Source organism: Actinomadura sp. 7K507, from assembly GCF_004348425.1.
Taxonomy (GTDB): Bacteria; Actinomycetota; Actinomycetes; order Streptosporangiales; family Streptosporangiaceae; genus Spirillospora.
Window position 1 is genome coordinate 1 of record NZ_SMKK01000018.1, and the last position, 56,283, is coordinate 56,283.

Below are 56,283 nucleotides of genomic sequence, written 5' to 3' on the forward strand. Positions count from 1 at the left end.
GGTGTTGTGCGCGCTGGGCGCGGTGACCCCGTAGCGGAGAGCCGCGACGATCGGCGGATCGTCGGGGCGCGAATCCGAGAGCGGCCGTCGGCGGGTGTCGCCGGTCCGGTGGATGGATCTAGGCATGCTCGCTCCTTGCGGTCGATGCCTCGCCGTGTCCGGCTACTGGGCCTGTGCGGGAACTTCGAGGTAGGTGTCGTGGCCCGGCCCGAGGTGCACGGTGCATGTCCCGCGCGGGCTCTTCTCGTAGTAGGCGGGAAACTGCCCGGTGAACGGGTTCCGGGCGTGGAACCACCGGCCCTGGATCTCCAGTTCGAGGTCTTCACCGGCCTTGAACAGGGTCGCGGACGGCAACAGCTCGATCTCCAGCTGAACGATCTGGCCGGGCTGGAGCGGTTCCGCGACGTCGTCGCGCGGTCGTCCGTCGGCGTCGAGAATGTGGTGGGACGCCTTGCGCATCCCGCTCGTCACCAGGGAGCCGCGGAAACCGTAGGCGGACTCGAAGGCGACGGGCCGGCCGCCGTGGAGCTTGCGGACGCCGGCGAAGACGTTGACGTCGCCGCCCTCGACCTCGACGGCGAGCCGGAGCCGCATCGGACCGATGATCTCGGTGTCCGTCTGGAACCGGTGGCGGTGGACGAGACTTCCGCGGCGGGTGCGGAACGACGACGTGGCGGGGGACGGGCCGGGCCGGTCGCTGAAGCCGCCGTCCCGCTGCAGATGCCACCGCTGCCACGTGGTGCCGTCCGGCGGCCAGTGCCGCTCGCGCCGGACCGATGTCACCGTGTCGGCGTCCTCGCGCACCTCCAGCCGGACCGGGGGCAACGCGTCCTGGCCGTTCTCCTCGCCCTTGAGGAAGTGATCGAAGAACCGGGTCTGTTCGGCGAGAGCGTCGTCGCCGTAGAAGGCCGACCACTTCGGAGCGCGGTGGGTGTACAGCCACTTCTGGCGTGAGGCAATCCGCCGGAACCCCTCGAACGAGCCGCGGGTGTGCAGGCCGTGGTCGGAGAAGCTGGCGCAGACCAGGGCCGGGACGTCGATCTTCTCGATCTCGCGGTCACGCTCAGCCCACCAGTCGTCGTGCAGCGGTCTGGCGATCTGCTGCCGCCTCAGGTCGACGGAGCTGTCGGGCCGGGTGCGGGCGGTGCCCTTGGTCCACACGATCATCATGCCGTTCTCGCGGACCCCGCCCGGTCTGGCGACATCCCGGTAGAAGTCGGTGAAGCCCTCCCAGGGGCAGATCGCGGCCAGATGCGGTGGGCGCGTCGCGGCTGCGGCCCACTGGGAGAGCGCCAGGTAGGAAACGCCGTTGAGGCCGACCCGACCGGTGGACCAGGGTTGGGCGGCGACCCACTCGATCAGGTCGTGGTAGTCCTCGCCCTCGTCGGCGCCGAGCAGCGTTCCGGTGCCCTCCGATGTTCCCCATCCGCGCAGGTCGGCGTTGACCACGGCGTAGCCGCGCGGTACCCAGTAGGCCGGGTCCGGCGCCTCCCAGCCGGTCCACGCCGAGAAGGAGATCGGCTGTGACTGCGGCAGGATCCGCAGGTTGGGGAATGGCCGGTACCCTCGGCGGGTCTGCTTGGGCCGGTACTGCTTCCCGTACGGATGTGCGGACATGATGACGGGAGACGCGCTGCTGCCGGGTGGCCGGTAGACGTCGACCCGCAGGATGGCGCCGTCACGCACCGGTACGGGAACGTCGTATTCGACGTGCACTCCTTCCGGCGGCGGCGTCACCGTGACATTCGGGTGGACAGCGTTGCGGACGCGACCCAGTGCCCGCCTCAGTGGACCCGGATCCATCGCTGTGCTCATCCCCGCTGCCCTTTCACGCTGTCGTGCCTCGATGACGCGATGGTCGACGAAGCCCTGGCCATCAGGTCCAGACTTCGTCGATCGAGACCGGGCGGATCTCTTCCTCGGCGGGCAGACGCTCCGGCCCCCGCCACTCACGACCGGCTCTGCCGTCGGTCGGATAGTGCACGCAGAACGCCTCCACGTCCTCGCGGATGTCGAAGGCACCGCGGACACCGGCCGGCATATGGAGCGACTCTCCGACTCCCGCCGTCACGACTTCGCCCCCGACGCGTACGGTCAGACTTCCCCTGGTCACGACGGCGACCTCGTCGTACGCCCACAGGAAGTCGAACCGCACTCCTTCGCGGAAGCGGAGATAGGCCAACCCGAGGTTGGAACCCTCCTCTTCATCCGCGATGTAGCCGACATACGCCTGGTGGTCACCGACCTGCATCCACTCGGGTACGTCTCGGACGCTGATTTTCTGGATCGCGGTGGGTTCGAAAACCATGGTGGTGCCCCCTGCCGTCTCGGCTGAACCGGCCCGCACGGGCTGGTGACTGCTCATTCCCCTACGTTGGCAGTCGACCAGGTTCGCGGACAGTGACCGCTGCATCGTTCGCCGTGCACTTTGCACTTCCACGTGGTGCCGTCGGCGGCACCGGAGCGGCCTCGATGGGGAGCGACGCGGTGAGGGTGAACGTGTCGTGATCGGTGAAGGCTGTGAAACGTCCGCCGAGGGCTTCGGTCCGCTCGCGGAGGTTGGCCAGGCCGGCGGCCGGGCTGTGGTCTGCCTGCGGGTGCGGGCGGTCCGCGCCGTCATTGGTGATCTGCACCTGTACTTCGCCCTCGGCAGCCGTGATCTCGAACGTACAGATCTCTGGCCTGGCGTGCCGGATGATGTTGGTCGCCGCCTCCCGCACGATGATCCCCATCAGGCTGTCCACCTCGCGAGGGAGCCGGTCGGCGTCGTACCTGACGGTGACGGATGCGCCGCCGGCTTCGAGGATGGCGCGTGCGGCGGAGAGTTCGTCGCGGCACGTGACGTTGTCCAGTGCGGTGGTGAGTGTGCGGAGTTCGGCGAGCGCTTGTTCGGCGCTGCGCCGCACCTGGGCGAGGTGGCCGCGAGCCTCGGCCGGAGCGGCCTCCCCGGTCCGGAGGGCGAGCTCGATCTTGAGCTTGATGACCGACAGATGGAAGCCGAGCAGGTCGTGGATGTCACGAGCGAGCCGGAGCCGCTCGGTGATGACGGCGACTCGAGTCAGTTCGTCCCGGGTGGCGTGGAGACGACGGGTGACCTCGGGCAGGTTGTGCAACGCGTAGATGATGGCGGCCCAGTACGGAACGCCCATCGCCATGTACGCCCCGCCCCAGCCCCCTTCTTCGTGCTGGTCGTATGCGAAGAGGGCGGCGGCGGTCACCGCGAGCGCGGCCCACGACCACGGTGCTCGAACCCGGATGAGCACGGTGCCGCTGGCGAGTAGCAGGAAGATCGAGATTGCGCGCCCGGTGAAGGAGACCAGCAGCGCGGTGGCGACGAGCGGGCCTACCTGGGCCGCCAGAGCGATCCGCCACCAGCGAGGCACACCGCCGCCCACCCGGGGGGAGCCCAGATAGAGCTGAAGTACCACCGCCGCGAGGACGACGGCGATCCCCACGGCCGCGTGTTCGGGGACGCGCAGATCCCAGAACAGGTTGACGAGGGAGGTGGCGAGGAAGTTGGCCACGATCAGCAGATGCGCCCACCTGGCGAACCGGAGCTCGACGCCGACGGGTGGCTGTCGGACGGGCGTCGCGCCGGTCAGGCTGAGGTTGCGGTGGATGTCGGCGATCGCTCGGGCATCGGTGGCCGCCTGGTGGGCGAGCTCACCGAGGAGGGGCAGGCGGCGATGGTCGAGCGTGGGTGACGCGAGCGCCTCGCGGGTCTGTCTGATGAGGGTCGACAGCCGGGCGCCGACGTCGGCGCGGAGACGGTCGGCCGCACGCAACCGCTCCGCCTCGACCTCGATGCCGGCCAGCCGCCGCCCGTCCTCATGCGTCTGCCGCACGAGCTGAGCCAGCCGGACGATCGCGAAGATCGCGAACCCGTTGGCCACGTTGACGAACAAGACGTACACCACCACCAAGGGTGACGGGTGGAGGTACCCGGCGAGTCCGGCGTCAGCGGCGGCGACCACCGCGAACGGCGCCCAGGAGGCGCGCCGTGGCACTGTCAGCAGGATGCTCGCACACAGCACCGTGCCGGCCAGCCCCCAGCCCTGGCCGACCACCAGGTAGGGCGCGAACACCGCCGCCGCCTGGATGCCCAGCAGCAACGCCACGTTCCCGCGCCGCACGATGACCAGCACCAGGGTGATGGCGAGAACGACGATCGTCGCGACACAGAACGCCGCCAGGCCGGCGGTCCATTTCGCGTGAAAATCGAGCGCTTGCAGGTGATAGAGAGTCCGGGTCGCGAACATCAGGAAGACGACCCCGAAAGCGACCGGCCCGGCGAACCGCGGTTGGAGTATCACCACGTGCCCCCCGCTCCGGCTCAGCGCTGATCCCGGCTGGGCCGCCGCACCGCGCCGGCATGGAGGCGATCGCCGTGGCCATGCCCGCAACCCACGACTCACTATAAGCCGTGATCGGCCACGCCTCCGGGGGCGGAAAACGCTGTTGCCTGCTCGTCGCCCCCGGCGGGTGCGGACGGAACTCGCCACGTCACCGACTCGCGGGTTCGGTGCCGGCGGAACTCGCACCCTCCGCGCGCCGCGCATGTGCAGTCTGCATGGCGGGCTGGTGCACCTGGACGGTCGGTCAGTGCACCGGGTACTGGTGGCGACCGGCCCGCGCTGCGAGCGTGAACGCCGAACCCGATCCGCGTGCCCCTGCCTTCTCGGCTGAACCGGCCCGCATGGGCCGGCGACTGCTCATTCCCTTACGTTGGCAGTCGGCCAGGTTCGCGGACAGTGACCGCTGCATCGTTGGCCGTGCACTTTGCACTTCCACGTGGTGCGGTCGGTGGCACCGGAGCGGCCTCGATGGGGAGAGACGCGACGAGGGTGAACGTGTCGTGATCGGTGACGGCCGTGAGACGTCCGCCGAGGGCTTCGGTCCGCTCGCGGAGGTTGGCCAGGCCGGCGGCCGGGCTGTGGTCTGCCTGCGGGTGCGGGCGATCCGCGCCGTCATTGGTGATCCGCACCTGTACTTCGCCCTCGGCAGCCGTGATCTCGAACGTGCAGATCTCTGGCCTGGCGTGCCGGATGATGTTGGTCGCCGCTTCGCGCACGATGATCCCCATCAGGCTGTCCACCTTGCGAGGGATCTGGCCGGCGTCGTACCTGACGGTGACGGAGGCACCGCCGGCTTCGAGGATGGCGCGTGCGGCGGAGAGTTCCTCGCGGCACGTGACGTTGTCCAGTGCGGTGGTGAACGTGCGGAGTTCGGCGAGCGCCTTTTCGGCGCTGCGCCGCACCTGGGCGAGGTGGCCGCGAGCCTCGGCCGGAGCGGCCTCCCCGGTCCGGAGGGCGAGCTCGATCTTGAGCTTGATGACCGACAGATGGAAGCCGAGCAGATCGTGGATGTCACGAGCGAGCCGGAGCCGCTCGGTGACGACGGCGACCCGGGTCAGCTCGTCGCGGGTGGCGTGGAGACGACGGGTGACCTCGGGCAGGTTGTGCAACGCGTAGATGACGGCAGCCCAGTACAGAACGCCCATCGCCACGTAGGCCCCGCCCCAGACCCCTTCGGTGTGGTGCAGGTATGCGAAGCAGGCGACGGCGGTCACCGCGAGCGCGGCCCACGACCACGGTGCTCGAACCCGGATGAGCACGGTGCCGCCGGCGAGTAGCAGGAAGACCGAGGTTGCGCTTCCGGCGGAGGAAGCCAGCAGCGCGGTGCCGGCGAGCAGGCCGACCTGGGTCGCCAGGGCGATCGGCCACCAGCGAGGCACCCCGCCGCCCACCCGAGGAGAGCCCAGATAGAACTGCAGTACCACAGCCGCGAGGACGACGGCGATTCCCACGGCCGCGTGTTCGGGGACGCGCCAATCCCAGAACAGCTTGACGAGGGAGGTGGCGAGGAAATTGGCCACGATCAGCAGATGCGCCCACCTGGCGAACCGGAGCTCGACGCCGACGGGTGGCTGTCGCGCGGGCGTCGAGTCGGCCAGGCTGAGGTTGCGGTGGATGTCGGCGATCGCCCGGGCATCGGTGGCCGCCTGGTGGGCGAGCCCACCGAGAAGGGGCAGGCGGCGATGGTCGAGCGTGGGCGACGCGAGCGCCTCTCGGGTCTGTCTGATGAGGGTCGACAGCCGGGCGCCGACGTCGGCGCGGAGACGGTCGGCCGCACGCAACCGCTCTGCCTCGACCTCGATGCCGGCCAGCCGCCGCCCGTCCTCATGCGTCTGCTGCACAAGCTGAGTCAGCCGGACGACCGCGAAGATCGCGAACCCGTAGGCCACGTTGACGAACAAGACATACGTAAACATCAGGGGTGACGGGTGGAGGTACCCGGCGAGCCCGGCGTCAGCGGCGGCGACCACCGCGAACGGCACCCAGGGGGCGCGCCGTGGCGCAGCCAGCAGGATGCTCGCACACAGCACCGAGCCGGCCAGCCCCCAACCCTGGCCGATCACCAGGTAGGGCGCGAACACCGCCGCCGCCTGGATGCCCAGCAGCAACGCCACGTTCCCGCGCCGCACGATGACCAGCACCAGGGTGATGGCCAGAACGACGATCGTCGCGACACAGAACGCGACCAGGTCGGCAGTCCATTTCGCGTGAAGTTCGAGCGCCTCCAGGTGGTAGACGGTCCGGGTCGCGAACAGCAGGAAGACGACCCCGAACGCGACCAGCCCGGCGAACCGCGGTTGGAGTATCACCACCTACCCCCCGCTCCGGCCCTGCGCTGATTCCGGCTGGGCCGCCGCCGCACCGCGCCGCCGCACCGCGCCGCCGCACCGCGCCGGTGTGAGGCGACCGCCGTGGCCGCGCCCGCCACGCACTCACTATAGGCCGTGATCGTCCACGCCCCCGGGTGCGGACAACGCTGCTGCCTGCTCATCGCTGGCGGGTGCCGACGAAGGACCTGCGATTCGCATGTGCCGCCGCCGACTCGCGGGTTCGGTGCCGGCGGAATTCCCCGCACCCTCCGCGCGCCGCGCATGTGCAGTCTGCATGGCGGGTTGGTGCATCTGGACGGTCGGTCAGTGCACCGGGCACTGGTGGCGACCGGCCCGCGCTGCGAGCGTGAACGGCGAATCCACGCCGCTGACCGCTGGGAGGAATGATGCGCGTTCTGGTTGCGGGGGCCACCGGGGTGATAGGCGGCCAACTCCTTCCCGCCCTCGTCGCCGCCGGACATGACGTCACCGGCCTGGCGAGGAACGCTCCGGGTGACGATGCCGATCTGGCGGGTGTCCGGATCGTCGTCGGCGACGCCTTGAACCGCGCATCGATGGAACGGGCGGTCGACGAGGCGGCCCCGGACGCGGTGGTGAACATGCTGACCGCGATCCCGCCGGAGATCGATCCGAAGCGGCTCGCCGAGCAGTTCGCGCTGACCAACCGGCTCCGCACCGAGGGCACACGAAACCTGCTCGCAGCGGCCAGTGGTGTCAAGCGCGTGATCGCGCAAGGTCTCGCCTACGCGTACGACCCTCGTGGAGACGGCCCTGCGAGTGAGGCCGCCCCGCTGTGGCACCGGCCGCCGAAACCGTTCGTCCCCGTCCTGGCGGCCCTCCGAGAGCTGGAGCGCTCCACCCGGGACGCCGGCGGGCTGGTCTTGCGACTCGGCCATCTGTACGGGCCGGGGACCATCTACGCGCCGAACGGGTCGTTCGTCCGTCAGGTGAGAGCAGGGAAGCTGCCCCTGGTAGGCGGTGGCACCGCGACGTTCTCGTTCTCGCACACCTACGACGTCGCAGCGGCCGTCGTCGCAGCCCTGGACGGGGACGAGACCGGTGTATTGAACGTGGTCGACGATGAGCCGGCCCGGATGAGCGAGTGGCTCCCGTTCCTGGCGACAATGATCGACGCTCCCCGGCCAAAGAGCGTCCCAGCCGTCCTCGCGCGGTTCGCAGTCGGTCCGTGGGGTGTGGCCTTCATGTCCGAGTTGCGCGGAGCGGACAATACACGCGCCAAAGACACGCTCGACTGGGAGTTGCGGTACGCGTCGTGGCGCACGGGGTTCGCCGCGGAGCTGGGCGGAACGGCCGCCGCGGACGCGTCGCAGTGACGGCGACTCAGCCGGCAGGGCCCAGTGCACGAGCGCCGCAGCGAACCGACTGGCTCGTCATCGCGGCCACCGGCATCGCGGTGTTCATGGCACAGGTGGATACCACGGCCGTCAACATCGCGCTGCCGACGGTCGAGAACGAGTTCGGCATCGGCACCAGCCTGACGCAGTGGGTCGTCCTGGGCTACGTCCTTCCGATGATCGCCCTGTCGCTGCCGAGCGGGCGGTGGCTGGACGGGGTGGGGCACCGGAACGCGCTGCTCTTCGCCGTGTCCGGGTTCGTCCTCACCAGCATGGCCGTGGGACTGGCGCCGAGCATCGGCTGGCTGATCGCGGCACGGGTGCTCCAGGGCGCCTTCGCCGCGGTGCTGTTCGCGCTGATCCCGGTGCTGACCACGGTGGCGTCCCGGCCGGATCAGCGGGGGCGCGCCATGGGGATCGTGATGACGCTCGGACCGCTGGGCGGTGTGAGCGGGCCGGTCCTCGGCGGGCTGCTCGTCGAGCACGCCGGCTGGCAGTGGATCTTCTACCTGAACGTGCCCGTCGGCCTGATCGTGATCGCGATCGGTCTCACGCGGCTGCCGTCGGGCCCGGCGCTGCGCGTGCCGGGCAGGGGTTTCCTGGCGGAGATCGGACTGCTCGCGATGACCGCTATCGCGCTGATGCTGTCGCTGACCTTCACCGCCGAGCATGGACCCGGCTGGCTGGTGCTGGCGCCGCTGGCTCTCCCGTTCGCCCTGCTCTGGTACCGGCATCCCAGCAGCGGCGCGGTCCGGGAGCTGCTGCGGGCACCGGGCATGCCGGGCCCGCACCTGGTGCTCCTGACCGAGATGACCGCGGTCATGGTCATCGCGTTCCTCGTCCCGTTCCACCTGCAGCGCTCCGCCGGTGCGACGCCCGCCGAGGTGGGACTGACCATGCTGGCGTTCCCGCTCGCCACGATGGCCTTCGGTCTGATCGGCGGTGCCCTCGCGGACCGGTTCACTCCGCGCCGGGTGGCCGGCGCGGGCGCCGTGCTGATCACGTTCGGGGTGACCCTGATGGTCCCGCTGGCGCAGACATGGGGCATGGCCGACCTGATCTGGCGGCTGGCCATCATCGGGGTGGGCGCCGGCCTGCTCGCCGGGCCGAATCAGACCATGGCGATGAACAACTCACCACGGCACCTGCTGGGCACCACCGGGGCGTCGACCAGTCTGGTCCGCCAGGTCGGCATCGCCTTCGGCCCCGCGCTGGCGACCACCCTCTGGGCGCTGCCCGGCTACACCGTCACCGGGATGCGGCTGGCCATCGGTATGGCCGCCGTGCTGGCGGCATTGAGCGTCCTCGCGCTCGTCCGCACACCGCAACCTCCAGCGCACACCACAACGAAAGGAACAGCACCATGACCAATGTCGCGGTCATCTACTACAGCGCCACCGGCAATGTGCACGCCCTCGCCGTCGCGGCGGCCGAGGGCGCGCAGAAGGCCGGGGCCGAAGTGCGGTTGCGCAAGGTCGCCGAACTCGCCCCCGCCCAGGCCATCGCCGGCAACCCCGAGTGGGCCGAGCACGCCGAGCGCACCAAGGACATCCAGGAAGCCGTGGTGGACGACCTGATCTGGGCGGACGCTGTACTGCTCGGCACCCCGACCCGGTACGGCGCGATGGCCAGCCAGCTCAAGCAGTTCATCGACGCCACCGGCGGCGCCTGGTACAAGGGCCTGCTGGCCGACAAGGTCTACGGCGCGTTCGGCTCGGCGGGCACCCGCCACGGCGGCCACGAGAGCACTCTGCTGTCACTGCACAACGTGTTCTACCACTGGGGAGGAGTGATCGTCCCGCCCGGTTACACCGACGGCATCCAGCACGACCTCGGAACCCCCTATGGCACGACCCACCTCGGTGACGAGGGGCCCCCCGGCGAGCAGGTCCTGGAAGGCGCCCGCTACCAGGCCCGGCGCATCACGCAGGTGGCCACGACGCTCGGTCTCGGCCGCGCCGCCTGAGCCCCGTGTCCAGGACCGTCGCCGCATCGGTGCGTACGCGCAGGCGGACGACCGCCACCGAAATCACCTGCACACCGGCCTGCCTTGCCGTCGGCCATCCCGGGGAGCCGGGTAGTCAGGAGCGACCATCATGAAGATCCGCCGTCCCGCCCTCGCGGCGGCCGTTCTCGGCACGGCACTGCTGGCCACTGCGGTACCGGCGGCCGCGGCCCCCGCGTTCTGCGACCGGGCGTGCCAGGAGGCGCGAGAGATGGAGGCGCGGAACGCGCTCCCCAGAACCGCCTTCTACGACGCGCCCGAACCGTTGCCGCACCGGCCGGCCGGCACGCCGATCCGTACCGAACCCGCCGACGACTACGTCGTCGACGGCCGCCCGCTGGCCGCCACGCGGATCCTCTACCACTCCCGCACGTCCCGCGGACGTGATGTGGCGGCATCAGGGGTGGTGCTCGTTCCGCCCGGCACCCCTCCCAAGGGCGGCTGGCCGGTGGTCGTCGACGCTCACGGCACCAGCGGCGTGGGCCGGAACTGCGCCCCCTCGCTCATGCGCGACATCTACCACGGCGACCAGATGTCCCGCTTCGTGGAACGGGGGTGGGCTGTCGTCGCCCCCGACTATGCAGGGCTGGGCGCCACGGGCCGCCACGAGTTCCTCAACAGGCGCGCCGCGGCCAACGACGTGATCAACGCAATGCGGTCGGCGCACGCGGCCATACCCGGTATGTCCTCGCGCTGGGTGGTGTGGGGCCATTCGCAGGGCGGCCACGCCGCGCTCGCCGTCGCCGAACGGCAGCGCGTCCGTGCCGAGCCCGGCTACCTCGGCTCCGTGGTCACCTCCCCGGGCGCCGATCTGCGGGCGGCCATACAACACATGTCCACCGCGCCGGGCCTGGGCGGGTTCGTCGCACTCGTCGCCGCGGGGGCGAAGGCGTCCGAACCGGGACTGCCGATCGGACGGCTCCTCGCGGCACCGGCGCTCGCACGTCTGAGCTTCACCAGGACCGACTGCCTGCCCGTCGTGAGCACCGTCTACGGCGGCCTCAGCGATGACCGGCTGGTCAAGCCCGGCGCCCTGCGGGAGCGGCGCTTCGCCCGCCACCTCGCGACCAACTCCGTGGGGCACAGGCCGGTCGGCGGTCCGGTGCTGCTGCTGCAGGGCGAGGCCGACGTCGTCCTCCCGAGGCGGCTCACGGACCGGTTGGCCGCCGACATGTGCGCGGCCGGCTCACACGTGGACTACCGCACATATCCCGGTCTGGGGCATGACACCTATCCCGGGCAGGTGGTCGGCATCGACGACGGCGCGATGCCCGACATCCTCACCTGGACCGCCGGCCGTTTCGCCGGAAAGCCCGCCCCTTCGTCCTGTTCCTGAGATACGGGGCGGTGGAACACTGCGGCGGGTCGGTGCCCGACCCGCCGCAGTTGACGCCGCCCGCGCGGGCTGGGCGCAGAGGGGTCGGAAGCAAGATTTCTGTCGTTGTTCACCTGGGCGTGGAATGCTTGTCACCAGCGCGTGTTGGTTGACGGGTCGTCTAGGAGGAGCTGAGCGTGGCCGAGAGGCATCTCGAGATCGAGCAGAAGTACGATGCCGCCGCTGACTTCGTCCTGCCGGAGCTGGACGGGTTGCCGGGGGTGGCGTCGGCCGGGGAGCCCGAGGTCCACGACCTGCACGCCAGCTACTTCGATACCGCCGACCTGCGGCTCGCGGCGCACGGGATCACGCTGCGGCGCCGCCGGGGCGGGACGGACGCGGGATGGCATCTGAAGATGCCCGCCGGGCCGGAGGGCAAGCACGAGCTGCGGGCGCCGCTGGGCCGGCCGCTGGTCGTCCCGGCGCAGCTCGCCGGGCTGGTCTCGGCGTACACGCGGGGCGAGGAGCTGCGCCCGGTCGCGACGCTGGAGACCCGCAGGACGGTCGTCCGGCTGCTCGCCGAGAACGGGGACGAGCTGGTGGAGGTCGCCGACGACCTGGTGACCGGCCGCGGCGGGACGAACGGGGAGCCCGAGCGGTGGCGGGAGATCGAGGTCGAGCTGAAGGACGGCACGCCCGAACTGCTGAAGGCGGCCGGTAAGCGGCTGCGCAAGAGCGGCGCCAAGAAGGGGAAGTCGTCGTCCAAGCTGGGGCGGCTCCTGGGTGAGGCGGTCGTGCCGTCGGTGTCCGCGGCGGCGCGGGCAGCGGCGAGGTCGCGGATCACGGCGGCGACGTCCAACGGGAAGGGGCCGAGCGTCACGACCGGGGAGGTCGTGGTGGCCTACCTCGCCGAGCAGGTCGAGGCCGTGGTGGCGTTCGATCCCAAGGCGCGGCTGGGCGAGGAGGACGCCGTCCACCGGATGCGGGTGGCGTCGCGGCGGCTGCGGAGCATCCTGCGCAGCTACCGGGCCGTCCTGGACGAGGAGCGGATCGCTGCGCTGGGGCCGGAACTGCGGTGGCTGGCCGCCGTCCTCGGCGAAGTGCGCGACCTCGAGGTGCTGCGGATGCGTTTCGCGGAGGCGCCCGCGTTCCTCCTGGAGGACCTGGAGAAGCGGGAGCGCGCCGCGTACCGGCGGATGAACGCGAGCCTGAAGGAGCCGAGGTACTTCGCGCTGCTCGACGCGCTCGACGGGCTGATCGCCGACCCGCCGCTGGCGGAGGCCGCGGACCGGAAGGCCCGCAAGGAGCTGCCCGGTCTCGTCACGCGGGCGTGGAACCGCCTGGCCAAGGACTACGCGTCGATCAGTACGGCGGACGACCCCGACGAGGCGCGGCACGAGACCCGCAAGACGGCCAAGCGGGCGCGGTACGCGGCGGAGCTCGCGGTGCCGGTGCTGGGCGTGGGCGCGAAGAGGGTGGTCAAGGACGCCAAGCGCATCCAGGAAGTCCTCGGCGGCCACCAGGACGGGGTGATCGCTATGGAGCACCTGGGGGCGGCCGCCAAGCGCACCAGGGTTCCGGCGGAGGCGTTCACGCTGGGCGTCCTGTACGGGAAGGAACAGTGCGCGTCCGAGGCGGCACGGGACCGCCTGTCGACTACGTGGTCGCAGACCCTCGGGCCGTCGTTTTAGGCGAGTGGCGTTCCAGGGCGGGCATCGAGCCTCCGGCGAGGTGCGCCGCCCAGAACTCCGACTTGCGCAGGCTCGGGTCGTCCGGGACCTTCTCCCCCATCTCCTTGCACAGACCCTCGACCAGTTCGGAGACGACCTCGCCGTGGGTGCACACGATGGTGGGGACGCCGTCCTCGACCAGGGTCAGCAGCCTCTCCACCGCCATGTCGGGGCCGGTGTCGCCGACGGTGAACGCCGGGTCGGTGACGATGGACGTGCCGGTCCGCCGCGAGTAGGGCAGGACGGTGTCCAGGCACCGGGCCGTCGCCGAGCTGATCAGGCGGGCGGGCCCGTAGGCGCGCAGGAGGCACGCGAGGTCGGCGGCTTCGGCGCGGCCCGCGGCGTCGAGCGGGCGCAGTTCGTCGGCGTCGTGCCAGTCCTCCTTCTCCCCGGCTGACGCGTGCCGCAGGATCACGAGCGGTGTGGTGTCCAGGGGGCCGCGGAGGAACTCCTGGAGCATGTCGATGTCGTGCTGGTAGCTGAGCTTGGCCTCGGCCTCCTCGGCGGGGAGCCAGCGGACCTCGTCGACCTCGTCGTTAGGGGTGAAATCGTTAGCGGTGAAGGCGTCCGCGGCGGCCGGGCGGGCGGCCCAGTAGTCGACCAGCTTTGTCCGCTCTCCGATCGGATAGGTGATCGTGGGCAGGCGGCGGCCGAGGCGGGCGACAATGCCGGTCTCCTCCTCGATCTCCCGGACGGCCGCCCGCAGCATGTGCTCACCCCTGTCGACCTTGCCCTTGGGGAACGACCAGTCGTCGTAGCGGGGACGGTGGATCAGCGCGAACTCGGGGCCGTCCCGCCACAGCAGCGCGCCGGCGGCCCTGATGACGTCCGCCGCGGGCCTGGTGCCGCTGTCAGGCATCGACGACCGTCCTCCACCGGCGGCTCTTGACCAGATGGGTCTGGATGTCCTTCAGGGTCTCACCGGGACGAGCGGTGAGCCGCGTCCACGTGCCGTCGCCTGCGAGCGCCCACGCGCCGGTGCCGTCGTCCATGGCCCGGTCGATGAGGGACATCAGCTCGTCCCGCTGCGCCCGGTCCGTGACGGAGACGAGGGCCTCGACACGGCGGTCGAGGTTGCGGTGCATGAGGTCGGCGCTGCCGATCCACACCTCGGGCTCGCCGCCGTTCTCGAACGTGTACACCCGGGAGTGCTCCAGGAACCGGCCGAGGATGCTGCGCACCCGGATGGTGTCCGACAGGCCGGGCACGCCGGGACGCACCGCGCAGATGCCGCGGACCCAGACGTCCACCGGGACCCCGGCCCGCGACGCCCGGTAGAGCGCGTCGATGATCACCTCGTCCACGAGGGAGTTGCACTTGATCCGGATCCGGGCGGGATGCCCGTCCCGCCGGTTGTCGATCTCGTGCTCGATCCGCTGGACGAGCCCCGACCGCAGGCTGTTCGGCGCGACGAGCAGCCGGTGGTAGGAACTCTGCCGCGAATAGCCGGTGAGGTGGTTGAACAGGGCGCTGACGTCCTCGCCGACCTCGGGGTCGGCGGTCAGCAGCCCGAAGTCCTCGTAGAGCCGCGCGGTCTTCGGGTGGTAGTTGCCGGTGCCGATGTGGCAGTAGCGGCGCAGCTGGCCCTCGGCATCCTGCCGGACGATCAGCGCGAGCTTGCAGTGCGTCTTCAACCCGACGAACCCGTAGACGACGTGGCAGCCGGCCGTCTCCAGCTTGCGCGCCCACGCGATGTTGGCACGCTCGTCGAAACGGGCCTTCAGCTCGACGACGACCACGACCTGCTTGCCGGCCTCGGCGGCGTTCATCAGCGCGTCCACGATCGGGGAGTCGCCGCTGGTCCGGTAGAGCGTCTGCTTGATCGCCAGGACGCGCGGGTCGGTCGCGGCGTCCTCGATCAGCCGCTGGACGGTCGTGGTGAACGAGTCGTAGGGGTGGTGGACGAGCACGTCCCGTTCACGGATCGCGGAGAAGATGTTCACATCCTCGGGCAGCGCCTCCTTCGACGGGACAAAAGGGGAGTACTTCAGATCCGGCCGGTCGAGGTCGGCGATGGACGCGAGGCCACCGAGGTCGAGGGGGCCGACGACGCGGTAGATCTGGCCGTCGTCCACGGCGAGCTCGGAGGTCAGCAGGTCGAGGACGCCCTCGGAGATCGACTCCTCGACCTCCAGCCGGACGACCGGGCCGAACCGGCGGCGCAGCAGCTCGCGTTCCAGCGCCTGGAGGAGCCCCTCGCTTATGTCGTCGTCGATCTCCAGGTCCTGGTTGCGGGTCACGCGGAACGCGTGGTGCTCGACGACCTCCATCCCGACGAACAGCTGGCCGAGGTGCGCGGCGATGACGTCCTCCAGCGGCGTGAACCGGTCGGGGGACGCCTCGATGAAGCGCGGCAGCAGCGGCGGGACCTTCACGCGGGCGAACATCGTCGCGTCCGTCTCCGGGTCGCGGACGATCACCGCCAGGTTGAGCGAGAGGCCCGAGATGTAGGGGAACGGGTGCGCGGAGTCGACGACGAGCGGGGTGAGGACGGGGTATATCCGGTCGCGGAACATCCGCCGCAGGCTCTCCCGCTCGGTCTCGGCCAGCCCGTCCCAGCGCAGGATGTCGATGCCCTCGTCGCCGAGCGCCGGGCGGATCCCGTCGCGGAAGCAGGCGGCGTGCCGCCCCATCAGCTCGTGCGCGACCTCGCCGGTGCGTTCGAGCACCTCGCGCGGCTGCCGGCCGCTGGCGGACTGGACGGCGAGCCCGGTGGCCATCCGGCGGGCGAGGCCGGCGACGCGGACCATGAAGAACTCGTCCAGGTTGCTGGAGAAGATCGACAGGAATCTGACCCGTTCGAGCAGCGGCAGCGCCGGGTCCTCGGCGAGTTCCAGGACGCGCTGGTTGAACCTGAGCCAGCTCTCCTCCCGGTCGAGGAAGCGGTCGTCGGGCAGCGCTTCGGCGGGATGGGGGAGTTGCCCCGGGTTGACGGTCATACCGATAATTTTCCTTGAGCAGATGAACGGGAGTTGAACTCGGCTGTTTCGCCCACGTATCAGACACTTCGATCATGCCCCGGGTTCCCCCTGATCACTCCCTATTCTGCCGTGTCCGCCCGGCGGCTCGGTGATCGCCCAGGGGCCTGGAACCTGGTCGCGAGCAGCCCGTGCGGCCGCCGGGCGCCGGACGTCCTCCGGCCGCCCGGCCCGCGAGCCCGGCCACGGTTCGGCCAAGAGGGTGTGTGCGGCTCGCCCGGGGTACGTAGGGGACGGCGAGACGGCCGGCGAGTTCGGGCGCCGACCCTTCCCAAAGGGCGTGACCCTTGTGTGGCCCTTGTTTTGTCAGACCCTTACGTAATGATTCGTGTTATGAGCAGAGACACCCATCCGGGGGCGCAGTGCCCGCACTGCCAATCGCATCTCGCGCTCGTCCCCGTGCCTGGAAACTCCGCCGCCACCACCATCCCCGTCCTGCCCGTCGTCCTGAAGGAGGAATGGCAGCCGCCGCCCGTCGCGGAGGTCCTCGCGGTTTACGCCGGCCGCGCCAAGGACACCGTGACCGCGGCGCGCGGCGCCGCCAAGGTCAGGGAAAGCCTCAACCGCGCCAGGGCGAGCGCCGCCCAGCGCAGAGCCGCCCAGAAAACCGCCCGCCACACCCCCAAAAGCGCCTGATCACATCCCGATCACTAACTCCCGCGGCCGCCCGAAAGGGACGCCGCCGGGTGGGCGCCGTCCCTTCCATAAACGGGTTCACCGTGGGGGCGAGTCCGTCCATTCCGCGCCGACCATGGCCGTGGAGTCGAGCTTCCACCCGGCGGGGAGCTCCACCCCCGCCGCCGGCTTGAGCATGATGTTCTCGCTGGCCAGCCCGGTACCGGTGGACGGATCAATGATCAACTGATGCCGGATCACGCCGCTGGGCGTCCTCTCGTCGACCGCGATGGCGTTCCCCTTCCTGCCCCGCGGGTCCTCGGCCTCGCCGATGGACTTCACCGACGGGAGCGCGGCCAGCATCCGGAACCCGGCGGCCCGCACCTCCGGGCGCACCGGCATGAACATCACCAGGCCACGGCCCACCTGGTAGAGCCACTCGTCGATGCCCAGCGGCCGGCCCAGGCTCTCGATGCGGATCGATTCGCGCCACCGCATCAACTGAGCCTTGAGCCCTTCCGTGTCGGACGGCAGCGACCGCAAGTCCTCGACGGTCAGGTTCTGGGGGATCAAGAGCGGCCAGTGGCCGCCGTCCGGTGCCGGTCTCCGCGTGACAGGACCGGGCGCGGCCTTCACCGTGTGCGGCTTGGTGGCCCCGGCGCCGGTGGTCGTCGTCACCTTGAATTCGTCCGGTGATCCCGCGCGCCGCCACGCCACCAGGTCCGCCATCGTCGCGGGCTTCGCGCCGAGGTACTGGGACCTTTCCCGTGCCTTGACGCCCTTCTTGCCCGGCCTCCAGATCTCGGATTTGTCCCTGGTCACGATCGCGTAGCGGGCACCGGCACTCCCCGTCATGTAGGTACGGGAAACGATCGCCACCCCGTGCCAGTACGCGCGCATCGTGTCGGTCTGCCCGTCCGCCTTCTCGGCGGCGGCGAGCAGGATGGTCTTCGCGTCGAGTGCCTCCCCGGGCCCGGCCCCGTCCCCGGACGCGGGCTCGCCGGGTGAGACCAGCGTCGCCGCGACCACCGCACCGGCCGCCACCGCCCCGGCGAGGCCGAGGCCCCACATCGGGCGGACGCGCCTGCGCACTGGTTTTCCGGGCGCCTCCGTACGGGGCGCCGCCGTGCCGGGGCCGGCGGCCATCGCGCGCGCCAGTTCCATCCGCCGGACGTCCCCGTCGACCGGCACGTCCGGGTGCAGTTCGGCGGGCCGCGCCTCCCGCAGGGTCCGCAGCACTTCGCTCATGACATCTCCTCACCGATGATCCCGACCTGGCGACGTGTTCCGGCGGGCCCGGCCGCCGCGGCCGATCCGCCCGCCGCGGCCTCCGTGCGCGCCGCGGGCTCCGTGGCCTCCGTGCGCGCCGTGGCCTCCGTGGCCTCCGTGGCGCGGACGAGCCGCTGCCGCGCCCGGTGCAGCCGCACCCGCAGCGCGGCGGCCGAGCAGCCGACGACCCTGGCGGCCTCGCGGGGCGCCAGCCCCTGCCAGGCGATGAGGATCAGGATCTCCCTGTCGCCCTCCGGCAGCGTCGCCATCGCGCGCAGGATCGCGAGCCGTTCCGCGACCTCCTCGGCGATGTCGCCGACGGGACGCGCGGTCCACCGTCCGATCTCATCGGCGAACGACTCGCGCCGCACGTCCGCGCGGTGACCGTCGCGCAGGACGTTCCGCGCGACGCCGAGCAGCCACGGCAGCGCCGGGTCGGGGATGTCGGCGAGCCGCCGCCACGCCACGGCGAACGTCTCGCTCACCACCTCGTCCGCTACCTGCCGCCCGGCGCGGGTGACGGCGTAGGCCCACACGCGCTGGCGGCACTCGTCGTAGATCGCGGTGAACCGCCGTTCGTCGGGGTCGCGCGCACCGCCCGCCGGTTCGTCCGGGGCTTCGTCTGCCACCGCCTGCTCCTCCGCCGGTCCGGATGTTCACGTCACCAGGTAGTGGTCCGGGGAACGCCATCGTTACGTACCGGGGCAGATCGATGAGGCGGGGTGGTCAGGTACGCGCCCCCGGGGTCACTGGGTTCCGCCCGGTGCCGGCCACGTGTGGATCGCGAGCGCCCGCTACCACGGGCCGCGCAAGTACGGTTGGGCAGACGGAGTCTCCGTTTCGGGTGGAACATCCCCGTTCGGGTGCGTCACATCGCCTTGGTTCCCTTATATTTGCACAGCGACAAACAACTACCCCCGCCTGACATGCGCGCGGCAGCGCCGGGCCGAAGGAGCTGAAACCATGACCGCGATGCACAGTCGCGGCGCCGAACGGCTCCTCGGCGTGGCGGGATCCCCCCACCTGCTGCTCGTCGAGGACGACCCGGGCGACGCGTTCCTGTTCGAGGAGCTGCTGGCCGAGGCGCAGCCCGGTGTGCGGATAACCGTCGCCACCACGCTCGCCGAGGCGCTCGACGCGCTGCGGTTCGACATCCAGTGCGTCATCGTCGACCTGTCCCTGCCGGACGCGCAGGGCCTCGACGCGCTGCACCAGATGCACGCCCACGCCCCGTCCATCGCCGTCCTCGTGCTGACCGGCCTCGCCGACGCGCACGTCGGCGTGGAGGCGGTCGCCGCCGGCGCCCAGGACTACCTCGTCAAGCAGGACGTGGACGGCGCGCTGCTCACCCGCGCGATCAGCTACGCGATCGAGCGCAAGCGCGCCGACGAGTCCGAGCGGCAGCTGGTGGAGGCGCGGGCCCTCAGCCGGGAGAACGCGCGGCTCGAACGCGGGCTGCTGCCCGTCCCGATCCTCAACGACACGACGCTGCGGCACCACACCCGGTACCGGCCCGGACGCGACCGGGCGCTGCTCGGCGGCGACTTCCACGACACCGTGGAGACCGAGGACGGCACCGTCCACGTCGTGATCGGCGACGTCAGCGGGCACGGCGCGGACGAGGCGTCCCTCGGAGTCCGGCTCCGCATGGCGTGGCGCACGCTCGTGCTCGCGGGCCACACCGGGCCGCGGCTCCTCGACACCCTCGACGCCGTCCTCCAGCACGAACGGTGGGGCGAGGAGATCTTCACCACCGTGTGCACGGTGACCATCGCCCCCGACCGCCGCAGCGCGCGGATGCACCGGGCCGGCCATCCGCGGCCGCTGTTCTTCGGCCCCGATGGCGTCGAGGCCGTCCCGGACGAGCCGCGCGGCCCGGCGCTCGGGCTCATCCCCGGCGTCGACTGGCCCGCGATCGACCTCGAACTCGGCGACTCCTGGGGGCTGCTGCTCTACACCGACGGGCTGATCGAGGGGTATGCCGGCGAGGCCGGCGGGTATCTCGACCTCTCCGGACTGATGGAGCTGACGAAGATCGCGTACAGGGACGGCCGGCGAGGCGACGTGCTCATCGACGGGCTGATCGCGGAGGCCGAGCGCCTGAACGGGGACGTCCTGTCCGACGACCTGGCCGTGCTCCTGCTGAGCCAGGGGGACGGCTGATGAGCACCGGCCCGCCGCAGGACGACGGGACACCGCTGCCGCGCATCGACCCGGAGCGCAGGCTGACGATCTCCGGGCCGGCGGTCGTGCTCCCGGAGGCGGACGTCCTCGATGCGCACGGGATGAGCCGCCTGCGGCTCGTCCAGATCTACCGGATGGGCTCGGTCGTCCTCGGCCTGCTTCTCCTCCTGGCGTTCGCGCAGGCCGGCTCGGCGCTCTACCAGAACGAACGGGCGCGCGACCAACTCATCAACAAGGTCGATCCGGCGGCGCTGGAGCAGTTCCGGCTCTCGTCGGCGGTCACCACCCAGGACGCGGCGATCCGCGACTACGCCCAGGACGGCGGCGCGGCCCGCCTCACCGAGTACCGCGCCGCGGTCGAGCAGGAGGCGGCGTCCGCCGCGAGGATGCGCGGGCTGCTCAGCGCGGTACCGGGCCACCAGACCGTCTTCCGCCACCTGGACAAGGCCGTCCGCGATTCGGAGGTGTGGCGGAGCACCTACGCCGACCGGGTGGCGGCGGGGCCCGGCGGCCAGGGCGTCGACCCCGAGCAGAGCCGGCAAGCACGGCGGCTGCTCAACCAGGTGCGCGGCGACATGACCCCGCTGCAGGCCAGTATCACCGCGCTGCACGAGCGGAGCGCCCGCCGGCTGCACTCCCGCGCCGACATGGCGATGTGGTCCACGATCATCGCGCTCGCCCTGGTCGTGGTGGCCGCCCTCGCCCTGGCCCTGCTGTTCCGCCGGACGGTCCTGAACCCGGTGTCGTCGCTGACCGGCCGGGTCCGCGCGGTGGCCCACGGCGACTTCGGGCATCCGCTGGACGTCCGCGGCCCGGCCGAGATCAACGAGCTGGCGGTGATCATCGACGCGATGCGCGACCGGATCATCGACGAGTGGCGGGCCACCGTCGACCAGTCCCGGCAGCTCGACGAGCAGACCGAGGAACTGCGCCGCTCCAACGCCGAGCTCGAGCAGTTCGCCTACGTCGCGAGCCACGACCTCCAGGAGCCGCTGCGCAAGGTCGCGAGCTTCTGCCAGATGATCGAACGCCGGTACGGGGACCAGCTCGACGAGCGGGGGCAGCAGTACATCGCGTTCGCCGTGGACGGGGCGAAGCGCATGCAGGCCCTCATCAACGACCTGCTGAGCTTCTCCCGCGTCGGCCGGCTGTCGAGTCTGGAGGAGTCGATCGACCTCAACGAGGTCGCCCGGCAGGCGCTGGACAACGTGTCCGCCCTGCGGGAGGAGACCGGCGCCGAGGTGGAGGTCGGGGACCTGCCGCACGTGCCCGGCGACCGCGCCCAGCTCACCCGGCTCTTCCAGAACCTCGTCGGCAACGCGATCAAGTTCCGCCGCGAGGACGCGCCGCCCCGCGTCACCATCGACGCCCGCCGCAGCGGGGACGAGTGGGAGTTCCGCTGCGCCGACAACGGCATCGGCATCGAGCCGCGCCACTCCGACCGGATCTTCCTGATCTTCCAGCGGCTCCATCCGCGCGACGAGTACACCGGGACGGGCATCGGCCTGGCCCTGTGCAAGAAGATCGTCGAATTCCACGGCGGCCGGATCTGGCTCGACCCCGGCGGCGACGGCGACGACCCCGGCACCACGTTCCACTGGACGCTGCCGGACGACCACCTGCCGGACGACCACCTGCCGGCGCAGCCGAGTCCCGGCGCGGACGCTTCCGGTGACGCCACCACTGACCACATGGCCTGAGCCCACAGCCACTGAACGGGGAACACGCAGATGAACGAAGGCCCGCGCCCGATCGAGGTCCTGCTCGTCGAGGACGATCCCGGCGACGTCCTGCTGACCGTCGAGGCGTTCGAGCACAACAAGGTCAACAACACCCTGCACGTCGTCAACGACGGCGAGCAGGCCATGGCGTTCCTGCACCGGGAGGGCGAGTACGCGGACGTCCCGCGTCCCGACCTGATCCTGCTCGACCTCAACCTGCCGCGCAAGGACGGCCGGGAGGTGCTCCAGGAGATCAAGCAGGACGAGAACCTGCGCCGCATCCCCGTCGTCGTGCTCACCACCTCGGAGGCGGACGAGGACATCCTGCGCAGCTACAACCTGCACGCCAACGCCTACGTCACCAAGCCGGTCGACTTCGACCAGTTCATCTCCGTCGTCCGCCGGATCGACGACTTCTTCGTGACGGTGGTCAAACTTCCGCACTGATCCCGCCGTCGCCGCGCGCCCTCCAGTCGACGCACACGATCACCGCGTCGTCGGCCGGTTCGGTCTCCTCGTGGTAGGCGACGAACTGCCGGATCATGGTGCGGACGGCCTCCGGCGGCTCCTGCATCCGGGTCGCCCGCAACGCCTGGGTCAGCGCGGATCTTCCGTAGGGCACCCCGGCGGGCGACAGGGCGGCGTGCACCCCGTCGCTCACGATGACCAGCCGGTCGCCGTGCTCGACCGTGAACTCCTCCGTCACGTACCGGGTGTCGCCGAACATCCCGAGCGGCATCTGCGCGTCGAACCCGATGCCGGTGGTCGCGCCGCCGCGCATCCGCAGGATCCTCGGCGAGCCCGCGTCGACCACCCGGACCCGTCCGGTGGCGAACTCGAAGTCCAGCAGCAGCGTCGCCACCTGCCGGTCGCCCCGGTGGCGCGCGAACAGCGTCTCGTCGGCGAGGGCGGCCTGTTCGGTGATGTCGGCGCCGGACCGCCGCGCGTTGCGCAGCGCGCTGATCGCGAGGTGGGTGAGGGCCGCGGCGTCCGTCCCGGTCCCCATCCCGTTGCTGACCGTCAGCGTGAGCCGCTCCCCGGACACGGCCCAGTCGAAGTTGTCGCCCCACACCGCGTACGCGGGTTCGAGCTGCCCGGCCAGGTGGAACTCGGCGGTGTCGCAGGACAGCGCGGGCAGCAGGTCCCACTGGATCTCGGCCGCCAGCGTCAGCCGGGTCCGCCGCCGGATGCGCCGGAACAGGTCCGTGCTCTGGTTGGCGATCTTCATGGCGCGGGCGAGGGTGCCGGCGAACTCCTCCAGCCACGGCGGCCCGCCGTCCGGGAGGCGGATGCTCAGCACGCCGAGACGCTCGCCCTGGACGGTCAGGGGGAGATGGACCGGACGGCCGCCGTCCTCCCCCGCGGGTTCCCGGAGGGTCTGCTGGGAGGCGAACGCCCGCCCGGGGGCGGTGTTGTCGACCGGGACGTCCTCGCGCCCCCGGACGGTCGGGACGAGGAAGGCCTGCCGGTAGTCGATGAGCCGGATCTCCACGTCGTCCCCGCCCGCGTGCCGGTCGATCAGCGCGTTCGCCACATCGATCAGCTCGTGCGAGGGAGCCGCCCAGATGGCCTGGGCGAGCACCTGGAAATCCTTCTCGGCCGGTTCGTCAAGCATCGGTTTCCTCGTCGGGTCGGAGCAGGCGTCGCCCACGCGGCCGGGTGGGCCGTGGCGCCCCGGATGCCGTGAGCGACAGGGTGTGTAACAGTGGAAGGCATGGTGGACACGCCGGGTGAGGAGGCCGTGGAGTCCGCGGCCGCGCTCGATGACGCCGCCTCCACCCTGATGAACGTCTGGGGACGTGCACACAATGCCCCCGATGTGCCTGTTCCGTCGACGCAGTTGCGCGCGCTGTTCGTGGTGGAGCGCGGGCCCGTCAACGTCAGCCGGCTGGCGGAGCAGCTGGGCGCGCTGGTGTCGTCGGCGAGCCGGCTGTGCGACCGGCTGGAGGCGTCCGGGCTGCTGACCCGCGACTCCGGCCGGGACCGCCGCGAGGTCACGGTGCGGCTCAGCGCGGACGGGCAGGCGCTGCTCGACCGGCTCCGGCTGCGACGGCGCGAGGAGCTGACCCGGGTCCTGGCCTCGATGCCGGCGCCCGCGCGGGCCGCGCTGCTGTGGGGGCTCAGCGAGTTCCATGAGGCGGCCTCCAAGCCCGACGCCGGCGGCGATTCCTTTTCCCTGCCCGCCTGAGCCGCCGCGAAAATCCGTTTTCGCCGGATAGGTCGGAAGCTGGAGCAAATTCCATAAAGTCTGGGAATGTCGCCATTCCTTCAAGCCAACTCCGTGTCCTTTTCGCAATTCTCGATACGGCCCCCTTCCCCGCCGCTAGCATCGCCGTTCATGGCGACCATTCATTCCCCGCGGCATTCCCGTCGTGCCGTCAGCACCGCGCTGGCATCGGCGGCCGCCGCCGCGCTGCTGCTCGGCGGCTGCGGCGGCTCGTCCGGCGGCACGGCCTCGGCGGGGGACGGTGCCGGCAAGGCGGGCGGCGGCAAGGCGGGCAGTGGCACGGCGGGCGGGGAGGCCGCCGCGTCCAAGGTCCCCGACGCCACCACGTTCACCACCGTCCAGGGCGCCCCGGAAGACCCGGCACCGGACGGCGCCACCGACGGCCTGGTCGTGCACCCGGCCAAGGCGGTGCCGGTGCTCGACCGTCCGGACGGGCGCCGCGTCGCCACCCTTCCCGCCGAACAGCTGGACGGCCCCACCTGGGTCCCCGTGGTCGAGACCTCGGGCGGCTGGCGGCGGGTGCTGCTGCCGAGCCGCCCCAACCGGGCGAGCGGCTGGATCTCCGGAGCCGGGCTCCGGACCGCCCGCACGCCCTACACCGTCCGCGTCGACCTCGCCGAGCGGCGGCTCACGCTGCTCAAGTCCGCACGGCAGGTCGGCCGGTGGAAGGTCGCGATCGGCGGCGCCGAGACCCCGACGCCGACCGGCCGGACGTTCGTCATGGCCACGCTCGTCCGGAAGAAGACGTCGCCGAGCTCGATCGTCCTGCCGCTCGGCGCCCACTCGGCGACCCTCGACACCTTCGGCGGCGGTCCCGGCACGGTCGCCCTGCACGGCTGGCCCGACGCCTCCGTGTTCGGCCAGGCCGTCACGCACGGCTGCGTCCGGGTGCCGCCCGACGCGCTGAAGGCCCTGTCGAAGGTCCCGCTCGGATCCCTGGTCTACATCAACGGCTGACCGGCACGCCCCAGATCAAAGAATCGGCCAGATCAAAGAATCGGAGAGACATCCCATGCGCCATCGCCATATCGCCAGACGGCTCACCACCACCGGCCTGCTCGCCACCGGTCTCATCGCGCCCGGCCTCGCCGCCGTCGGGACCCCGGCCGTGGCCGCCGCCCCGCACGGCGCCGAAGGCTCCGCCTACGGGCTGACCGCCTCCGGGCCGGTCGCCGTCCCGCCGGTGCCCGCCGTCTCGTCCACCACGGAGACGGTCCGCAAGAGCCTCGTGCGCGAGGACCGCACCAAGCTCGTCAAGGCGTCCGCGCTGGACGTCAGCGCGTCCTCCGCCCGTGCCCGCTCGTCCGTCACGGACCTCTCCGTCCCGGCCGCGAAGCTGCTGGCCGGCGCCGTCACCGCGAGGTGCGACGGCGGCCGCGGCTCGGCCCACCTGGCCCGCGCGGTCATCGCCGGCAAGCGCCTGGACGCCTCCCCGCCGCCCAACACCACCGTCCCGGTCGACGTCGAGGGCCTCGGACGCGCCTCGCTGGTCCTCAACAAGCAGCAGCGGATGTCCGACGGCCGGCTCGCCGTCACCGCGATGGAGCTCAACCTGCCGCTGCCCGGCAAGCCCGCGACCGTCCGGGCCGCGTCCGCCACCTGCGGCAAGGCCGGCGGCCCGTCCGAGCGTCCGTCCGACGCGCCGGCCCCGACCCCGGTCGAGCACGACCTTCCGGTCACCGGCTGACCCAGGCGCGGTGGCGGCCCGGCGGGACACTCCCCCGGGCCGTCGCCGTCAGCCCGCCAGCGACTTCTCGAAATGCACGATCGCACCGTCCCGGTGGACGCGATCGGCGATGTGCAACTCTTCCGTGAACGCCCGCATCAACTGAATCCCCCGACCGTGCTCGGCCAAGGGCGCGACATTCGCATTCCCCCACTCGTCTTCGGCGGCCACCGCGGCGCCGTCCACCGGCCCCCCGTCGATGACCTCCACGACGCACCTCACCCCGTCCATCCGCGCCCGGACTTCGTAGTCCTTCCCGTTCGCGGCATGCTGGATGACATTCGCGCACGCCTCCCCCAGAGCAAGCGCGATATCGGCACGAATCTCGCAGCCGACGCCGAGCCCGCGGAGAGAGGCATCGAGCGTGTGCCGCACCAGCGGAGCGCTCTCGGCGTTCCTCGGCAGGGTCATTTCAAGAACGACCTCCATGCCACTTGCCTCCGTTCCTCTAGCAGCCAGATTTCCCGCTGATCTTCAGGAGAAACTCAAGCCACCTGAAAAACGGGGACCACCGTCACGCCATATCCCCGGGCTTCCGTCCCGGCCGCGAGCCGCCACGCCGCCGCGACCTGCCCGTCCAGACCCGCTCTTGACCCTGGCCGGTGGACGGGCAGACTAGGGCGGTGGTCAAGTCATTGCGCCCCCAGAACTACAACGAGGTCCTGTACGTCGGGCACTTCTTCCGCAAGGGCGTGCCCGTCCTCATGGACCTGACCAACCTCCCGGACGCCGAGGCCAAACAGCTCGTCGACTTCGCCACCGGCCTCGTCTTCGGCCGCGGCGGCGCCCTCGACCGCGTCGACCGCAGGCTCTTCCTCCTCCAGCCGTCAACTTCTCGGCCCTGACGTTGAACCGAGCTTGCAGCTAGGTCCCGGCTGGTTGCCGGGTCGGCCTGCCGCATCCAGCACCCGCCCCCAGTCAGGGGTCGGATGCAGGGGCGGATGACTGCCGCCCCGCATCCCACGCAGCAGCAGCCCGGTGGGCGATGTTGCGGGAAGCGTTCCGGTCCGCGTGCGCAACGACGCCGCAGCCCCGGCAGATGAACAACGCCTGATCCACCCGGTTAAGGCGACTCACGTGACCGCAGTCGGCGCAGGTCTGCGAGGTGTAGGCCGGATCCACGAACACGACCGGGACTCCGGCGCGGCGGGCCTTGTAGCAGATGAACGATGCGAGCTGGGCGAAGGCCCACGAATGGAAGGCGGCCCGTTGGGGCTTGCGGTGCCGTACCCGGGAGCGGATGCCCGTCAACTCTTCTAGGGCGATCCCATATCCGGTGCGTTCAGCCTCGGCCACGATCCGTTTCGAAACACAGTGGTTGACGTCGGTGGCGCGCCGCCGCTCCTTACGGCGCCGCCGCTTCAGCACGCGCTTGGCGGCCTTGGTTCGCTTCTTCTGCAGTTGGCGGCGCAAGGCCGCCTGGCGGGCCCGGTGCCGGTTCAGCCCGCGCCCGGCCGCCCGGTACCCACCCGAGGTGGTCGCGATGTTCTCGATGCCCAGGTCCACCCCGACGAACCCGGAGGGCTCTTCGTTCAAAGGCTGTTCAGGGACTTCGACGGTGACCAGCAGCAGCCATCTGCTGTCCCGGTACAGCAGGTCCGACTCCCCATGCGGGTATCTTGTCAGTGCCATGCGCGCCTTGGTGGAGCAGGCGAAGGCGATGTCCTTGCACCGGCCCCGGGTGGTCCAGATCGACACCGTGCCCGCGTCCACCGCCATCGACAGGTTCCGCTGGTCGAACGGCTGTCCCGCATCTGGCCGGAACACGATCGGTTTGCCCTCGGCGCGGATGCGGCGTTTGGAACCGGTGCGGCCGAGGTTCCCGGCGCGGAGGTTGGCGCGCAGGGTGGTGTAGGCGTCAGCGACTTTCTTGATCACATGCTGGGCCGCCTGCGACCCGATCCCCGTCTCCCGCACCTGCCGGTAGGTGGCCCTGCGCAGGTCGTAGTTGCGCGTGGTTCCGGTGTCGAACGCGACCTGCGACACCCGGTTCGCGGCCGCGTTGCAGGCGTGCAGGGTCTCGGCCAGCGCGGCGGCCTGCGCGGCCGTCGGCAGCAACCTAACCTGCACGGCGAGTTTCACAGCGTGACCATACCAACACCCACCGACAACCCGCATTCCGCACGGTTCCTCCGCCGCCGAGGGAGGCCCCGACGGGGTGGTGCCTGGGATCTCTCGGGTCCAGGCTCTCCACGTCGTCCGCAGCCACGCGCCAGGACGTCGTGGTCGAGCAGGACAGCCCCCGCATCAGGGAACCGGCCTCGGGTTGTCCGCCGTCGATCAGAGCGCTCCGGTGTGGGGGTGCAGGGCCTCGGCGAGTCCCGCGGCCCCGGGAAGGTCGCTCAACGAGTTCTCCTCAGGTGCGTGGGCTGCAACCGCTGTCGCCGTATCCGGGGCTGCACTCCCCATCAGGATGAGTGCCGAGGACGGCGGCGGTCGCTCGCCCGGCGGGCGGGGCCCGGCGGGTGAGGGTCAGGGCATCGACCGGAGGATGCGGCGGGCGGTGGTCTGGATGTGCACCTCGTCGGGGCCGTCGTAGACGCGGGCCTCGCGGGCGTGGCGGTACATCCGCGACAGGGGCGTGTCGTCGGTGAGGCCCATGGCGCCGTGGACCTGGATGGCGCGGTCGACGACGTTGTGCAGCATGCGGGCGCCGACGACCTTGATGGCGCCGATCTCGATGCGGGCTTGGCTCCCCGCGTCGATCTGCTCGGCGGCCTGGAGGGTCAGCAGCCGGGACGCCTGGATCTCGGTGTAGGAGTCGAAGACGTGCTGCTGCATGAGCTGCTTGGCCGACAGCGGCTCGCCGAAGGCGACGCGGGTGCCGAGGCGGGCGCACATGAGCTCGAAGGCGCGCTGTGCCTGGCCGAGCCACCGCATGCAGTGGAAGATCCGTCCGGGGCCGAGGCGGTCCTGGGCGATGACGAAGCCGTGCCCGCGGGGGCCGAGCAGGTTGTCCGCCGGGACGCGCACGTCGTCGTAGGCGACCTCGTAGTGGCCGCCGTTGATGCCGAGGACGGGCGTGTCCCGGACGATGCGGTAGCCGGGCGTGTCCGTCGGCACGACGATCATGCTGAAGGCGCGGTGCGGGGCCGTGTCCTCGGGTTCGGTGCGGCACATGACCGTGGTGTAGGCGGCGTTGGCGGCGTTCGTCGTGAACCATTTGCGGCCGCTGATGACCCAGTGGTCGCCGTCCAGGACGGCCGTCGTCCGCAGCTGGGTCGGGTCGGAGCCGGCGACGTCGGGCTCGGTCATCGCGAAGCTCGGCGACACCTCGCCCGCGACCATCGGGGCCAGGTAGCGCTCACGCCAGCGGGGGCTCGCGTGCTTGTGCAGCATGAGCGAGTCCTGGAGGGTGAACGTGCCGAGGGCGATCTGGCCCCATTCGGAGCGGCCCTGCACCTCGTTGACGTAGACGTAGTCGAGGAAGGGGAGGCCCCCGCCGCCCAGTTCGGCGGGGTGCCCGAGCGCCCAGAGGCCCGCGTCCTTGGCCTCCTGCTGGAGTTGCCGGAGTCTCCCCACGTCGCCGCCGTTGAGCTCGGGCTCGGCCGGCTCCACGCGTTCGGTCATGAACTCGTGGACCGCGTCGCGGACGTCCCGGACCCGGTCCGGCACGGAGAACAGCATCGGCTTCACCCGCCGGTCAGGTCGGCGGAGATGTCGCGGTCGCCGTAGCCCTCGGGCGCGGCGACCTCGACGATCGGCTCGGGACGGTTGTCGAACTCCACCCGCAGCGCCCGTGACATCACCGCGTGCATGTCGTACATGCAGGTGATGTAGGTGAGCTGGAGGATCTCCTTGTCGGAGAGGTGCTCCTTGAGGACGTCGAAGATCCGGTCGGCGACCCGGCCGCCGTCCAGGACGAGCCCGTCGGTGTAGGCGAGGACGGCGCGTTCCAGCGGCGAGTAGCAGTCGGCCGTCTGCCAGTGCGGGATCGCCTCGATCTTCTCCTCGGGCATGCCGAGCGCCCGCATCTGCTTGCAGTGCTGCGAGAAGACGAACTGGCTGCCGCGCGCCCACCCGGCCCGGCACTGGCCCAGCTCGCGGAGGGCGGGGTCCAGTTCGGCGTTCCGGTACAGGGCGAAGCCGCGGACGGCATGCCGGAACACCTCCGGGGACTGCGCGAAGACCGTCCACCAGTCGCCGGGCGACCCGGTCGCGGTGCCGTGGTCGACGGCCGGGTCGCGGTCGGGGGCGAACAGGTGGTCGTAGAAGAAGAGAATGCGCTCGTCGGTCACCTCGGCGCGGGGGACTTCACGCAGTCGCGGCATGCTTCTCCTTGGAAAGGGTGCGGTCGGCTTCGGTCTTGGGCTCGTGGGAGACGTCGGACTCGTCGAACGTGCGCGTCCAGCACGCGAATTCGAGGAGGATCCCGTCCGGGTCCTGGAAGTAGAACGACCGGACGAACACGCCCTCGTCCATTTCGCGGGACACGCCGTACTCGCTGTCGTCGTGGTTCAGGATCGGGCTGACCTTGACGCCCTTGTCCCTCAGCCTGAGACGGTAGTCCTCGAACTTCTCGACCGGGACGTGGAACGCGACGTGGTTCATCGAGCCGACCGCGCTGAGCAGTTCGCCCTCTTCGGGGCGGCCCTTCGGCGCGGAGATGCCGGGGACGGGGTCGGGCGCGTCCGGGAACCAGAAGAACGCCACGCAGTCGCCGCCGCCGCAGTCGAAGAAGAAGTGCTGGCCCATGCCGCCCGGGAGATCCAGGGTCTTGATGAGCGGCATTCCGAGGACACCGGAGTAGAAGTCGATGGTCCGCTTCATGTCGGACGACACCAGCGCCAGGTGGTTGATGCCACCGAGTTCGAACTCGGTGTTTCCGGTGGTCATGGGACCTCCCTGTCGAGGGTGCGGGGGTCGCGGCCCCGCGCCTCCCCAGAAGTTGACTTGACTGTCATATCAACTTACTCGATTCTCGGATACTCTTCCTGCCAGCATCGGTTTGTCAACCCGGCGGAGGGGTCAGCGGTCATGGGCGGCGGGGACGATCCAGCAGGTCAGCAGGCACCGCTGACCGAGCGCGGCGCCCGGACCCGGGAACGCCTCATCGTCGCCGCGCGCGAAGTGTTCGAGGAACGCGGCTTCCCGGAGACCCGCGTCGCGCACATCACGCGGCACGCCAACGTGGCCTACGGCTCCTTCTACACGTACTTCCCGTCCAAGGAGGCGGTGTTCCTGGAGGTCGCCGACCGGCTCTTCGAGGACATGACGCACCACGACCTCGTCCCGGCCGCGGGCCCCTCCCCCAGCGCCCGCGTCCGCCGCGCCAACCGCGCCTACTACGAGGCGTACCGGCGCAACGCGAAGATGATGGCGATCATCGAGCAGGTCGCGACGTTCAACGAGGAGTTCCAGGAGATGCGCCGCAAGCACCGCGCGGCGGCCTGGAACCGCTCGGTGAAGGCGATCGAACGATGGCAGCGTGCCGGTATCGTCCCTTCCGACCTCGACGCTGAGATGACCTCCCGCGCGCTCGCCGCGATGGTCGACCACTCGCTGTACCTGTGGCTCGTCCAAGGCGACGACAACGCCGACACCGAACGCCTTCTGGACACCCTCGACGCCGTCACCGTCCGCGCCCTCGGCCTTCCGACCTGACCCCCGCCGCCCTGACCCACGCCGCCCTGAATCCGCCGCCCCGACCCTCGACAAGGAGACCCGTGGAACTCGCCGACCGTTTCATGGCCGCCGCCCAGCGCGCGGGCCGCGCATGAACGCCCTGGAGCAGGCCCTCGCCGCCCGCCTGGGCACGGCCGTGTCGAACCTGCATCGGCTGTCGGGCGGCGCCAGCCGCGAAACGTGGTCGTTCGAGGCGGACGGCCGCCCGCTGATCCTGCGCCGCGACCCGCCCGCGTTCCCCGACCCGGACGCGATGGCCCGCGAGGCCGCCCTGCTGGTGTCCGCCGCGTCCGCGGACGTGCCCGTCCCCCACGTGGTCGACCACGGCGACGACCTGGCCGGCTCGCCTTACCTGATCATGGAGCGGCTGTACGGCGAGACGATCCCCCGCCGCCTCCTGCGCGACGAACGGCTCGCCGGCGTCCGCCCCCGCCTCGCCCGCGAGCTGGGCGGCATCCTGGCCCGCCTGCACACGATGGCGCCCGTCCCCGGCCTTCCCGGCGACGACCCGCTCACCGCGATCACCGCCTACTACGAGGAGTTCGACGAACCCCGTCCCTCCGTCGAACTCGCCCTGCGCTGGCTGCACGAGCACCGCCCGCCCGCGTCCGGCCGCCGGACGGTCGTCCACGGCGACTTCCGCAACGGCAACCTGATGATCGACACGACCGGCGTGACCGGCGTCCTGGACTGGGAACTCGCCCACACCGGCGACCCGGCCGAAGACCTCGGCTGGCTCTGCGTGAAGGCCTGGCGCTTCGGCTCCCCCCACCCCGTCGGCGGCTTCGGCTCCCGCGAAGACCTCCTGGCCGGCTACGCCGAAGCAGGCGGAACCCCGCCCACCCCTGAAGAACTCCACTGGTGGGAGGTCTACGGCACCCTCCGCTGGGCGATCCTGTGCCGCCACCAGGCCGAGCGCTTCCTGAGCGGCTCTGACCTCTCCATCGAGTACGCCGTCCTGGGCCGGAAGGTCTGCGAACAGGAGCACGACCTCCTGCTGACCCTCGGCCTGACCGAACCGGCAACCGTCCAGGACCCGCTGAAGTCCGCGCGGAACACGGTGACACCGCCCCACGACCGACCTGACGCGTCCACGCTCATCGACGCGGTAGGCGCCTTCCTCATCGAGGCCGAGCAGCCCGACGACCGCCTCCGCTTCCACGCCCGCGTAGCCGCGTCGGCCCTCCGCATAGCCCGCCGGGAGCTCCTCCTAGGCGAAACCCACAAGGCCGCCCACCAGGCCCGCCTGCAGAACCTGGGCTGCGACTCCGACGCCGACCTGGCGAAGGCCATCCGCGAAGGCACCCTCGACGACCGGAAAGACGAGGTAGTGGCCGCGGTAAGGGCCTCGATAACCGAGAAGCTAACCGTGGCCAACCCGGCCCACCTCGCCACCGACTGGACCTAGGACTCCGACGTCGCGACTAGGAGCACGTCGTCCGGATGATCCTCAAGCACCCGAGCGTGGGTCAGTCGTCCGGCATGAGGATGGTGGTCAGGATGACCCGGGTGCGGTCCGGGGCGGCCTCTAGGTCGAGGTACGGCGCGAGTACGCGGGACAGTTCCCCGGCCAGTGCCGACAACTCGTCGCCGGTGAGGTTCAGGGCGGCCTGCCGGTAGGTCACCGCGTCGGCGGCCGGGTCGGCGTTCGCGCGTTCGAGGTAGCGCTCGAAGTCGACGCGCAGATGTTCGGTGAACATCCGGAACAGGTGGCGGTGCTGCTCGCGGTCCAGGGCGCCGGCCGCTTCCTCGCCGATGAACTCGTCCTCGTTCCTCAGCGCGTAGGTGCGTTCCACCGCGCCCCGGACCTTGCGTTCGTGGACGACGTGGACGAGTTCGGCCTGCACGAGCGTGGCGATCTGCCGGTAGAGCGTGGCGGGCGGGACGTCGGTGAGCAGGCCGCGTAGTTGCGCGGTGGTCAGCTCGCGGCCCTGGAGGACCTGCACGATCCGCCAGCGCACCGGGTGCAGCAGCAGGTCCGCGGCGGACGAATCGGTGGAAGCCATGGCATCATTCTCATTTATGATAATAGTATCGTTATCGATGTTGATACCAATCTACCTGGGAGAGCCGTGACGGGACCAGCCCGTGTCGCAGTACTGTTCGCCGCGCTCCTGGTCGGGCTCGTGGGCCTGCCGCCGGCCGCGTCCGCCGCCGGGGAACCGCTGCGCGGGCCCGACGTCCGCACCTTCATGGACGACCTGGTGTCGCGGCAGCTGGCCGACTTCCGCCTACCGGGCGCCGCCGTGTCGGTCGTGGCGGACGGCCGGCAGGTCCTCGCCAAGGGATACGGCCAGGCGGACGTCGAGGCCGAGCGGCCGGTCGAGGCGGACCGGACGAGGTTCCACATCGACTCGGTGTCCAAGCTGATCACCGCGACGGCCGTCATGCAGCTCGTCGAGCAGGGCAGGCTCGACCTGAACGCCGACGTCAACCGCTACCTGACCGAGTTCAAGATCAGGGATACCTATCCGGGCAAACCGGTCACGCTGGCCCATCTGCTGACCCACACCGCCGGGTTCGAAGACCCCCTGATCGGGAGCAGCACGACGAACCGGCCGGACCTCGGCGACCATCTCGCGGCCGCGGAGCCCGACCGCGTGCGGCCTCCCGGCACCGTCCACTCGTACTCCGACTACGGCTTCGAGTTGGCCGGCTACCTCGTGCAAATGCGGTCCGGGATGGCTTTCGAACGGTACGTCGAGAAGCACATCTTCAGCCCGCTGGGCATGTCCAGCACGAGTTTCGCCACGTCTCCCCCGGAGGCCGCCCGGATCAAGGAACGCTCCAACGGCTACACGGTCGAGGACGGCCGGATGACCGAAGCGGAGCGGGGCTTCGAGAACCGGGCTCCGAGCGTCGGGGTCGTCTCGACGGCCACCGACATGAGCAGGTTCATGCTCGCGCAACTGGGTGGCGGGGCCGTCGGCGACGTGCGGATCCTCAAGCGACCGACGGTCCAGTCGATGCAGCGGCGGCAGTTCGGGCAGGACCCCCGGTTTCCCGGTCTGACCTTTCCGTTCACCGAAGCGCGCGATGACGGCAGGCGGCTGCTCGGCCATTCCGGCGAAGGGTCGGGCAGCCACAGCATGCTGACACTCCTCCCCGAGCGCGGCATGGGCGTCTTCGTCACCTACAACGGCGACGGGATCGGCGAGAACCCCCTGTTCGGCGGGGCGTACTCGGCGCGGCTTGAACTTCGCGACGAGTTCCTCAAGCGGTTCGTACCGGCGGAGGCAACGGCGGCCCGGCAGGTCGACGAGCCGGACCTGCGGCAATACACCGGAACTTATCGCTGGACCAAGTTCAACGGCGATGATCCCGCGCTGCTGTTCGCCCTCCTTTCGGCCCCCGCCGACCTCCGGGTGAAGGCGGACGGCAAGGGCGGTCTGACGACGACGGGTTTCTCGACCGATCCCGATGGCGCCGGACAGGCCTGGTACCCGGTCGGGGACGGCCTGTTCCACGAGCGCGATGGTCGCCAGCAGTTGGCTTTCACGAAGAACGATGACGGAAACGGCTTCTCGGTCGCCACGTCCTACGGCTACTACGTTTTCGTCTTCGAGCGCACAGCCTGGTATGAATCGCCCGCCCTGCATTTGACGGTTGCCGGGACAGGCCTGCTGCTCCTGCTGACGATGCTGGCGTGGCCGGTCGCGGCGCTGATCCGCCGGATACGTCGCAGGACCGCGCGGTCCGACCGGGGGCCGCGCATGGCGCGTTCGAGTGCGGCCGTCACGGCATTCCTCATCGTCGGTTCCGTGGTCGCCGCGAGCGTGGCGGCGATGTCCGGTCGAACCGCCTCGGGTTTCTGGCTGGTCCTGCCGGTGCTCACCGTCGTGGGCGTGGCGGTCTCCATGACGTACGCGGCGCTCGCCTGGCGGCACCGGTGGTGGAACGGAACGGCCAGGGCGCACCTCACCGTCGTCACCCTCGGCATGATCGCGTTTCTCGGCGTCGCCCGCTACTACCACCTCTTCTTTCCGGCATGACCCTCGGCCGGCAGAGGTTGCGGTTTGCGCGGTTTGTGGCACCGAGGGAACCGTGGACGGGTTTGAAGCATCTATTCCCCCGACATCAGGTTCACCAGGGGGAGGGCACATGCTCCGTTCGGCTCCGGTTCTGTCCGCCATCGTGCTCGGCGGTGCACTGCTGGTCAGCGGGTGCCAGAGCAACTCGTACTCATGCAGTAACGGCGAGTGCCATGTGACCGTGTCCGGCGCGGGGCAGACGATCGAGATCAACGACTTGAACGTGACGGTCTCCCAGATCGGCGACGGCGGGATGACGGTTTCGGCGGGCGGGTCGGCGCCGACCGAGATCCCGGTGGGGCAGCGCGCACAGGTCGGGGGCGTCCAGATCGAGGTCACCTCCGTGAAGGGGCAAGAGGTCAAGTTCGACGTGAAGTGACGTCCCCGGGGGCGGGACGCCGGAGCGGGCGGGGGCCTCGCTCCCGCCGACGATCACCCTGACCAGGGGGGCGCGGCCTGTGAGGGGTTTGTGAGCGGGGGGCGGCAGCCTCCAGGGTATGAGTTACGCGTTTCAGGCCGATGGCCTGGTCAAACGATTCGGGAAGACGGCCGCGCTGGCGGGGGTGGAGCTGGCGGCGCGGCCGGGCACGGTCCTCGGCGTCCTCGGGCCCAACGGAGCCGGGAAGACGACCGCCGTACGGATACTCGCGACATTGCTGCGTCCCGACGCGGGCAGGGCCGAGGTCTGCGGGCTGGACGTCGTCCGGGACGCGGCGAAGGTGCGGGAGCTGATCGGGCTGACGGGGCAGTACGCGTCGGTCGACGAGGACCTCACCGCGACCGAGAACCTCGTCCTCATCGGGCGGCTGCTGGACCTGCGCAAGGCGGAGGCGCAGGCCCGAGCCGCCGAGCTGCTGGAGCGGTTCGAGCTGACCGACGACGCCGGACGCCGCGTCTCCACCTATTCGGGCGGGATGCGCCGCCGTCTCGACCTGGCCGCGAGCATGATCGGACGTCCGGCCGTGATCTACCTGGACGAGCCGACGACCGGCCTCGACCCGGGCAAGCGGGAGGAGGCGTGGCGGCTGATCCGCTCGATGACCGACGGCGGCGGCACGGTCCTCCTGACCACCCAGTACCTGGAGGAGGCCGACGCGCTCGCCGACGAGATCACCGTCATCGACCGGGGCGCGGTCATCGCGGACGGCACCCCCGCCGAGCTGAAGCGGATCGCGGGAGGCCAGACGATCACCGTGCGGCCGCGCGACCCGGGCCGGCTCGTCGAGGCCGCCGCGATCCTGAACGCGGTGTCGGGACGGGGCGCCGAGACCCTCCGCCGGGACGTGGTCAGCGTGCCGGTCAGCGGGGACACCGAGCGAGCGTTCGCCGAGGTCGTCCAGCGGCTGGAGGCCGCGGACATCGGCGCCACGGAGTTGTCGCTCCGGCTGCCCAGCCTCGACGAGGTCTTCTTCACCCTGACCGGCCACCGCACCGAAGAGGAGGCGGCGGCATGAGCACACCGAACCGGAGAGAGCGGGAGACCGCCGTCCGCAAGGAGGACGTATGAGTGACGTCGTTCTCGAATCCGGTGTGGCCGCGCGTGCCGGGGCCCCGTCGAAGCGTCCCTACCGGCTGGTCCGGCACAGTCTGCTGCTCGCGGGACGCAGCCTCACCAAGACCAGGCGCAGCCCCGGGCTGCTCAGCGACGCGCTGTTCATGCCGATCATCTTCCTGCTGCTGTTCGTGTATCTGTTCGGCGGAGCGGTGTCCGGGTCCACGCAGGACTACCTGCAGTACATCTTCCCGGGCGTGCTGGTGATGACGATGCTGCTCGTGGGGATGCTGTCCATCGGGCTCAGCATCAACACCGACATCAAGAAGGGCGTGTTCGACCGGTTCCGCAGCCTCCCGATCGGGCGGTCCGTGCCGCTGACCGGCATCGTGCTGGGCGATCTGATCCGGTATGTCCTTGCGGCGGCCGTGCTGTTCGCGACCGGTTACCTGATGGGTTTCCGCGTCCAGACCGATCCGCTCTCGGCGGTGGCGGCGGTCTTGCTGGCGACCGTGCTGGGCTTCTCTCTGGGCTGGCTCAACGTCCTCATCGGGGTCCTGATCAAGGAGGAGGCCATCGTGACGACGGTGGCGTTCCTCGGGATCTTCCCGCTGGCGTTCGGGACGAACATGGCCGTGCCGACGGACACGCTGCCGGGCTGGCTGCAGGCATGGGTCAAGATCAACCCGGTCAGCGAGGCCGTGGACGCCTCGCGCGGGCTGCTGATCGGCGGCCCGGTCGCCCATCCGGCGACGATGACGCTGCTGTGGTCGGCGGGGTTCCTCGTCGTGTTCGCCCCCCTGGCCGTGTACGCCTACCGGCGCCGCAGCTGATCTTCCAGCAGGGCGAGCGCGCCGGGAACGTCCAGCCGTCCGCCGCGGGCGTGGGCGGCGTCGTGGGCGCGCTCGCCCATCGCCCGGCGCAGCCGCCGGGTCACGGACGCGACGTCGGGGTTATGCGTGTCGGGCGCGCCACGCAGGACGGACGCGGCGCCGAGGATCTCCGCCGCGGCGTCCGGGTCCGCGGCGGCGCGCAGGCGGGCGACGGCGAAGCCCGTGGCGGCGGCGATCGGGATGTCCGGCGCGTCGACGGCAAGGGTGAGCGCCCGGCGCAGGTGCCGCCGCGCCGCGTCGGGATCGTCCCGGTCGATCGCCATCTGTCCCCGCGCCGCCTCCAGCAGCGAGCGGTACTGCGGGTAGGACGGCACCCGGTCCAGCTCGTGCTCGGCGGCGTCGTAGTGCCCCAGCGCCTCGCCCGCAAGGCCGCTGTGACGTGCGAGGTCCCCGAGCGCGAGCCGGACGGACACCAGGTAGCGGGCCGGGGTCCCCGCCCCCGGGGCGAGCATCGCCGACAGTTCGTCCCGCGCCCGCTTCACGTCTCCCGAGCGGGCGCGGGCGACGGCGAGCATGACCCGCTGCATGCCGGCGCCGTCGTCCTGTCCCAGCTCGCGCAGCAGCGCGATCGACTCGTCCAGCAGGGCGACGGCGTCGTCGAACCGCCCGAGGACGGTCTGGGTCTCGGCCGAGAAGGTGAGCGTGAGGGCGAGCCCCGCCCGCTCGCCCGACTCGCGGAACCCCGCCTGCGCGACGGCGAGGTCGTCGTGGGCCGAGTGCATCTCGCCCCGGTTTCCGTGGAGCATCGCGCGCATCAGATGCAACGCCGCACGCGTCCACGGGTCGGCTTCGGGCAGCCGCCGGTCGATCGCGGCCAGGCCGCCCGCGGTGTCGTCGACGAGCAGGGCGGCGGCGGGCTCGATCAGCGCGGCGAGCGGATGCGCCACGTCCGCGCGCCGCCTGCCGATCAACGGGTCATCGCGGGCGTCGCCGCCGGACAGGACGGTGTTGAACACATACCCGCCGAGCACGACCACCTCCGCGCCTTCGGGGACGGGCCCGAGCCGCGGCACGTTCAGCGCATCCCGCAACCGCCGCGCCGCCTCGGCATGGTCGCCCTGGATCATCCAGAACACCGCCAGAGCGGCACCGAGCCGGACGGCCGACCCGGCGTCGCCGCCGTCCATGGCGAACCGGAGCGCGGCGAGGAGGTTGTCGCGCTCCGCCGCGAGGACGTCGATCCATTCGAGCTGCTCGGCACGCCGCAGATGCGGCTCGGCCCGCTCGGCCAGTTCCAGGAAGCACGCCAGGTGCGCGGCCCGGACCCGGTCGATCTCCCCGGCCTCCGCCAGCCGCTCCCGCCCGTACTCCCGGATGGTCTCCAGCATGCGGAAACGCGGCTCGGCCCCTTCGACGACCTGGAGCAGCGACCGGTCGGCCAATGCGTCGAGGACGTCCAGGGCGTCCAGGGCGTCCGGGGCGTCCGGATGGCCGGCCACCCACGCGGCGCTTTCCGGCGTGACCGTGCCGGGGAAGACCGAGAGCCGCTCGGCGAACCGGCGTTCGTCGTCGTCCAGCAGGTTCCAGCTCCACGCGACGACCGCGCGCAGCGTCCGGTGCCGGGACAGGGCCGTGCGGTTCCCGCCGTTCAGCAGCCGGAACCTGTCGTCCAGGCGAGCCGCGAGCTGCTCCAGCGACATCGACCGCATCCGCGCCGCCGCCAGCTCGATCGCCAGCGGCAGCCCGTCCAGCCGGCGGCAGATCTCGCCGATCGTCTCGGCGCCGTCTCCGGTGACCGCGAACCCCGGCCGGACGGCACCCGCGCGCTCGGCGAACAGCCGCACCGCCGACGCGTCGCGCCTGCCGGGCTCCGCGTCGAGCGGCGGCACCGGGCACAGCGCCTCACCGTCGACGCCGAGACGTTCCCGGCTCGTCGCGAGGACGCGCAGGCCGGGGAAGGTGCCGAGCAGATCGTCCACGAGCCGCGCCGCCGCCGCGACGACGTGCTCGCAGTTGTCCAGGACGATCAGCGTCTCGTCGGCGGACAGCACCTCGACCAGGCGCTGGGCGCGAGGACTCGTCCCGTCCCGCAGCCCGAGCACGTCCGCGACCGCCCCTGGCACCCCGGCTGGGTCACCGACCGCGGCCAGCTCCACCAGCCAGACCCCGCCGGGGAACCGCCCCGACAGCTCCGCCCCGACCGTGGTCGCGAGCCGCGTCTTGCCCGCGCCGCCGGGCCCCGTCAAGGTCACGAGCCGCCCTTCCCAGAGCCGCCTCGCCACCCATTCGCGCTCGCCCTCGCGGCCGACGAAGCTGGTCGGCGGCACCCGCAGGTTCCCGCGCACCGGCTCCTGGGGGACGGCCCGCAGGACGGCCAGATAGGCGTCCTGCAACTCGCGCCCGGGATCGGCGCCGAGTTCCTCGGCCAGGAGGCCCCGGAACTTCTCGAACACGGCCAGCGCCTCGGCGGACCGTCCCGCCCGGTGCAGGGCCTCGACCAGCAGGACGCGGAGCCGCTCACGCAACGGATGCCGCGCCGCCAGCTCCTCCAGCTCCGCCACCAGGGGCCCCGGCTCGGACCCCACGGCAAGCTCGGCGGCCACCCGGTCCTCGGTCGCCGACACGCGCAGCGCCTCCAGCCGGACGGCCGCCGCGTCCGCGAACGGCACACCGGCCGCGTCCGCCAGCGCGTCACCGCGCCACAGCTCCAGGGCGTCCCGCAGCCGCGCGCCGGCGAGTTTCGCGTCCCCGTCCCGGAGCGCCCTGCCGCCTTCCCCCGCCAGCCGCTCGAACTCCGGGACGTCCACGTACTCCACGTCCAGGGCATAGCCGCCGGGCACCGACCGCAGCCGTCCCGCCGGCAGGCATCGACGCAACCGGGAGACGAGCGCCTGCAACGCATGCACGCGATCGCCGGGCCCACCGTCCGGCCACAGCGCGTCGACGAGGGCGTCGACGGTGACCGTCCGCCCGGCCTCCAGCGCCAGCCTGACCAGCAACGTCCGCAGCCGCGCCCCACCGACCGCGACGTCCGCCCCCCGGTCCGTCACGACCAACGGTCCAAGGACCTCAACCCGCATGGCTCCATACTGCCCGAGTGGGATCATCCCGGAGACGAGCGCCGATCGCGGCCTACAATTGCAGGCCCTCGTCATTCGAGGCACAGGAGGCTGAGGTGGCCGAAACGAAGCCCGCCGAGAAGACGGTGGCCGAGGTGATGGCCGAGCTGGCCGAACTCGACGACCCGAAGATACGCGCGGTGAACGAGAAGCACGGTGACGATCACGGTGTGAACCTCGGCAAGCTGCGCGCGCTCGCGAAGCGGCTGAAGACGCAGCAGGAACTCGCGTCCCGGCTCTGGGAGACCGGCGACACCGCGGCGCGGCTGCTGGCGCTCCTGATCTGCCGTCCGAAGGCGTTCGGGCGTGACGAGCTGGACGTCATGGTGCGCGAGGCGCGCACGCCCAAGGTGCACGACTGGCTCGTGAACTACGTGGTGAAGAAGAACCCGCACTCCGAAGAGCTGCGCCTGGCCTGGTTCGACGATCCGGATCCGGTGGTCGCGAGCGCCGGCTGGGCACTGACCACCGAACGCGTGACGAAGAAGCCCGAGGGCCTCGACCTCCCAGGACTGCTCGATGTGATCGAGGCCGAGATGAAGGACGCTCCGGACCGGCTGCAGTGGGCGATGAACGAGTGCCTGGGCGGTATCGGGATCGAGCACGCCGAGCACCGCGCCCGCGCGATCGACATCGGTGAACGCCTGGAGGTGCTCAAGGACTACCCGACTTCTCCGGGCTGCACGTCCCCGTTCGCGCCCCTCTGGATCACCGAGATCGTGCGCCGCCGGCACGACTGACGGACGGGCTCCCGCCCCGGCCGAGGTTCAGCGAGTAGGCCGGCCGGGAATGAGGGCAGGGTGCCGATCCGGTTCTTCAAGCAGACGATGACGATTCTCGCGTCCACGAGCGACACCAACGGCGTAATCGGCGCTGTCGAAGTGACAGGCCCGAAAGGCGCAATGCCACCGCTCCATGTGCACCACCGCGAGGATGAAGCGTTCTATGTCATCGAGGGCGAGTACAGCGTCTTCGTCGGGGACGACGTGATCACGGCGTCTCCGGGCACCTGGGTTTGGGGACCGCGAGACGTGCCGCACGGCTATCAGGTCCATTCGGAACGCGGCCGGCACCTCTGCCTCGTCATGCCGGCAGGGTTCGAGGCGTTCTTCGAGGAGGTCGCGGCGATCGCGACACCGGACGCCGATCCCCGGAACGAGCTGAGCAGGCTCGCCGCGGCCGCGGCCCGCTACGACGTCGAATTCCTCGGCCCCGCCCCCGCACCGGGCTGACGCCCCGGGCGCCGCCGAGCACATGATCGGTCACGCCGAAAGGCTGCCGGGCCCGGGAATGCGCAATAGCATGAGGCGATCCCCCGGGACAGCGGGCGGCTCCTTCGAGCAGAGGTGAGTGTATGTACCCGGTTCCTCAGGGCGGCGCCGAGCCTGTTCTGCTGCAAATCGGCGACATAGCCCTCACCAGCACGCACGTCATTCTTCCGTACGGGCAATTTCCGCTGCAGGGCACCATGTGGACCGTTCAGGATTCCACCCAGATCACCGAAGGAATCTCGACCACGGGCATCGTGCTGGCCGTCGTCTTCGTCTGGTTCTGCTTTTTGGGCCTGCTTTTTCTCCTGATGAAGGATCGCCGTTACGTGGGTTTCGTTTCCGTCTCCGTGACCGGCCCCGGCTTCCACCACGACGCCCGCTTCCCTCCAGGCCCCCAGTCGAGCGCATGGGCCGCGCACGCGGTGGCACAAGCCCGAGCCATCACCGCCGCAGCCCCGCCCTTCGCGTAGCGAAGCGGTTCCTCCAGCCCGCTACCGGCGGCCGGTGGCCAGACCGGTCAGGAATCGAGAAGCGCCGGTTCACCGGCCGCCCTAGCGTGGCAGAACATGGGAGCAGACCGAAGGAGGCGACCATGTCACTGCAGGTGAGTGCCATCATGCTCGGCGTCCAGGACGTCGACAGGGCCAGGAAGTTCTACGTCGAAGGCCTGGGCTGCGAGCCCGACCAGGACTACCCCGGTTTCGTCAGGTGCCGCCTGGGCGACGGCTCCTCGATGCTGGCGCTCTACGAACGGGAGGCGGCGGCACAGGACGCCGGCGTCTCCCCGGAGGGGTCCGGGTTCCGCGGCGTCTCGTTCCACTTCATCACCGACTCCAGGGACGAAGTCGACGAGGTCATGCGCGCCGCCGAGGCCGCCGGCGGCACCGTCGTCAAGGCGGCGGCCGCCGCTGAGTGGAGCGGGTACTTCGGCTACTTCAGCGACCCGGACGGCCACCTCTGGAAGGTCACCACCGCCGGTTGACCTCAAGTTAGGTTCAGAAATTAGCGTGGTGCCTGTCCGGTGAAGGAGACCCGTCACGAAAGGCACTGACGCATGACACGGCTCAACCTGGGACCCATCGGCGTGACCCTGGACGTGCGCTCGGACGGCGGCCACCTCGACGACGCGGCCATGCTGGAGAAACTCGGCTACTCGGCGATCTGGATCGCCGGTGGCCAGCTGAAGACCCTGGACCCGCTGCGGGAGGTCATCCGGGCGACCGAGACGATCCCGGTCGGCAGCGCGATCATCCCCGCGCGGGTGCACGGGCCCGAGGCCGTGGTCGAGTTGCGCCGCGACGTCGAGGCCACCGATCCGGGACGGCTGATCACCGGCCTGGGCGGTGTGCAGGGCGAGCGGCCGCTGCGCACCATGAACGACTATCTCGACGCCCTGGACGCCGCCGACCCGCCGGTCCCGGCCGATGCCCGCATCCTGTCGGCGCTGGGCCCGCGGATGATGGAACTGTCCCGCGACCGCGCGTCCGGTGCGATCGCGCTGCTGGTGACCCCGGAGTTCACCGCGCGGGCCCGGCAGGCGCTGGGCGACGAGGTGTCCCTCGCCGTGATGGAGTACGTCGTCCTCGAAAGCGATCCGAGGCGGGCCAGGGACGCCGTCCGCGAGCCCATCGGGTTCCTGTCGCAGGTCGGCGGCTATCCGCAGAACCTCCGCCGGATGGGCTTCTCCGAGGAGGACATCGCGGAGACGAGCGACCACCTGCTCGACAACGTGGTCGCGTGGGGCGACGTCGACGCCGTCGCCGCCCGCCTGAAGCGCCACCTCGACGCGGGCGCCGACCAGGTCGTGCTCACCGTGCAGCCGGCGACCCCGGACGCCGACCCCCGCGAGCAGTTGCGCACCCTGGCCGGCGCCCTGATCGGCTGAGCCGTCTGCCTGCTCACCTACGAGCGGGAGACGATGGCCGCCACCGGCCAACCGGACTGACGGGCCCGTGGCCGGTCAGGCTTCCTCGGGATCGCGGCCGACGGCGTGGCGGCCGCCGTCCACGGGAAGGACGGCACCGTTGACGAAGGACGCCTCGGGCGAGAGCAGGTAGGCGACGGCGGCGGCCACCTCGTCCGGGCGCCCGACCCTGCCGACCGGGTGCAGCAGCCGCATCTCGTTCTCGATGCGCGCGGCCTCGCCGGGAGCCTGGCGTCCGAGGAAGTGCTCGTAGCGTTCCGTGGTGATCGAGCCGAGCGCGACGGCGTTGGCCCGGATGCCGTGCGGGCCGTAGTCGACGGCCAGGGCGCGGGTGAGACCCTCGGTCGCCGCCTTCGCCGTCGCGTACGGCAGGGAACCGCGCACCGGACGCTGCGCCTGGTGAGACGAGACGTTGACGATGGCGCCGCCCGTCCCGGCATCCAGGAAACGGCGGACGGCGGTCACGCAGCCGACCACGGCGGGGTCGAAGTTCAGCGCGATCAGGTTCAGGAGTTCGTCCGCGGACGGGTTTTCCGTGTCGCGGAAGACGGCGGCGTTGTTGACCCAGCCGGCGAGCGTTCCCGCCTCCTGCGCCAGGTCGGCGGCCCGGTCCGCGACGCTCTGGTCCGCGGCACTGCCAACGACCGGGATCATGTCCAGACGGTCGCGCGTCCACTCGACCGCCGCCGGGTCGAGTTCGATCACGACGACCTTGCCTCCGCCGTCCAGCAGGCGTTCGGCGATGGCTCGGCCGACTCCCCGTCCACCGCCGGTCACGACATAGGACCGGTTCATGGCTTCCCTCTCAGCGTTCGATCGGTGCCGGGCCAGGATGCGTCACTGCGTCCAGGGGCGGAGCTTTTCGGGGTTGCGTACTGCCCAGATGTGCTTGACGCGGTCGCCTTCGACGTCGAACGCCACCACCACGACGGTGACGCCGTCCAGCTGGGCCACCAGTCCGGGCTGGCCGTTGACGGTGCGTTCCAGGACCGTCAGGCCGGGTGCCTTGCCAGCGACATCGATGAAGACCTGCGCGACGCGCTCGCCGCCTTCGATCGGGTGGAGTTCGGCGGAGACGATGCCGCCGCCGTCGGCGATCACCGTGGCGTCGGGGTCGAGCAGGGCGATGAGGGCGTTGATGTCCTTGGCCTCCCACGCCTCCTTGAAGTCCCTGACGATGCCGGCCTGCCCGGCCGCCGGGGTCACGGGCGCCTGGGCCGCGCGGATGCGGCGGCGCGCGGACGTGGCCAGCTGGCGGCAGGCCGCCGGGCTGCGGCCGACGGTCTCGGCCACTTCGGCGAACGGGTAGCGGAACACATCGTGGAGGACGAACGCGACCCGCTCGGCCGGGGTCATCGATTCGAGGACGACGAGGAACGCCATGCTGACCGACTCGTCGAGCGTGACGCGGTCGGCCGGGTCGGTCTCCAGCCGCCCGTCGCCCCACTCCGCGGGCTCGGGCAGCGGCTCCGGGATCCATTCCCCGACGTAGCGCTCCCGCCGGGCCCGCGCCGAGCCGAGTATGTCGAAGCAGATGCGGCCGGCGACCCTCGACAGCCAGGCGCCGGGTGAGCGGATCGCCTCCTGCTGCTCCCGGGACATGGCGTACCAGCGGGCGTACGTCTCCTGCACCACGTCCTCGGCCTCGGCCAGCGAGCCCAGAAGCCGGTACGCGAGGTTGATCAGCCGGCGCCGCTCGCTCATGATCGCGCTCAGGCTCGGGTCGGAGGGGCGGCCCGGGGCCGGTCCTGGCTCTGGTCGGCTGGTCATCGTGTCGGCTCCCTCGGTCGCGGCTGCCCTCACCGGTTCGACGGAACACGCCGCCGAACCGTGAGGTCGCCGCGCCTCACATTCCGGAGGGGTCGGTCGTCGAACTGCCGTCACCTACAACCCTGCACGCAGTTGCGACCTGTGGAGAACCGATGAACATCGCCCTTTGGATCATCGCGGGGCTGCTGGCCGTGATCTTCCTCGCCAGTGGCATCATGAAACTGGCCCAGTCCAAGGAGAAGCTGACCGCCTCCGGCATGGGGGCTCTCGAAGGCTTCGGCGACGGCACCATCAAGGCCGTCGGCGTCCTTGAGATCCTGGCCGCGTCGGGCCTCGTCCTGCCCGCCGCGCTCGACATCGCCCCGGTCCTGGTGCCGCTGGCCGCCGTCGGCGTGGTGTCGCTGATGCTCTGCGCGGCCATCACGCATGCCCGCCGCCGCGAGTTCCCGGCGGTCGTGGCGACCATGACCTTCCTGACCTTGGCCGCCCTCACGGCCTGGGGCCGCTTCGGCCCCGAGTCCTTCACCGGCTGATCCGTCACCGGCTCATCAGTCACCGGCTGATCCGTCCCGAACCCGGCCCGGTAGACTCCGGGGTGCGGATGGTTCATCCGGGCCTGTGAGGGTTCGGGTGTCGCAAGAGGGAACCCGGTGCGAGTCCGGGACTGCCCCGCAGCGGTGAGTGGGAACGAACGCCGTCATCACGCACTGGGCCGAGCGGCCTGGGAAGCGACGGCCAGTAGGACGCCTCGAGGGACGAGGCGGCGCCCGCGAGTCCGAAGACCTGCCTCCGCCCGCGCACCGGCCGGTGCGCGGTGGGTCTGCGGCCTCGTGGGAAGGTCTGCGGCACGGGGCTGATCCGCCGTGCGCATTCCCTTTCGCGGGCCGCCCGTGGCACAGCGAGGGAAGCCGCCATGAGCACGACGATCCTCGGATACCCCCGTATCGGGGCGCGCCGGGAGCTGAAGTTCGCCACCGAGGACTACTGGGCGGGACGCGCCGACGCCGGCGCGCTCGCCAAGACCGGCGAGGAACTGCGCGCGACGGTCTGGAACGAGCTCCGTGACGCCGGTCTGGACACGATCCCGTCGAACACGTTCTCCTTCTACGACCAGGTGCTCGACACGAGCGTCCTGGTCGACGCCGTCCCCGAGCGATACCGGCGGCTGACCGGCTTCGAGCGGTACTTCGCGATGGCGCGCGGCGTCCAGGACGTCCCGCCGCTCGAGATGACCAAGTGGTTCGACACGAACTACCACTACATCGTCCCCGAGCTGGGCCCGGACACCAGGTTCCGGCTGGCGGACGGCGCGGCGGCCAAACCGCTGGCCGAGTACCGGGAGGCCAGGGCGCTCGGTATCGAGACGCGGCCGGTGCTCGTCGGGCCGCTCACGTACCTGCTGCTGGCCAAGCCCTCGACGGCGGGGTTCCGCCCGCTGGACCTGCTCGACGGGCTCGTGGACGTCTACGCCGAGGTGCTGGAGCGGCTGGCCGGGGCCGGGGCCGCGTGGGTGCAGCTCGACGAGCCCGCCCTCGCCGCGGACCGGACCGAGGAGGAGATCGACGCGCTCGCCCGCGCCTACGCGCGGCTCGGGCGGCTGACCAGCAGGCCGCGCCTGATGGTCACCACGTACTTCGGGACGATCGGCACCGGCGCGCTGCGAATCCTGGCCGGCAGCCGGGTGGAGGCGATCGGCCTGGACTTCGTCGCCGGTCCCGGCAACCTCGACGTCCTCGCGTCGGTCGGCGGGCTTCCGCGCAAGACGCTCGTGGCGGGCGTGGTGGACGGCCGCAACGTGTGGCGCGCCGACCAGCGCCGCGCCAAGGCCACCTGCGCCTCGCTGCTGGGCCTCGTCGACCGGCTCGTGGTGGGCACGTCCTGCTCGCTGCTGCACGTCCCGATCGACCTGGACGCCGAGACGTCGCTGGACCCGGACGTCCGGGGACGGCTCGCGTTCGCCCGGCAGAAGGTCGCCGAGGTCGTCGCGCTCGGACGGGCACTGCGCGAGGAGGCCCAGGCGGCGGACGCGACGGAGGGGGCCGCCGAGGCGCACGCGCCGAAAACCGACCGTGGACCGAGAATCGACCCTGCAGCGAGAACCGACAGGGCGGTCCGCGAGCGGCTCGGGTCGATCGGCGACACGCGCCGGGGCGACCGGGCCGTCCGGTTCGCCGCGCAGCGGGACGCGCTCGGCCTGCCCGAGCTGGCCACGACCACGATCGGCTCGTTCCCGCAGACCGCCGAGATCCGCCGGGCCCGCGCCGACCGCCGCGCCGGGCGCATCACCGGGGACGCCTACGAGCAGGCGATGAAGGACGAGATCGCCCGCGTCATCGCGCTCCAGGAGAACCTCGGCCTGGACGTGCTCGTCCACGGCGAGCCCGAGCGCAACGACATGGTGCAGTACTTCGCCGAGCAGCTCGACGGGTACGCGGCGACCGAGCACGGGTGGGTGCAGTCGTACGGGTCGCGTTACGTGCGGCCGCCGATCCTGCACAGCGACGTCGCGCGTCCCCGGCCGATGACCGTGCGGTGGGCGACGTACGCGCAGTCGCTCACCAGCAGGCCGGTCAAGGGGATGCTGACCGGCCCGGTCACCATGCTGGCCTGGTCGTTCGTCCGGGACGACCAGCCGCTCGCCGAGACCGCCCGGCAGGTCGCGCTCGCCCTCCGCGACGAGATCGCCGACCTGGAGGCGGCCGGGATCCGGATCATCCAGGTCGACGAGCCCGCGCTGCGCGAGCTGCTGCCGCTGCGGGACGCCGACCGTCCCGCCTACCTGGACTGGGCGGTCGGGGCGTTCCGCCTGGCCACGTCGGGCGTCGACGACACCACCCAGATCCACACCCACATGTGCTACTCGGAGTTCGGCGAGATCATCGGGGCGATCGGGGCGCTGGACGCCGACGTCACCAGCGTGGAGGCGGCCCGCTCGCACATGGAGCTGGTCGGCGACCTGCGCGCCGCCGGGTACGAGAACGGCATCGGGCCCGGCGTGTGGGACATCCACTCCCCGCGCGTCCCCGCCGCCGGCGAGATGGAGGAGAACCTGCGGCGCGCGTTGCGGGCGGTCGAGCCGGGGCGGCTGTGGGTGAATCCCGACTGCGGGCTGAAGACCCGCGCCTATCCGGAGACGGAGGCGTCCCTGCGGAACCTGGTCGTGGCGGCGCGGCGCGTCCGCGACGACGTGACCGGCTGAATCCTTGGCCGGTTGAATCCCCGGCTGGTTGAACCCCCGGCTGGTTGAACCCCTGGCGGGTTGGACCCGCTGGGGAATCCACGTGGTCTGACCGTCCCCCCCCGTACGGTCAGACCACGTGGAGGTCGTCCATCGACTCGCAGATCTCGACGAGCCGTTCGCACACCTCGGTGATGTCGGTGACCGGGAGTTCTCCGGTGCCGCCGCAGCGGGTGCGCCAGCGGAAGGTCGCGTCCTCGCACCGCACGGCCAGGTCGCCGTGGCCGGACATGACGCAGACGCCGCGCTCGTCCCTCAGTGAAAGGCGGTCGAGGCCGCGCTGGACGAGCAGTGACCGCAGGACCCGCATGGCCTGCCTCCCGTCGGCCACGCCGTCGTGGCGGCGGCCGCGTGCGATGCGGGTGCGCGCGATCGGCAGGGCGAACCATGTGGCCTTGCCGCGGGCGGGCGGTGAACCGAGCCGGGACCGGGACGGGTGGTGCCCCCACCGCCCCTTGGTGAGGATGTCGATGATCTCCAGCCCCCGGCCGTGTTCGACGAGCATCTCGCCGGGGTCGTCCGGGCGCGCGCGCCATTCCCGCAGCGTGTCGAACGCCTTGACGACCAGCTCGTCGTGGCCTCGTCCGTCGGCCCGCTGGTAGACCCAGAGTTCGGCGCCGGAGAGGCCGTCGCGGGACGTCGCGTGCTGCAGGACGTTGGTGGCGAGTTCGCTGACCATGAGGGCGACGTCGTCGACGTCCTGGACGGAGAGCCCGAGAGCGGGAAGAAGGCTCGCGACCTGGGTCCGCGCCACGGGGGCGATGGACTCGTCCCCGGGCAGGGGGAGGGCCGCGCAGCCGCCGTTCTCCAGCCTCCAGGGAATTCCGCGCATTCCGTGCACCGCTGCGGTCTCCGTCATACCGCCCACCCTCAGAGCTCGCGGGTCGTTCGCAATTCAGTCATTCGCGACATGACACTCCATGGTTCGCGACTCGCTATGTGTGAATCACAGATCCAAGCTTCGCACATTCGGTCGGTGAAGACCCGGCACACGACCAAGGTCGGCGATGGACAATTGAGACGTTCACCGAATGCGCCATAAGGAGTACAAAACACGTCCCCGCGCGGTGATCTGAACGTGTACCGGCGGGGAGAAGACCGGCCGCTGCCTGCGCTGTAGCGTTGGCAGCGCCTGAGAGAGGGCCGCACACATGAAGGTCCCCCAGGGGTGCAGCCCTGGGGGACCTGGTGTGCGGCCCGATCAGCGGTCGTACCGGCCCGCCCGCACATCGTCGAGGAACGAGGCGAACACGGTCCGGGGGACGACATGCGCGCCGGCCTCGGGGGTCCTGCTGTCGCGCAGCCCGGTGGCCGTCTCGAGGTCGGCGACCTCGACGCAGCCTCCGTTGCTGCTCGCACTCGCGGTGGCCTTGAACCACCGTGCCTGAGAGAGGTCCATAAGCACTACTCCAGCGTCGTGATCAGTTTCTCCAGGTGCTTCGCGGTGTCGGCGGTGCTCAGCGCCGCCTCGCGGATCTGCTCGAAGATGCTGTCATGCGCCTCCACTTTGCCGGGGTCGTCGATCTGCTCGATGGCGGCATCGTTCTCCAGGAAGACCATGGGCGGCTCCCCGCCGGGGAACCGGAAGATGTTGACCAGCGTCGACATGCCGGGGTGCAGGCCGTTCGCCAGCGGCAGCAGCCTCAGCTCGACGTTCGGGCGTCCGGACATGCTCAGCAGGTGGCGCAGCTGGGCGCGGCGGTCTCCCGCGTCGCCCCACTCGTACATCAGGGACGCCTCGGTGACGAGCGCGACCAGCTCGGGCGCCGTGCCGTCGTCCCGGTCGAGGACCTGCTGCCGCCGCACCCGCGCCCGCAGCGCCTGCTCCCGCCACTCCGGCGACCTCGACCCGGAGGTCAGGAGCGCCTGCATGTACGGCAGGGTCTGCAGAAGGCCGGGCAGCACCAGCGGCATGACCGCCCGGATGGTCGACGCGTCTCCCTCGAACCCGGGGAACTCGTTGTCGAACACTTCCGGGTGGTCACGCCACCAGGCCCGCTGCCGCGCACGCGCCGCAAGCTCCTCGAGCTCGTCGAGATCGCTTCCGCCGTAGATGCGCGCCAGATCGCGGATGTCGCTGAGCTCGGGCCGCACCCAGCTGTTGGCCTCGAACCGGCCGACCTTGCCCCTGCCCCAGTTCAGCCGGTCGCAGACCTGGTTGGCCGTATAGCCCGCCTCGACGCGCAGCTCCCGCAGGCGGCGTGCCAGCCCCCGCTTGGCGATGGTGGCGCCGTACGCATCACTCATCGGCACCACCTCCCTTGACATACGGCCGGCATCATCATACGCCTTCCGAATTTGTGAATCACAGATTTGGCGGGATGGAGGCGGCATGGTCGAACTCCCCGTTCCGCACGCCGTCGAGGAAGCAGGACCACTCGTGCTCGTCGAATACCGAGATGAGATCGCCAGAGGTACGAAGAAGGGTCCATTCGCCGACAAAAGCGACTTCGATGGCGTCCTCGTCCGCCCCGGAGCGCTTCCAGTCGAGGGTGTCCGGGTCGATACCCAGTTCTTCCACCGACGGCTTCCTCACTCTGCCCTCCTAGCCACCGCGCAGTACGCCCACCGCGACCCGTCACTGTCGGCGGCCTCCGGGTCCTCGGCGCCCCACTCCCCGATGTAGCAGACCTTCGGCTCCGCTCCCTTCCACGGCGGGACGATCTCCATACCGTCGAAGAAGCGCTCGACGTCCGGGCGGCTCCGCATGTAGGCGGTGGACGTGGAACGGGCGTACACGTCGTTGATCGCGTCGACCGCCCCGTCGGAGTGGCGGTCGGGGGTCGCGGCGGACATCGCCAGGTAGCTGCCGGGCGCGAGCCGGTCCATGTACCGCCGGACGAGCCCCCACGGGTCCTCCTCGTCCGACAGGAAGTGGGTCACCGCCATCAGCAGCAACCCGACGGGCTTCCCGAGATCCAGGGTCGCCAAGGTCTCCTCGTGCCCGAGTACGGCGTCGATGTCGCGGAGGTCGGCCGTGATGAACGCCGTACCGGACGACCCCTCCAGCAGGGTGTTCGCATGTACGCGGACGATCGGATCGTTGTCGACGTACACGACCCGCGCATCGGGCGCGACCGCCTGCGCGGCGTCGTGCGTGTTGTTCATCGTCGGCAGCCCGGCGCCGATGTCGATGAACTGCCGGACACCCTGCTCGGCCAGCCATTTCGTCGAACGCTGGAGGAAGCCGCGGTTCGCCCAGGCGGCGTCCTCCAACTCCGGCATCTGGGCGCGGATCGACTCGGCGGCCTGGCGGTCCACCTCGTAGTTGTCGGTGCCGCCGAGGTAGTAGTCGTACAGCCGAGCCGGGCTGGGGACGGTGATGTCCACCCCAGGTGGGGCCTCCTCGATGTCGCTCACTGTCTCGCCTCCGTCGTCAGGGGGTGTCTGCGTCGTCAGGGGGTCTGCGTCGTCAGGGGGTGTCTGCGTCGTCAGGTGTCTGCATCGTCAGGGTGTCTGCGTCGCCACAGTTTGCTTCGACTCTGTCTTCTTGGCCACGGCGCAGTAACTCCATCGCGAGCCATCACTGTCGGCGGCGTCGATGTCGTCCGCGCCCCAGTCCCCCGCGTAGCCGAGCCGCGGCGCCGCACCCGCGTACGGCGGGACGATCTCCAGCCCCGCGAAGTACCGCTCGATCTCCGTACGGGTCCGCATGTTCACGCCGGCGGAGGACTTGGAGTACACCGTCCGGATCGTGCCGACCGCGCCGTCGGCCTGCCGGTCGCCGGTGATGGCGGACAGGACCAGGTAGCTGCCGGGCACCAGCCGGTCCATGTACCGCTGGAGGAGCCCCCACGGGTCATCCTCGTCCGGCACGAAGTGGGTCATCGCCACGGCCAGCAGCGCGACCGGCTCCGTGAAGTCGATCGTGGCCACGGTGTCCGGGTGCCCGAGCAGGCCCTCCACGTCACGGAAGTCCGCGGTGACGAACGCCGTCCCCGACGTCCCCTCCAGCAGGACGTTCGCGTGCACGGTGACCAGTGGGTCGTTGTCGGCGTACAGGACGCGGGCGTCGGGCGCGACCGCCTGCGCGGCCTCGTGCGTGTTGTTCTTCGTCGGCAGGCCGGCGCCGATGTCGATGAACTGCCTGACGCCCTGCTCGGCCAGCCACCGCACCGAACGCTGCAGGAACCCGCGGTTCGCCCAGGCGGCGTCCTCCACCTCGGGCATCTTCTCGCGGACCACTTCCGCCGCCTTGCGGTCGACCTCGTAGTTCTCCGTGCCGCCGAGGAAGTAGTCGTACATGCGAGCCGGGCTGGGGACGGTGACGTCCACCCCGGGCGGGACGTCCTCGATATCGGTCACCGTTCTCGCCTCCGTTGCCGCAACTTGTGATGCACGAATTATGAAACATGTCCGGTCCCGTTGCGATGGTTCCGCCTTGACCGGCCGCCCAGTCGGCAAGGGTGGGCGCCAGGGTTCGCCTCCCCTTCCTAGGGCATGACCGCAGCTATCGCATGCCAGAAGGGAGGACGACCATGAAGACCGCACCGGAACTCGCCCTGCGGCAGCTCACGATGCAGTTCATCGGCAACGCGACGACGCTGCTGCGCTGCGGGCCGTTCACGCTGCTGACCGATCCGAACTTCCTGCATCGCGGGCAGCGCGCGTACCTGGGGCACGGGCTGAGCGCGCGGCGGCTGACCGAGCCCGCGATGAGCGCCGACGAACTCCCGCAACTGGACGCCGTCGTCCTGTCCCACCTCCACGGCGATCACTGGGACCGGGTCGCCCGCGCGAAGCTCGACCGCGGCCTGCCGATCGTCACCACGCCGCACGCGGCCCGCCGCCTCCAGGGCTGGCACCGCTTCCGCCACGCGGTCGGCCTGCGCGCCTGGGAGTCGCACACCCTGATCAAGGACGGCGCGCAGCTGCGCATCACCGCGATGCCCGGCCGGCACGCGCCCGGATCCGCCCGGATGCTCCTCCCGCCGGTCATGGGCAGCCTGCTGGAGTTCGCCCCCGCCACGGGTGACGTCCAGTTCCGCCTCTACATCACCGGCGACACCCTGATGTTCGACGGCATCCAGCAGATCGCCCGCCGCCATCGCGGTATCGACCTGGCCGTCCTGCACCTGGGCGGAACCAAGCTGCCCGGCGGGCTCATCGTTACCATGGACGCCGCCCAAGGCGCCGACCTTCTGGAGACGATCCGTCCGGCGAACGCCGTCCCGATCCACTACGACGACTACACCGTCTTCAGCTCGTCACTGGACGACTTCCGCCGCGAACTGGACCAGCGCGGGCTGGCGGGAGACGTCACCTACATCGACCGCGGCCAGACCCACACCTTCACCCACGCCTGACGCACCCACGCTTGACGCACACGCCTGACGTCACCCACGTCCGACGTCAAACGGCCGCCCCCTCCGGCGGCGCCACCGGGGCATCCCAGTCGATCTTGTGGCGCTGCTCGGGGCCGAGGGTCTTCTCCGGGTTGAGGACCGTCCGCATCATGACGGGCATCATCAGCTTCATCATCGCCTTGGCGAAAGCGCCCATCGTCTTGCTGTTGTTGACCTTGTTGCCCCGGTCGATGACCTTCTCGACCCGCTCGCGGCGCAGCCGCTCGTAGGCGGCGAAGGCGCCCCGCGGGTCGGGCAGGTCGCGCAGGCAGCGGGCGAGCTGCACCGCGCTCTCGACGGCCAGCGAGGCGCCCTGCCCGGAGCTGGAGGACGGCGCGTGCGCCGAGTCCCCGACCAGCACCATCCGCCCCCGGTGCCAGGTCGGCACCTTCGGCATGTTCTCCAGCGAGCCGAGGACGACCAGGTCGTCGGCCTCGGTGCGGGCGAGGATGTCCCGGCAGGGCACGTCGTCGGCGTACCGCTCGCGCAGCCGGGCCAGCCAGTCCGCCTTGGACGTCTCGCGCGCCTCGGCCGACGACAGCGGCCGGTCGTGCGGGAGGTTGGCGAACCAGGCGGTGCGGTCGTCGGGCTGCACCCAGTAGCCGAAGAAGCCGCGCCTGCCGAACACGAAGTACGACGACTCGCGGTCGGACGGCACCGCGATGTCCGCCGCCGCCCCGAAGTTGAGCAGGGTGGTCGTGTCGGGCTCGGGCGCCCGGGGGTCGATCAGCCCGCGGACGGTGGAGCGGATGCCGTCGGCGCCGATGAGCACGTCCGCGGTCGCGCTGCCGCCGTCATCGAAACGGGCGGTGACGCCGTCCGGCGACTCCTCGGCGCCGACGAGCCGCTTGCCGTACTCGATCCGGACGCCCTGGGCCTCGGCCGTCTCGTGCAGGACGCGGCACAGCTCGTCCCGCCAGAGGCCGCGACTCGGCGGCAGCCCCGCCGGCCCGGGGAAGTCGCCGATCCGCCCGCCGCGCCCGTCGCACATCTGCCCGCGGACCAGCGGCTGGCCGATGCCGAGCACGGCCTCGTCCGCGCCGATGACCTTCAGTGCGTCGAGCCCGTTGGGCGCGATGGTGAGCGTGACTCCCACGCCGTCGGCCGCGCTCGCGTAGGACTCGTAGACCGTCGCCTCGATGCCGGCCTTCCGGAGCGCCATCGCGGTGGCGGGGCCGGCGATCCCTCCGCCGATGACCAGTGCCGTCCTTGCTGCGGTCATGTTCAGCTCCCAAGCATTTCCTGCCATTTACGGATGTAGTCCGGGTGTCGCATCGCCTCGATCAGCTCGGCGACGAAGCGGTGCTCGGCGTCCAGCAGGGCGGCCCGGTACCGCTCCTCGACCAGGAAGACCCACTCGACGCCCTGTGCGGTGGCGGCGTCGACCCGGCCGCGGATCTCGTCGATCTCGCCGGCCAGGGCGGTCAGGCGCGTGCCGAGCAGCCGGACGGTCTCGTCCGGCGAGAGCACGACCATCAGCGACAGCGCGACCCCGAAGTGCGGGTACTCGTGCCGCGGCTGCGCGACCAGTTCGCTGAGCCAGTCGTAGAGTTCCGTGCGCCCCTCCTCGGTGAGCGCGTATACGGTGCGTTCCGGTCGCTGGGTGTCGCGGACGGTCTCCTGCTCGGCGATGAAGCCCGCCTTGGCCAGCTGCTTCACCACCATGTAGAGCGAGCCCCGGTTGTACTTGATGTTGCGGTCCTGCTCGCTCTCCTTCAGCCGTCGTCCGAGCTCGTACGGGTGCATCGGCTCCAGCACCAGCCAGGCGAGCACGGCCAGAGCCAGCGGATTGCCCACCTTGCGCCGCTTCACCACTGAATCTCCT

Annotated in this window: 53 protein-coding genes and 1 riboswitch; of the genes, 27 read left to right on the forward strand and 26 right to left on the reverse strand. The window is 70.9% G+C overall.

Annotation, left to right across the window (positions count from 1 at the left end):
• Positions 1 to 162: 162 nt before the first annotated feature.
• The 4 genes from E1285_RS06520 to E1285_RS06535 all read right to left on the reverse strand — a co-directional run bounded on the left by E1285_RS06520 (position 163) and on the right by E1285_RS06535 (position 6,664).
• Entirely contained in the window at positions 163 to 1,737 is a 1,575-nt protein-coding gene (locus E1285_RS06520) for a CocE/NonD family hydrolase (RefSeq protein WP_207946446.1), read from the reverse strand.
• A 139-nt stretch (positions 1,738 to 1,876) separates the two neighbouring features.
• On the reverse strand, positions 1,877 to 2,365 hold the full coding sequence (locus E1285_RS06525; RefSeq protein WP_243722604.1) for a hypothetical protein: 489 nt from the start codon (positions 2,363 to 2,365) through the stop codon (positions 1,877 to 1,879).
• A gap of 4 nt (positions 2,366 to 2,369) precedes the next feature.
• Positions 2,370 to 4,316: a histidine kinase gene (locus tag E1285_RS06530; RefSeq protein ID WP_165966484.1), complete on the reverse strand. Its 1,947-nt coding sequence runs from the start codon at positions 4,314 to 4,316 to the stop codon at positions 2,370 to 2,372.
• Between the two features lie 404 nt (positions 4,317 to 4,720).
• Entirely contained in the window at positions 4,721 to 6,664 is a 1,944-nt protein-coding gene (locus E1285_RS06535; RefSeq protein ID WP_132149107.1) for a histidine kinase, read from the reverse strand.
• 407 nt (positions 6,665 to 7,071) lie between these two features.
• Here E1285_RS06535 and E1285_RS06540 point away from each other — a divergent pair, with 407 nt between their 5' ends.
• From E1285_RS06540 to E1285_RS06560, 5 genes are all read left to right on the forward strand, one after another.
• Entirely contained in the window at positions 7,072 to 8,019 is a 948-nt protein-coding gene (locus tag E1285_RS06540) for an NAD(P)-dependent oxidoreductase (RefSeq protein ID WP_132149109.1), read from the forward strand.
• An 86-nt stretch (positions 8,020 to 8,105) separates the two neighbouring features.
• Entirely contained in the window at positions 8,106 to 9,407 is a 1,302-nt protein-coding gene (locus tag E1285_RS06545; protein ID WP_132149111.1) for an MFS transporter, read from the forward strand.
• On the forward strand, positions 9,404 to 10,006 hold the full coding sequence (gene wrbA / locus E1285_RS06550; RefSeq protein ID WP_132149113.1) for an NAD(P)H:quinone oxidoreductase: 603 nt from the start codon (positions 9,404 to 9,406) through the stop codon (positions 10,004 to 10,006). The genes E1285_RS06545 and wrbA overlap by 4 nt, the downstream gene beginning before the upstream one ends.
• Positions 10,007 to 10,136: 130 nt before the next feature.
• Entirely contained in the window at positions 10,137 to 11,381 is a 1,245-nt protein-coding gene (locus E1285_RS06555; protein WP_132149115.1) for a lipase family protein, read from the forward strand.
• Positions 11,382 to 11,557: 176 nt separating this feature from the next.
• Positions 11,558 to 13,051 carry a CYTH and CHAD domain-containing protein gene (locus E1285_RS06560; RefSeq protein ID WP_132149117.1) on the forward strand — a complete coding sequence of 498 codons (1,494 nt, stop codon included), beginning with the start codon at positions 11,558 to 11,560 and terminating at the stop codon, positions 13,049 to 13,051.
• Here the strand turns inward: E1285_RS06560 and E1285_RS06565 are convergent.
• Both E1285_RS06565 and E1285_RS06570 read right to left on the reverse strand, forming a co-directional pair.
• Positions 13,017 to 13,949, reverse strand: coding sequence for an NUDIX domain-containing protein (locus E1285_RS06565; protein ID WP_132149119.1), 933 nt, complete (start codon positions 13,947 to 13,949; stop codon positions 13,017 to 13,019). The genes E1285_RS06560 and E1285_RS06565 overlap by 35 nt on opposite strands.
• Complete coding sequence (locus E1285_RS06570) at positions 13,942 to 16,029, reverse strand: RNA degradosome polyphosphate kinase (RefSeq protein ID WP_132149121.1); 2,088 nt, start codon at positions 16,027 to 16,029, stop codon at positions 13,942 to 13,944. Before E1285_RS06570 ends, E1285_RS06565 begins: the two co-directional genes overlap by 8 nt.
• A 372-nt stretch (positions 16,030 to 16,401) precedes the next feature.
• Here E1285_RS06570 and E1285_RS06575 point away from each other — a divergent pair, with 372 nt between their 5' ends.
• The gene (locus tag E1285_RS06575; RefSeq protein ID WP_243722605.1) at positions 16,402 to 16,704 is read left to right on the forward strand and encodes a hypothetical protein; all 303 of its coding nucleotides are present in this window, start codon (positions 16,402 to 16,404) and stop codon (positions 16,702 to 16,704) included.
• Between the two features lie 78 nt (positions 16,705 to 16,782).
• On the opposite strand, the gene E1285_RS06580 is transcribed toward E1285_RS06575, so the two are convergent.
• On the reverse strand, positions 16,783 to 17,931 hold the full coding sequence (locus tag E1285_RS06580; protein ID WP_132149123.1) for a CU044_5270 family protein: 1,149 nt from the start codon (positions 17,929 to 17,931) through the stop codon (positions 16,783 to 16,785).
• Positions 17,928 to 18,581 carry a sigma-70 family RNA polymerase sigma factor gene (locus E1285_RS06585; protein WP_243722606.1) on the reverse strand — a complete coding sequence of 218 codons (654 nt, stop codon included), beginning with the start codon at positions 18,579 to 18,581 and terminating at the stop codon, positions 17,928 to 17,930. Before E1285_RS06585 ends, E1285_RS06580 begins: the two co-directional genes overlap by 4 nt.
• A gap of 334 nt (positions 18,582 to 18,915) precedes the next feature.
• On the opposite strand from E1285_RS06585, the gene E1285_RS06590 reads away from it, so the two are divergent.
• From E1285_RS06590 to E1285_RS06600, 3 genes are read left to right on the forward strand one after another with little or no spacing between them, the layout of a single operon-like run.
• The gene (locus tag E1285_RS06590; protein WP_243722607.1) at positions 18,916 to 20,115 is read left to right on the forward strand and encodes a fused response regulator/phosphatase; all 1,200 of its coding nucleotides are present in this window, start codon (positions 18,916 to 18,918) and stop codon (positions 20,113 to 20,115) included.
• Positions 20,115 to 21,836 carry an ATP-binding protein gene (locus E1285_RS06595; RefSeq protein ID WP_132149125.1) on the forward strand — a complete coding sequence of 574 codons (1,722 nt, stop codon included), beginning with the start codon at positions 20,115 to 20,117 and terminating at the stop codon, positions 21,834 to 21,836. The genes E1285_RS06590 and E1285_RS06595 overlap by 1 nt, the downstream gene beginning before the upstream one ends.
• 30 nt (positions 21,837 to 21,866) lie before the next feature.
• Complete coding sequence (locus tag E1285_RS06600; protein WP_132149127.1) at positions 21,867 to 22,304, forward strand: response regulator; 438 nt, start codon at positions 21,867 to 21,869, stop codon at positions 22,302 to 22,304.
• Here E1285_RS06600 and E1285_RS06605 read toward each other — a convergent pair.
• Complete coding sequence (locus E1285_RS06605; protein WP_132149129.1) at positions 22,288 to 23,472, reverse strand: PP2C family protein-serine/threonine phosphatase; 1,185 nt, start codon at positions 23,470 to 23,472, stop codon at positions 22,288 to 22,290. The genes E1285_RS06600 and E1285_RS06605 overlap by 17 nt on opposite strands.
• A 99-nt stretch (positions 23,473 to 23,571) precedes the next feature.
• Between E1285_RS06605 and E1285_RS06610 the strand changes: the two genes are divergently transcribed.
• From E1285_RS06610 to E1285_RS45375, 3 genes are all read left to right on the forward strand, one after another.
• Positions 23,572 to 24,045 carry a MarR family transcriptional regulator gene (locus E1285_RS06610; protein ID WP_132149131.1) on the forward strand — a complete coding sequence of 158 codons (474 nt, stop codon included), beginning with the start codon at positions 23,572 to 23,574 and terminating at the stop codon, positions 24,043 to 24,045.
• 150 nt (positions 24,046 to 24,195) lie between these two features.
• Positions 24,196 to 25,041: a L,D-transpeptidase gene (locus E1285_RS06615; protein WP_132149133.1), complete on the forward strand. Its 846-nt coding sequence runs from the start codon at positions 24,196 to 24,198 to the stop codon at positions 25,039 to 25,041.
• Between the two features lie 55 nt (positions 25,042 to 25,096).
• Positions 25,097 to 25,771: a choice-of-anchor P family protein gene (locus tag E1285_RS45375; protein ID WP_165966485.1), complete on the forward strand. Its 675-nt coding sequence runs from the start codon at positions 25,097 to 25,099 to the stop codon at positions 25,769 to 25,771.
• Between the two features lie 48 nt (positions 25,772 to 25,819).
• Here the strand turns inward: E1285_RS45375 and E1285_RS06625 are convergent, their stop codons facing one another.
• Positions 25,820 to 26,239 (reverse strand): ATP-binding protein, encoded by a 420-nt coding sequence (locus E1285_RS06625; protein ID WP_132149138.1) that lies wholly within the window; start codon positions 26,237 to 26,239, stop codon positions 25,820 to 25,822.
• 194 nt (positions 26,240 to 26,433) lie between these two features.
• Here E1285_RS06625 and E1285_RS06630 point away from each other — a divergent pair, with 194 nt between their 5' ends.
• On the forward strand, positions 26,434 to 26,655 hold the full coding sequence (locus E1285_RS06630) for a cell division protein SepF (RefSeq protein WP_165966486.1): 222 nt from the start codon (positions 26,434 to 26,436) through the stop codon (positions 26,653 to 26,655).
• A gap of 73 nt (positions 26,656 to 26,728) precedes the next feature.
• Here the strand turns inward: E1285_RS06630 and E1285_RS06635 are convergent, their stop codons facing one another.
• The 4 genes from E1285_RS06635 to E1285_RS06650 all read right to left on the reverse strand — a co-directional run bounded on the left by E1285_RS06635 (position 26,729) and on the right by E1285_RS06650 (position 30,646).
• Positions 26,729 to 27,892, reverse strand: coding sequence for an RNA-guided endonuclease TnpB family protein (locus tag E1285_RS06635; RefSeq protein ID WP_165966487.1), 1,164 nt, complete (start codon positions 27,890 to 27,892; stop codon positions 26,729 to 26,731).
• Positions 27,893 to 28,282: 390 nt separating this feature from the next.
• On the reverse strand, positions 28,283 to 29,437 hold the full coding sequence (locus E1285_RS06640) for an acyl-CoA dehydrogenase family protein (protein ID WP_132149144.1): 1,155 nt from the start codon (positions 29,435 to 29,437) through the stop codon (positions 28,283 to 28,285).
• 5 nt (positions 29,438 to 29,442) lie between these two features.
• Entirely contained in the window at positions 29,443 to 30,081 is a 639-nt protein-coding gene (locus E1285_RS06645) for a carboxymuconolactone decarboxylase family protein (RefSeq protein ID WP_132149146.1), read from the reverse strand.
• Positions 30,065 to 30,646 carry a VOC family protein gene (locus E1285_RS06650; RefSeq protein WP_132149148.1) on the reverse strand — a complete coding sequence of 194 codons (582 nt, stop codon included), beginning with the start codon at positions 30,644 to 30,646 and terminating at the stop codon, positions 30,065 to 30,067. Before E1285_RS06650 ends, E1285_RS06645 begins: the two co-directional genes overlap by 17 nt.
• A 141-nt stretch (positions 30,647 to 30,787) precedes the next feature.
• Here E1285_RS06650 and E1285_RS06655 point away from each other — a divergent pair, with 141 nt between their 5' ends.
• The gene (locus E1285_RS06655; RefSeq protein ID WP_132149150.1) at positions 30,788 to 31,414 is read left to right on the forward strand and encodes a TetR/AcrR family transcriptional regulator; all 627 of its coding nucleotides are present in this window, start codon (positions 30,788 to 30,790) and stop codon (positions 31,412 to 31,414) included.
• A gap of 112 nt (positions 31,415 to 31,526) precedes the next feature.
• Entirely contained in the window at positions 31,527 to 32,843 is a 1,317-nt protein-coding gene (locus E1285_RS06660) for a phosphotransferase family protein (RefSeq protein ID WP_132149152.1), read from the forward strand.
• A gap of 61 nt (positions 32,844 to 32,904) precedes the next feature.
• Here the strand turns inward: E1285_RS06660 and E1285_RS06665 are convergent, their stop codons facing one another.
• Positions 32,905 to 33,441 carry a helix-turn-helix domain-containing protein gene (locus tag E1285_RS06665; RefSeq protein ID WP_132149154.1) on the reverse strand — a complete coding sequence of 179 codons (537 nt, stop codon included), beginning with the start codon at positions 33,439 to 33,441 and terminating at the stop codon, positions 32,905 to 32,907.
• Between the two features lie 66 nt (positions 33,442 to 33,507).
• On the opposite strand from E1285_RS06665, the gene E1285_RS06670 reads away from it, so the two are divergent.
• The 4 genes from E1285_RS06670 (at position 33,508) to E1285_RS06685 (ending at position 37,791) form a co-directional block, all read left to right on the forward strand.
• Positions 33,508 to 35,427 carry a serine hydrolase domain-containing protein gene (locus tag E1285_RS06670; protein ID WP_132149156.1) on the forward strand — a complete coding sequence of 640 codons (1,920 nt, stop codon included), beginning with the start codon at positions 33,508 to 33,510 and terminating at the stop codon, positions 35,425 to 35,427.
• A gap of 109 nt (positions 35,428 to 35,536) precedes the next feature.
• A complete protein-coding gene (locus E1285_RS06675; protein ID WP_132149158.1) occupies positions 35,537 to 35,845 on the forward strand; it encodes a hypothetical protein in 309 nt (102 codons plus the stop codon).
• A gap of 118 nt (positions 35,846 to 35,963) precedes the next feature.
• Positions 35,964 to 36,920, forward strand: coding sequence for an ATP-binding cassette domain-containing protein (locus tag E1285_RS06680; RefSeq protein WP_132149160.1), 957 nt, complete (start codon positions 35,964 to 35,966; stop codon positions 36,918 to 36,920).
• A gap of 49 nt (positions 36,921 to 36,969) precedes the next feature.
• A complete protein-coding gene (locus tag E1285_RS06685; protein WP_132149162.1) occupies positions 36,970 to 37,791 on the forward strand; it encodes an ABC transporter permease in 822 nt (273 codons plus the stop codon).
• Here the strand turns inward: E1285_RS06685 and E1285_RS06690 are convergent.
• Positions 37,773 to 40,841 carry an AfsR/SARP family transcriptional regulator gene (locus tag E1285_RS06690; RefSeq protein WP_165966488.1) on the reverse strand — a complete coding sequence of 1,023 codons (3,069 nt, stop codon included), beginning with the start codon at positions 40,839 to 40,841 and terminating at the stop codon, positions 37,773 to 37,775. The two genes, E1285_RS06685 and E1285_RS06690, sit on opposite strands and share 19 nt — an antisense overlap.
• Before the next feature lie 167 nt (positions 40,842 to 41,008).
• Here E1285_RS06690 and E1285_RS06695 point away from each other — a divergent pair, with 167 nt between their 5' ends.
• From E1285_RS06695 to E1285_RS06715, 5 genes are all read left to right on the forward strand, one after another.
• Complete coding sequence (locus E1285_RS06695) at positions 41,009 to 41,650, forward strand: DNA alkylation repair protein (RefSeq protein ID WP_207946448.1); 642 nt, start codon at positions 41,009 to 41,011, stop codon at positions 41,648 to 41,650.
• A gap of 60 nt (positions 41,651 to 41,710) precedes the next feature.
• Positions 41,711 to 42,142, forward strand: a complete 432-nt coding sequence (locus E1285_RS06700; RefSeq protein ID WP_132149168.1) for a quercetin 2,3-dioxygenase — start codon at positions 41,711 to 41,713, stop codon at positions 42,140 to 42,142.
• Positions 42,143 to 42,264: 122 nt separating this feature from the next.
• Positions 42,265 to 42,651 (forward strand): hypothetical protein, encoded by a 387-nt coding sequence (locus E1285_RS06705; protein ID WP_207946447.1) that lies wholly within the window; start codon positions 42,265 to 42,267, stop codon positions 42,649 to 42,651.
• A gap of 122 nt (positions 42,652 to 42,773) precedes the next feature.
• Entirely contained in the window at positions 42,774 to 43,163 is a 390-nt protein-coding gene (locus E1285_RS06710) for a VOC family protein (RefSeq protein WP_132149170.1), read from the forward strand.
• A gap of 72 nt (positions 43,164 to 43,235) precedes the next feature.
• A complete protein-coding gene (locus E1285_RS06715; protein WP_132149172.1) occupies positions 43,236 to 44,066 on the forward strand; it encodes a TIGR03620 family F420-dependent LLM class oxidoreductase in 831 nt (276 codons plus the stop codon).
• 75 nt (positions 44,067 to 44,141) lie between these two features.
• On the opposite strand, the gene E1285_RS06720 is transcribed toward E1285_RS06715, so the two are convergent.
• Both E1285_RS06720 and sigJ read right to left on the reverse strand, forming a co-directional pair.
• Positions 44,142 to 44,900 carry an SDR family oxidoreductase gene (locus tag E1285_RS06720; protein ID WP_132149174.1) on the reverse strand — a complete coding sequence of 253 codons (759 nt, stop codon included), beginning with the start codon at positions 44,898 to 44,900 and terminating at the stop codon, positions 44,142 to 44,144.
• 42 nt (positions 44,901 to 44,942) lie between these two features.
• The gene (gene sigJ, locus E1285_RS06725) at positions 44,943 to 45,875 is read right to left on the reverse strand and encodes an RNA polymerase sigma factor SigJ (RefSeq protein WP_132149176.1); all 933 of its coding nucleotides are present in this window, start codon (positions 45,873 to 45,875) and stop codon (positions 44,943 to 44,945) included.
• Positions 45,876 to 46,027: 152 nt separating this feature from the next.
• Between sigJ and E1285_RS06730 the strand changes: the two genes are divergently transcribed.
• Together E1285_RS06730 and metE are read left to right on the forward strand one after the other, a co-directional pair.
• A complete protein-coding gene (locus tag E1285_RS06730; protein WP_132149178.1) occupies positions 46,028 to 46,408 on the forward strand; it encodes a DoxX family protein in 381 nt (126 codons plus the stop codon).
• 72 nt (positions 46,409 to 46,480) lie between these two features.
• Positions 46,481 to 46,681, forward strand: a riboswitch (cobalamin riboswitch).
• A 107-nt stretch (positions 46,682 to 46,788) separates the two neighbouring features.
• A complete protein-coding gene (gene metE, locus E1285_RS06735; protein ID WP_132149180.1) occupies positions 46,789 to 49,074 on the forward strand; it encodes a 5-methyltetrahydropteroyltriglutamate--homocysteine S-methyltransferase in 2,286 nt (761 codons plus the stop codon).
• Between the two features lie 109 nt (positions 49,075 to 49,183).
• Here the strand turns inward: metE and E1285_RS06740 are convergent, their stop codons facing one another.
• From E1285_RS06740 to E1285_RS06765, 6 genes are all read right to left on the reverse strand, one after another.
• Entirely contained in the window at positions 49,184 to 49,972 is a 789-nt protein-coding gene (locus E1285_RS06740) for a hypothetical protein (RefSeq protein WP_132149182.1), read from the reverse strand.
• A gap of 342 nt (positions 49,973 to 50,314) precedes the next feature.
• Positions 50,315 to 50,512, reverse strand: a complete 198-nt coding sequence (locus E1285_RS06745; protein WP_132149184.1) for a DUF397 domain-containing protein — start codon at positions 50,510 to 50,512, stop codon at positions 50,315 to 50,317.
• A gap of 5 nt (positions 50,513 to 50,517) precedes the next feature.
• Positions 50,518 to 51,360 carry a helix-turn-helix transcriptional regulator gene (locus E1285_RS06750; RefSeq protein WP_165966489.1) on the reverse strand — a complete coding sequence of 281 codons (843 nt, stop codon included), beginning with the start codon at positions 51,358 to 51,360 and terminating at the stop codon, positions 50,518 to 50,520.
• A 58-nt stretch (positions 51,361 to 51,418) separates the two neighbouring features.
• Positions 51,419 to 51,634, reverse strand: coding sequence for a DUF397 domain-containing protein (locus E1285_RS06755; RefSeq protein WP_132149188.1), 216 nt, complete (start codon positions 51,632 to 51,634; stop codon positions 51,419 to 51,421).
• An 11-nt stretch (positions 51,635 to 51,645) separates the two neighbouring features.
• Positions 51,646 to 52,473, reverse strand: a complete 828-nt coding sequence (locus E1285_RS06760) for an SAM-dependent methyltransferase (protein ID WP_132149190.1) — start codon at positions 52,471 to 52,473, stop codon at positions 51,646 to 51,648.
• Between the two features lie 87 nt (positions 52,474 to 52,560).
• Positions 52,561 to 53,418: an SAM-dependent methyltransferase gene (locus E1285_RS06765; protein WP_132149192.1), complete on the reverse strand. Its 858-nt coding sequence runs from the start codon at positions 53,416 to 53,418 to the stop codon at positions 52,561 to 52,563.
• A 173-nt stretch (positions 53,419 to 53,591) separates the two neighbouring features.
• On the opposite strand from E1285_RS06765, the gene E1285_RS06770 reads away from it, so the two are divergent.
• A complete protein-coding gene (locus tag E1285_RS06770; RefSeq protein WP_132149194.1) occupies positions 53,592 to 54,419 on the forward strand; it encodes an MBL fold metallo-hydrolase in 828 nt (275 codons plus the stop codon).
• Positions 54,420 to 54,465: 46 nt separating this feature from the next.
• On the opposite strand, the gene E1285_RS06775 is transcribed toward E1285_RS06770, so the two are convergent.
• Both E1285_RS06775 and E1285_RS06780 read right to left on the reverse strand, forming a co-directional pair.
• Entirely contained in the window at positions 54,466 to 55,680 is a 1,215-nt protein-coding gene (locus E1285_RS06775; protein ID WP_132149196.1) for an FAD-dependent monooxygenase, read from the reverse strand.
• Positions 55,681 to 55,682: 2 nt separating this feature from the next.
• Positions 55,683 to 56,270: a PadR family transcriptional regulator gene (locus E1285_RS06780; protein WP_243722608.1), complete on the reverse strand. Its 588-nt coding sequence runs from the start codon at positions 56,268 to 56,270 to the stop codon at positions 55,683 to 55,685.
• Between the last annotated feature and the right edge of the window lie 13 nt (positions 56,271 to 56,283).

Coding starts and splice junctions, on each gene's coding strand:
- E1285_RS06570 (WP_132149121.1), bottom strand. CDS start 16,029: ATGACCGTCAACCCGGGGCAACTCCCCCATCCCGCCGAAGCGCTGCCC.
- E1285_RS06600 (WP_132149127.1), top strand. CDS start 21,867: ATGAACGAAGGCCCGCGCCCGATCGAGGTCCTGCTCGTCGAGGACGAT.
- sigJ (WP_132149176.1), bottom strand. CDS start 45,875: ATGACCAGCCGACCAGAGCCAGGACCGGCCCCGGGCCGCCCCTCCGAC.
- E1285_RS06575 (WP_243722605.1), top strand. CDS start 16,402: ATGAGCAGAGACACCCATCCGGGGGCGCAGTGCCCGCACTGCCAATCG.
- E1285_RS06695 (WP_207946448.1), top strand. CDS start 41,009: ATGGCCGAGCTGGCCGAACTCGACGACCCGAAGATACGCGCGGTGAAC.
- E1285_RS06750 (WP_165966489.1), bottom strand. CDS start 51,360: ATGAGTGATGCGTACGGCGCCACCATCGCCAAGCGGGGGCTGGCACGC.
- wrbA (WP_132149113.1), top strand. CDS start 9,404: ATGACCAATGTCGCGGTCATCTACTACAGCGCCACCGGCAATGTGCAC.
- E1285_RS06595 (WP_132149125.1), top strand. CDS start 20,115: ATGAGCACCGGCCCGCCGCAGGACGACGGGACACCGCTGCCGCGCATC.
- E1285_RS06640 (WP_132149144.1), bottom strand. CDS start 29,437: ATGCTGTTCTCCGTGCCGGACCGGGTCCGGGACGTCCGCGACGCGGTC.
- E1285_RS06715 (WP_132149172.1), top strand. CDS start 43,236: ATGACACGGCTCAACCTGGGACCCATCGGCGTGACCCTGGACGTGCGC.
- E1285_RS06710 (WP_132149170.1), top strand. CDS start 42,774: ATGTCACTGCAGGTGAGTGCCATCATGCTCGGCGTCCAGGACGTCGAC.
- E1285_RS06605 (WP_132149129.1), bottom strand. CDS start 23,472: ATGCTTGACGAACCGGCCGAGAAGGATTTCCAGGTGCTCGCCCAGGCC.
- E1285_RS06650 (WP_132149148.1), bottom strand. CDS start 30,646: ATGACCACCGGAAACACCGAGTTCGAACTCGGTGGCATCAACCACCTG.
- E1285_RS06660 (WP_132149152.1), top strand. CDS start 31,527: ATGAACGCCCTGGAGCAGGCCCTCGCCGCCCGCCTGGGCACGGCCGTG.
- E1285_RS06525 (WP_243722604.1), bottom strand. CDS start 2,365: ATGAGCAGTCACCAGCCCGTGCGGGCCGGTTCAGCCGAGACGGCAGGG.
- E1285_RS06720 (WP_132149174.1), bottom strand. CDS start 44,900: ATGAACCGGTCCTATGTCGTGACCGGCGGTGGACGGGGAGTCGGCCGA.
- E1285_RS06580 (WP_132149123.1), bottom strand. CDS start 17,931: ATGAGCGAAGTGCTGCGGACCCTGCGGGAGGCGCGGCCCGCCGAACTG.
- E1285_RS06610 (WP_132149131.1), top strand. CDS start 23,572: ATGGTGGACACGCCGGGTGAGGAGGCCGTGGAGTCCGCGGCCGCGCTC.
- E1285_RS06730 (WP_132149178.1), top strand. CDS start 46,028: ATGAACATCGCCCTTTGGATCATCGCGGGGCTGCTGGCCGTGATCTTC.
- E1285_RS06740 (WP_132149182.1), bottom strand. CDS start 49,972: ATGACGGAGACCGCAGCGGTGCACGGAATGCGCGGAATTCCCTGGAGG.
- E1285_RS06680 (WP_132149160.1), top strand. CDS start 35,964: ATGAGTTACGCGTTTCAGGCCGATGGCCTGGTCAAACGATTCGGGAAG.
- metE (WP_132149180.1), top strand. CDS start 46,789: ATGAGCACGACGATCCTCGGATACCCCCGTATCGGGGCGCGCCGGGAG.
- E1285_RS06545 (WP_132149111.1), top strand. CDS start 8,106: ATGGCACAGGTGGATACCACGGCCGTCAACATCGCGCTGCCGACGGTC.
- E1285_RS06705 (WP_207946447.1), top strand. CDS start 42,265: ATGTACCCGGTTCCTCAGGGCGGCGCCGAGCCTGTTCTGCTGCAAATC.
- E1285_RS06555 (WP_132149115.1), top strand. CDS start 10,137: ATGAAGATCCGCCGTCCCGCCCTCGCGGCGGCCGTTCTCGGCACGGCA.
- E1285_RS06675 (WP_132149158.1), top strand. CDS start 35,537: ATGCTCCGTTCGGCTCCGGTTCTGTCCGCCATCGTGCTCGGCGGTGCA.
- E1285_RS06625 (WP_132149138.1), bottom strand. CDS start 26,239: ATGGAGGTCGTTCTTGAAATGACCCTGCCGAGGAACGCCGAGAGCGCT.
- E1285_RS06565 (WP_132149119.1), bottom strand. CDS start 13,949: ATGCCTGACAGCGGCACCAGGCCCGCGGCGGACGTCATCAGGGCCGCC.
- E1285_RS06540 (WP_132149109.1), top strand. CDS start 7,072: ATGCGCGTTCTGGTTGCGGGGGCCACCGGGGTGATAGGCGGCCAACTC.
- E1285_RS06745 (WP_132149184.1), bottom strand. CDS start 50,512: ATGGACCTCTCTCAGGCACGGTGGTTCAAGGCCACCGCGAGTGCGAGC.
- E1285_RS06685 (WP_132149162.1), top strand. CDS start 36,970: ATGAGTGACGTCGTTCTCGAATCCGGTGTGGCCGCGCGTGCCGGGGCC.
- E1285_RS45375 (WP_165966485.1), top strand. CDS start 25,097: ATGCGCCATCGCCATATCGCCAGACGGCTCACCACCACCGGCCTGCTC.
- E1285_RS06590 (WP_243722607.1), top strand. CDS start 18,916: ATGACCGCGATGCACAGTCGCGGCGCCGAACGGCTCCTCGGCGTGGCG.
- E1285_RS06770 (WP_132149194.1), top strand. CDS start 53,592: ATGAAGACCGCACCGGAACTCGCCCTGCGGCAGCTCACGATGCAGTTC.
- E1285_RS06615 (WP_132149133.1), top strand. CDS start 24,196: ATGGCGACCATTCATTCCCCGCGGCATTCCCGTCGTGCCGTCAGCACC.
- E1285_RS06775 (WP_132149196.1), bottom strand. CDS start 55,680: ATGACCGCAGCAAGGACGGCACTGGTCATCGGCGGAGGGATCGCCGGC.
- E1285_RS06645 (WP_132149146.1), bottom strand. CDS start 30,081: ATGCCGCGACTGCGTGAAGTCCCCCGCGCCGAGGTGACCGACGAGCGC.
- E1285_RS06665 (WP_132149154.1), bottom strand. CDS start 33,441: ATGGCTTCCACCGATTCGTCCGCCGCGGACCTGCTGCTGCACCCGGTG.
- E1285_RS06655 (WP_132149150.1), top strand. CDS start 30,788: ATGGGCGGCGGGGACGATCCAGCAGGTCAGCAGGCACCGCTGACCGAG.